Consider the following 57671-nt stretch of genomic DNA (forward strand, 5'->3'; position numbering starts at 1 on the left):
GAGGAATTGCCACAAGATACGATAAGCTAAAACGTAACTATCAAAGCGCTGTTGCTTTAGCTTGTATATTTATATGGTTGCCTCTTTAGCTCAATTTATCGGCTGTAAATGTCAACACACCCTAATATATTTTACCAAAAGGTTGAAATAAATAATTCATTAGATTTGTCATACAATCTTATACAACGCATTTAATAATATTTAATTAAAAAGTTAGATGAAATCAATCTTTTTAACAGCGTTGGCATGTATCTATAAAAGTCAGTATTACGATCTAGATTTATATTTGATGTAGCCCATTCAATCGGCAACGCATTAAGCGCTTTTAACATTTTGTCATATTGTTGATGCGAAAAAATATGCTTGAATACATTACAAATGCGCAAGATTATGCATAATGGAATGGTCTATAGTTACACAGGTTAAATTTATGGATCCGTCGCCGTGCGTTGGTCTGCTTGAAGATATTCTTACAATCCAGAATGAGGAAGAGAGCTAATGGAATTTTTGTTAGATCCCGGAATCTGGGTTGGTTTACTTACATTAATTATTTTAGAAATTGTACTAGGGATTGATAACCTAGTCTTTATTGCCATTTTGGCAGACAAACTCCCTCCAGAACAACGTGATAAAGCCCGCGTACTTGGTCTTTCACTCGCATTATTTATGCGATTAGGATTGTTATTTGCAATCTCTTGGTTGGTCACATTAACAAAGCCCCTGATTACCGTTTTTGATTGGACATTCTCTGGTCGAGATCTCATATTATTGTTCGGTGGATTGTTCTTAGTTTATAAGGCAGTCACAGAGCTACATGAGAAATTAGAAGGAAAACCAGAAGTTCAAGTGACAACAAAAGTGGCATATGCCAGCTTTACAGCAGTTGTTGCGCAAATTGTTGTCTTAGATGCGGTTTTCTCTTTAGACTCTGTCATTACAGCGATCGGTATGGTCGACAACATTTATGTCATGATGGCAGCAATGATTGTGGCAATGGCAGTGATGTTACTTGCATCTAAACCGCTAACGGCTTTTGTAAACCGACATCCTACCGTCGTGATCCTATGTTTAAGCTTCTTATTACTGATCGGTATTAGTTTGATAGCAGAAGGTTTTGGTTTCCATATTCCGAAAGGCTATATCTACTCAGGTATTGGTGTTGCGATTGTCATCGAAGCCTTTAACCAGTTTAGTCAACGCAATGCTCAAAAACACGAAGCAAAAATTCCATTACGCCATCGTACTGCAGACAGTATTTTAAAACTGATGGGTGGGCGCTTAGAATCCGATCAAGTCGGTAATCAGGCGCAAGAAACCTTTGCAGACGAAGAGCGTTACATGATTGGGGGGGTGTTGACGCTTGCAGAGCGTTCAGTTGCGTCGATCATGACTCCCCGTAATCAAATTTCTTGGGTGGATTTAAATGACACACCTGAGCAAATTCGTGAGCAAGTCCTTTCTGTGCCGCACAGTTTATTCCCTGTGTGTCGTGGTAGCTTGGATAAAGTGATTAGTATTGTCCGCGCGAAAGAACTTATTGATGTTCTAGACAGTGAAGATGATCTAAAAACATTGATTAAACGTCATCGTCCAATCTTTATTTTCCAAAAGATGAAGGTGATTGATGCGATTAATACCTTGCGTACCTCAAAAGGCTCTTTGGTATTGGTTACGGATGAGTTTGGTGCGGTACAAGGTCTGATTTCACCACTCGATGTGTTTGAAGCGATTGCTGGTGAATTCCCTGATGCAGATGAACAACTTGATTTGATTAAAATCGATGATGAACATTGGAAAGCTTCAGGCATGCTCGATCTGTATCAGTTAGAACTTGAATTGGAAATGCTGGATTTGATCGAAGAAGATGATGGTTATATCAGTGTTTCAGGTCTTATTTTAGATCAGACCCACGGCAATGTAGAAGTCGGTACTGTGGTTGATTTTAAAGGCATTCAATTTAAAGTCACGGCAATGGATGAAAACCGCATTAAAACGGTTGATATCTATTACCAGGCCTAATGCTCAAATATTAAAAATGACCCTAAGACAGCTTTTCGAAGCTGTCTTTTTTTATGACTAGAAAGTATAAGAAATCCTATATAACGAGGGCTGCAATTCACGATGTTAAAACGTATTATATTTACATGATGTAAAAGTCAAAAAACGCTGCAACTTTTGAGCTTTTAGAGGGTTAAAGCGGTTCAAAAGTAAAAAATATTGATAGGGTTGATTTTAAAAAAGCATGAGGGTAAATAGCGATTCATTTTTAACTTGGGGTTTTAATCATCATAGATGATCTATGAATAATTTTATTTCATTTTAAATATCGTTTTTGAAAAATTTATAACTAGGTACTTTGAAGAAATTCAAAGTTAATCCATTAAAAAATGGGTGTTGGTATGGCGATCACTGAGAATATCATTGATTTTAGTAAACTCACGACTGAAGAAAAACATGAGTTGTTTCAACGGCTCTGGGAGTTTGATCAACGTATTTTCCCGACATCGAAAATTGAGCAACTTTATCAATACATGCATGACCCCGATATTGTTGCCTTACCAATCATTCAGTATTTTGAACAGGAAAAACTGATTGGGCAAAACATTGTGCGTATATTAAAAATTATGCATAACAATCGGCCGATTTTTATTTTTAATTCACGGGCAGGGGTATTGGTTGATTATCGTCGGAAAAACCTGACCTTAAACTCGGCGATTAAAGTGGCAATGCAGTATCAGATTCGTTTTCCAGCGATTCCAATGTGGTTTGTGGCTACATTGGCACAACCAAAGGTATATACATTATTTGCCTCGCGCTCTGTTAAGTTTTATCCAAGACATGGTGTCCCGATGCCCACAGAGTATATGGATGTTTTAAATAGTTATAAAATCCGTCAGCATGATGTGCAGCATCGGGCTGAGGATATTTTTGTTCATCGTTGTGATTTACCGAAGGTGACGCCTGAGCAATTGGTTCGGCTACGGAAAAAATCTGATGAACATGTTCAATTTTTTATGCAGCACGTGCCAGATTATTTTGATGGCATGGGGTTAATGTGTATTTGTAAATTAAATGTTTCAACTATTTTTGAAGCAAGTATGAATCTGGCAGTTGGGCGGGCAGTTTAATGACGGACATGGATGTGTTATGCGACAAATGACGATATATCGATTATTCGGTTTCGGCGCGGCGATCTTTTTAACGGCTTGTCAGCCAGCAGAGCAAAAAGTACAAGAGCAATCGCAGAAATGTGTTGCCCCCGAAAAACTGGTCAAACAAATTTATGATCAAGAGTTGAAATTGCATGCTTTGAGTAAAGATCAACTTACTGCCTATTTTGAGCCATCGTTAGCGGAACGTATGCAAGCAGAAATTAACTGTAAGCAGTCGCAACAAGCGTGTAATGTGGATTTTGATATTTTCACGGATAGCCAAGATCCGCAGCAAGATTCGAAAAAAGGTGTTCAGCCTAAACTGAGTTTTGATGAAAATAAAAACGTCGTTCGTGCTGAGTTTAAAATTGGTGATGAAGCCAAAGTCTTAAATTATGAAATGAGTGATGGCGACTGTTCAAAAATCAAAAATATTGTTTATGCGGGGGACTATGACCTCGACATGATTTTGAGTAATCCAACAGAAACGATCGAAGATTCAGAAATGTTTGATGCCAATGCTGCAAGTGACAGTACGGCACATTAAACTTTTTGACGCGTTCTAATTATTCAAAAACAGCATGAAACCCTGAACAGCTTGAGTGCTTTACTCAAGCTGTTTTGTTTTCCTCAAGTTATCATAGCTTCATAGTGCATAAATTTGCATGTTGGCAAGTTGATTGAAATCGTCTTCATTGAGATTATAAATTTCATCTAAAAATGCAACATTAAAACTGCCGACACTTGAGCTAAGTTCATAGGCTTTTTGACCCGCAATCGCAAAGTGCAAATGCGCTGCGACTGTACCGGCAGTTAGTGTTTCACTCACGGCGCAATACGCTGCTGTTAACGCACCTAAAGCGCAGCCAGAAGCCGTTACTTTGGGTTGTAAGTAAGATCCACCATTAATTTGTATCACCGCATTCATTTCTTTCGACAAGATGAAATCTGATTCGCCTGAAATTGCCACACATTCACAGTGTTCTAATAAGGGTACGGCATTTAAATAAATCTCGGCACTATTGAGCGTGCTATCGACACCGCGTGACTCACCTTGATTACCTGCAAGACCACTGATTTCTGATGCATTGCCACGGATAATACTTGGCTTGTACTGGAGTAATTGGTCAACCATTTCAGATCGCCACGGCAAAACGGGGCCATAACCGACAGGGTCAAGCACCCAAGGTTTATTTAAATTTTGTGCTGTTTGTGCAGCAATTTGCATGGCCTGCATTTGTTCAGACGTTGGCGTGCCTAAATTGATATTCAATGCACTGGCAATCGAGGCAAAGCTTTCAGCTTCAAAGGGATTGTCAATCATTGCAGGAGAAGCACCCGCAGCTAAAAGGACATTGGCCACATAATTGCTCGCGACTGCATTGGTGAGGATATGCACCAAAGGTTGTTTGGATTGAAGTTCAATCCACGCATTAATGACGCTTTGCAAAAGCGGGCTATTTAAGTCAGTCAATTCACTGTTCATGGTCGTTTCAAAATTTTCAGATTGATTCATCGGTTTCTCCCTTAGCGGGTGAAGTAATGGTCTTGATGTTTACAATTACGGCAGAACAGGGTCACATAATCTGCGGCATCATAATCGACAGAGAGCTCTTGTGAACCACAGTACATGCAGCGCTTTGTGGAATAAAAATTTAAGCGAGGTTCGATTTTTTTCCAAGCATGGCGTATCGGTTGCACAAAGATACTTTCATCGAGTCCTAAAAAGTGAAAGAGCAAAATTTCACTCATTTTACTAAAGGGGAGTTGTGGCGGACGAGGTAGAGTAAAGGTTTCCCATTTTTCCTGTAAGCCACGTTCACGATATTGCTGTAAGGTCTTTTTTAACAGATTTGTATTAATGAAATTTTCATTACGCACTTGCAGAGCTTTTTGTTTATGTAGGTATTCGAGTGCTGACTGAATCATATAGTAAATCTGCCCAACCGCTAGATGGTCGAGTAGGCGATAACAGAACACTTGAAAGCTTTTATTCCCTGCAATTTGAATGCCCCATGTCTTACAGTAAAACTGCATGAATTGCACAATTTCTTGAAACAGTAGGAGATACAAACACTCTTTCACTTCGTCAGCACTTTTAAAGGGAACACCCAAGGCTAAATTTTCATAAAACCAATGACGGAGTTGCTGCGCTACGCTAAAAAGACTGGGCTCCGAATAGCCATCCAGACGGACATTGATATAATACTGTTCAGCTTGTAGCGCATCATCTTTCACAATCAAAATTTGCTCATGCACGAGATGCTTTTTGAGTGATTGTTGGAAGAGATAATTCGGGCTGATGTTGTGGTATTTAATAGCGTCCCAGTCGATAAATTCTTGATGTGCCGTATGTTCTTGGACGTGATTATCCAATAAAGCCAACAAAAAGAGTTTCTGTAAAAAACTCAGTTCACTTAATTCACGTTCAACGATATCTTTATTTTTGAGTTTACGCTGTTCTTGTAAGCGGGTTTCTTTCAGTAGTTTTTTTCGCGCGGCCTGACAGTTTTCACAATGACAGTTGTATTGCTGTTCTGGAAATATTTGATGATGACAGTGGCTACACTGATAAAAATTAAATTCTTGCTCATCTAATTTTTCAGCATCTACCCAATACATAGATGCACGACACAACGGGCATTGCGTACTTTCATCCATTTGTTTGCGTAGAATATTGAACATGTTGCCAGCGTTTATTGAAAGATTAAATTGATTATACACATCTCTGTTTAAAGACGGGTTTGGAATTTGAGTTGCGGCAGCTCAGGCGAGAAGTCGACAATTAAAAAAGCTGCATAGTGATGATGCAGCTTTTAGTCAGAATGGATTATTAATAGGCGGCTGGGCATGGGATCGATTCGTCCTCCTCTCCAAGTTGTTTGGCTTGTATTAAAGCTTGCACTTTTTTAGACGCGACTTTTTTAGTGCCTAATGCACTATATGAGTTAAGTAATGAACTGACCTCAAAGGCTTTGAGTGGAATCCCTTCGCAGGTCATAAACATTGCGATCACCTGATGATCGATATTTGCAGCATCAAGCGCTTGTAAAGTCTTCATATTTTCAATACGGATGATGTGTTCTTTAATAAACATAATGCACCTCTTTTTGTTTTAGCCTGATGATTTTGCTTTTGGCAATTAAGTAGATGCAAAACGCATGCTCAAATGTTTTGAGTAGACATTTTAAAGCAGATAAACGGCATATTGTTTTATTAAGATATTGAAAATAAATTATTAATTTAAAAGTAACAAAATAATATTGATGCGTATGCTATGTCTAATGAATTCTCAAAATGCTTAAACTGTTGAAAAAGAAACATCTTGGTGCATCGTTTAAACAGAAGTATGCAATCAAATCTAAATCAGAATATTGATATGATTCGAGAGTTAAGGTGCTTTTTGGAAGGAATCACCTAAGCGATTGGATTTTAAAAGTATATTTGTATATATTGAGCTTATAATTCTAATGATCTTAACTTGCAGGACTGAAACAAAGCGGAATCTACTGAAATTGATACATAGTATGATTCAGCTGGATTTCTAAAGGTTTTGATCTTTTTTTATCCTTTCTTTGTATGGAATACATATGTCAGACGCACTTAAAAACAGCAATATCACCCGTATGCAATTATATAAGCAGCCACAGGGTACGGTTGGTGCGCTGATTATTGGGCATGATCAAACACTGGAAAAGACGATCGAGTTATTGGGCCTGGCTCAGCAACATCAAGTATCTAAAATTTATGTGGCGGGTGCGACGGAAGAAATTCAGCAATTCCTCACCTCAAAAGTCACGGCATTTCAATTTTACTTTGCAGCAGACTACGACAGTGCACTCGATTTAATTTTCGCAAATCAATAATCCTCTAAGTCTTAAGCAGGAAAGTTTGAGCGCAATAATTTGAACGTACAGATGGATTAAGCACCTGTACTTTCTCTTTCTAGTATATAGGCGCTTTATTTATTTTAGGTAGATAAAAAAATTTGCACATTGTTATAGCTGTACTCAACTCAGGCATTTATTTTGCTTAAACATGGCGAAAATATGTGCCAGCCTTTAAATTATTCTATAAAGATGATTGAAAACAACATGCGCTGAGCCCATATATAAATCATTGTAAATGCGAAGACAGCTTATGCATCTTGTCGTATGATCAAGTCATTCACAATGTGTTCAAAAAGCTGATGAAGCAATAACTAAGGAATAGGACGAGATATGAATATTGCGGCAAATCCAGTGGTCGAAGCAGACCAAACTGTTTATTTAAAAGACTATCAAAAACCATCATTTGTCGTAGATAGTATCGATCTAGATATTCAAGTCTTTGATGACCATACCAATGTAAATGCAAAATTAGTGATGCAGCGTCAAACGGCTGGAGATTTGGTGTTATTGGGTCGTGATTTGGAACTCAAATCAATTCGCTTAAATGGTCAAGTTTTGCCAGCAGATGCCTATGTTGTAGATGCAGAACAACTGGTGATTTCAAATGCACCTGACCAAGCTGTCATTGAAACTGAAGTCGTGATTCATCCTGAAAGCAATACTCAGCTCGAAGGCTTATACCAAGCGGCAGGCGATTTATTCGTCACTCAAAACGAGCCTGAAGGCTTCCGTAAAATTACCTATTATCCTGACCGTCCTGATGTGCTATCGGTATTTACTACACGTGTTGAAGCGGATAAAAAATTCCCTGTATTACTTGCCAATGGTAATTTGATTGAAGCGGGTGAAACCGGGGAAGGTCGTCATTATACCGTTTGGCAAGATCCAACCAAAAAACCATCGTATCTATTTGCTTGTGTGATTGGTGATTTGGCAGTACTCAAAGACTCTTATGTGACGTCTGAAGGTCGTAATGTTGCTTTAGAAATCTATGCAGAAGAAAAAGACATTCCAAAATGTCATATTGCGATGGAAGCTTTAAAGCACTCGATGCGTTGGGACGAAGAACATTATGGTCGTCCTTATGATTTAGACAATTATATGATCGTGGCAACCAGTGCATTTAATATGGGTGCAATGGAAAACAAAGGTTTGAATATTTTCAACACCTCTTGTGTGCTTGCTGATGAAGAATATACGACTGATGCTGCGATCATGCGCGTTCAGTCTGTGATTGCACATGAATACTTCCATAACTGGACAGGTAATCGTATTACCTGTCGTGATTGGTTCCAACTTTGTTTAAAAGAAGGTTTGACGGTATTCCGTGATCAGTCGTTCTCAGAAGATTTACAATCTGCTGCGGTACAACGAATCGATGATGTTGCAGTATTAAAAGCACATCAGTTCCCAGAAGATTCAGGCCCGCTTTCACATCCACCGCGTCCAGATCATTTTGTTGAAATTAATAACTTCTATACCGCAACAGTGTACGAAAAAGGTGCGGAAATTAACCGCATGATGGCGACATTGTTGGGCAAAGAAAAATTCCGTGCAGGTACTGACGAATATTTCAAACGCCATGATGGTCAAGCTGTGACAGTTGAAGATTGGGTAGCAGCACTGACAGCGGGTTCAGGTGTGGATTTATCGAGTTTCTTGATTTGGTATAACCAACCGGGTACACCAAAACTTGAAGCAAAAGGTGAGTACGATGCTGCAAATCAAACCTATACTTTAAGCTTGAAACAAAGCTTAAAAGCGCATCCGAAATATCCAAATTTAAAAGCTGTGCCTATTCCTGTGGCTTTGGCATTGTTTGATGCCACGAGTGGTGAACAGTTACTTCTCAGCTCAGATGCATTGGTTGAAAATGGCATCAAAGATGGCGTGTATTTATTTGATACCGATACTGCAACAATTACATTTAGCGGTGTAAAAAACCAGCCTGTTGTGTCTTTACTGCGTAACTTGTCTGCACCTGTTAATCTTGAATTTAACTATTCAGATGAAGAGCTTGCATTCCTGATGCAGTATGAGCCGAATGGTTTTAACCAATGGCAAGCAAGCCAAACCTTGTTAGAACGTATTTTGTTAAATGGCCATGATGCCGACATCTATGTTCAAGCCATTCAAAATACATTACCGGCATTGGTTGAGCGTGATCCATTACTTGCTTCACGTTTATTCGATGTACCGACAGAGGGTTATTTAGGTAGCCGTATTGATACCGACTACAGTCCTGCCAAAGTGCAGGAACAGCGTGAAGCACTTTTAAGTCGTGTGGCACGTGAGTTAGGTGCTTTCTTTAAAGAGACTTATGCAACTTTAGACCCAGATGCGCAGAAAGAGTTTTCACAAGCTATGGGCGTTCGTGCATTGAAAAACATCATGTTGAGCATGATGGCACGTCAAGGCGATGCATCTGTATTTGAATTGGCTTATGAACAATTCAGCTCAACAGGCAATATGTCTGAACGTCTTGGTGCTTTAAAAGTATTGGTTTGGAATGATGCACCACAAGCACAGCAAGCTTTAGAAACCTTTTATACACGCTTTAAAAATGAAGCTTTGTCGATGGACCAATGGTTTATGTTGCAAGCGGCACATCCGAAAGCAACTGCGGAAACCATTAAGGCACTGACTGCTCATCCTGATTATGACTTGAAAGTACCGAACCGTATTCGTGCGGTTACTGGTGGCTTAAATAGCAATCCTGTCAACACTTGGAGCTTTGGTGTGCAGCATATTGTTGAATTAGCAAAATTCCTCGATGAGAAAAATCCAATTGTCGGTTCACGGTTACTGCAAATTTTGTCCCGTTGGTACACGTTGGCAGAGCCGCAGCGTAGTGAAGTCAAAGCCGAACTTGAAGCGCTTAAACCTGTCGTGAAATCGAAGAATGTATCAGAAACCTTAAATAGCATGTTAAGTGTTTAATCATTCAACCTCTCTGTACGATTGATTTGAGTTAAATCACTCCTACTAAAATGAGCCTGTTGTCATGGGTATGGCAGCAGGCTTTTTTATATCCAGTCTTTTAATCCAATCTTTAGCTAGGATTGAAAATCAATCATGTTTAGAAGACATAAACTGAATGATATTCTCTAATTATTTATTTAAATTACATAATATTTGCAATACAAATCACATAATGGCGTTACAATGATGTGGGTTTATCGTATTTCTCACTGTATGCGGTAAGTCATCCAAGTTTTTGAATGTTTAGATTTTTTATCTATTTCATTATGCAATATTTTTGAGGCGAGTCATGTTAGTTAAGGTTGATGATGGTTTTTATTTAAACTCACATCATATTATTGCAATTCGGATTAATAGAGATTTGCTTGATACCTTTGTTGTTTCTGTAGAATACACACCGAACAGTGTGCAAAATACGGGTGTATTTGAAAAAAAATTCAATGCGCGCCGCGATGCAGAACAATACTTACAGACTCTGAATCAGATCATTGGTAAATCTTAAAACGAAAGTGCATACCAATGATCTTGTCTAGATTGAAATGGACATGACATGAATCAGACGCAGATTGACGTCTAGCAAAAGGGATGAAACGCATCCTTTTTTTGTGCTTATCTGAGCGAAACTAATGCGAAGAATTGAAAATTAGTAATTCTATTGATACGACCCGATTTGCACGTCCGATATTTTCCTGACATGCTGTAGCCATCCAAAATGAGTTAAAACTATATGCGAATCAGTATTGTGGGTGCAGGTCGTGTTGCACATCATTTGCTCAAAGTACTTCATCCACAACATCACATTGTGCAAGTATATGCACGAAATCTCGAAAAGGCAGAAAAACTTGCAGCAAGTGTAGGTGCAGAAGCCATTCATACCCCAAATAAGTTGAATGCTGAGATTGATCTTTTGATCATTGCGGTGAGCGACCAGTCGATTGCAACCGTTATTCAGCAAGTTACAGCCTATCTGCCACAGGTTTTGATCGTGCATACTTCAGGTAGCACCAATATCACGGTACTGACCCAGCAACATTTGCGAGCAGGGGTGTTTTATCCTTTACAAACCTTTAGTTTAGATCGAGATGTGGACTGGACGTCTACACCGATCTTTGTAGAAGCCGCGGATTCTACAGATTTGAGGACACTAACAGATTTAGCAAACAGCATGAGTCAAAGGGTTTATCAATATGATTCGGCACAACGTTTAAGTCTGCATCTTGCTGCGGTGTTCGCATGTAATTTTAGTAATTATTGTTATGACATGGCAAAGCAGGTTGTCGATGCAAAATACGTCGATTTTAGCTTGCTTTATCCATTGATTTTAGAGACAGCGAAGAAAGCCACTCAGGCTGAACCACGGAACATGCAAACAGGCCCTGCAATGCGTGGAGATCAAAATATCATGCAGATGCATGCCAATATGCTTGAGCAAGCTGATCAAGTCGACCTGAAAGCGGTCTATGAAATGTTGAGTCAGCAGATTTTTGAACTTCATCAGAAATAAATAATCCATATAGAACAATGAATATTTATTAGCTTAGACATACATGTCAAACAGGATGTTACATGGCAAAAGATTTTAATAGTCCGCAAGTGGTCGAAAGTTATGATGCACATATACGAAAATTAATTCCCGGCTATGAACTTGTCCATCAACAGATTCAGGCGGTGTTGAATTGCCATGTCGCTGAAGATGCCCATGTACTGATCATTGGATGTGGGACGGGCTATGAATTGGGCTATCTCATGGCCTTGAATCCAACATGGTCATTTACCGTTACAGAATTGTCTGAAAATATGCTGAATCAAACACGGCAACGCGTTGAAGCCGCTGGACAGTTGCATCGCGTCAATTTTGTTTTGGGCAGTCATACTGCTTTTGAGGAAGTAAGTTGTTTTGATGCGGTGCTGAGTATCTTGGTGACGCATTTCATTGCGTTGTCAGAGAAAACGAATTTTTTAGCAAAAGCATTTGAGCTGCTTAAACCGCAGGGCATTTTTTTAAGTTTTGACTTGATGCAAACTCATTCGAATTTTGAGCAGCGTGTCCTGCCTGAATTTTGCCAAATGCAAGGTTTATCTGCTGCGCAAGCGACAAAAATGATGCAGCGTTTAGAAGATGATTTTGAACTGATTAGCCAGCAGCACTATCAAAGCTTACTGACAGAAATAGGCTTTGATCAAATTTATTGTTTCAGTCAAATCTTTAGCTATGCGGCTTACAGTGCTTTTAAAACGTCTATGGATTAAAAGAATAAAGACCAAGTTTTGAGTGTATTAAATCCATCGATCATTGAATACCAAGGTACATTTGGCGTGTCTTTACCCGGCTCAATTGATATGTTCAAGCAGATCAGTCGCTATCGTAAGGAACGACGAGGCATGATTGCTTCAAATTTTGCAGAATGTGGTGGTTTTCTAAAGTCTTCGCCCGATTTGGCAATACCAAATTTGCAATTACACTTTGTCGTGGCGTTAGTAGATGACCATGCACGGAAATTTCATACAAGACATGGTTTATCTGTCATGTGTGTCTGCTCAATCCAAGAAGTCGCGGCACGATCAAACTAAGTGGTTCCAGTGTCAATGATCCATTATTGATTGATCCAAACTTTTTAGGGGATGAACAGGATTTAGAAGATTTGGTACAAGGCTTTAAGTTGACGCAGCAGTTAATGATGTCGCCGTCTTTATCGAGTCATTATCAGTAAGATTTATTTACCTCACTGGTCAAAACGGATGATATACGTGCAATCTTACGTCAGCGTGTGGATACGGTTTATCACCCTGTCGGTAGTTGTAAGATGGGCGTAGATGAGATGTCTGTGGTTGACCTTGAATTGAAAGTCTACGGCATTCAAAACCTTCGTGTCGTCGATGCATCTATCATGCCTTCTGTGGTAAATGGCAATACCAATGCACCGACAGTGATGATTGCTGAAAAAGCCGTGGATATGATTCGACAAAGTCAGCTCCAAGCGCAAGTAGCTTAGTGGTTATTCATTTTATATGATTTGATACAATACAGATAAATCTTAGATCAAAAACAGCAATAAAAAACCACCGCTAACGGTGGTTTTTTGCTTTATTCCAAAGTTAGTTTACTTTTTTGAAGATGAAGTCATTAATTTTATGGCCTGCTTCAATTCCGCGACGTTCAAACTTAGTTTGCGGACGCCAGTCTGGACGAGGGTAGCTATTGCCTTTACCTGCAAGGTTTTCAAGACGTGGACGTTCTTCAAGAACTTCGATCATCCATTCAGCATACGGTTCCCAGTCAGTTGCTGAGTGGAATGTGCCGCCGATTTCTAATTTTTCTTCAACCAATGGCATACGGTCATGAGATACAAAACGACGTTTGAAATGACGTTTCTTCTGCCATGGATCTGGGAAGTATAATTGCACAGTATTAATACTGTTATCTGGCATTTCACGTAGCACTTGGATGGCATCAGCATCCAGTACTCGAAGGTTAGTTAAACCTGCAAGACCTGCTTCATAAACACATTGAGCGATACCCGGAACATGCACTTCAATGCCGACAAAGTTTCGCTCTGGGTTTGCTTTTGCCATTAGCACCAAAGAGCGACCCATACCAAAACCGATCTCTACAGTTAATGGGCGTTCAGGGTGTTCAAAATGCTGACGCAAATCACCAACAGGGTATTCCAAAATTAGATGACCATATTGTTCCAGCGCAGTACGTTGCGAAGTATTAAGTGGCGCAGAGCGGCGCATAAACGTCACGATTTCACGGTGTTCGTTTAGGTTATCCAGATCTACAGCGTGCTGGTCTAATTGATCGTTCGACATAACTTTGGCAAATGTAAAAAATTCGAATGCGGTATTTTAAGTCCTGAGATGCACAAGTCAAATTTTTTACCGTGAATATATCCGCTTTTTGCTCAATCTCACCGACGGAAGCCGTGCCGAGGATTTGCCATGTACAGTGAATTACTCAGCTCAAAAGCGATGAAATAACATTAAGCTAGGCGATTTTATCGCCAATATCTTCACGATCAGCACCATCAAGCTTAAACGGCAAAATGGCCTCAAGCACGGTACAACCCGGCTGTGACTGTATTTTAAATTCACCACCGATACGATGGATTCGTGTTTGCATACTATGTAGACCAACATGTAGACCTTGTTCAACATCGTTAGGGTTGAAGCCTATACCATTATCTTCAATACGTAATATCAGTTGAGTCTCTGTTTCGCACAAACTGACTTGAACTTTGCTAGCCTGACTATGCTTTAGAATATTGGTCAGGGTTTCTTCAGCGACACGAGTCAAATTGAGACATTGGGTCGCAGAGGGCGAGTGAATCCATTCGGCAGCAAATTTCCAGCTTGAGCTCATGTCTAATTCTTCAAAGAGCTGTACAAAGCGATGGCGAATCGGCGCCGCCCATTCGATCGGAGTGTCTGGAACTTTCGTCCCTATACTTGAACCCGAATCGATAACTTGTCTTAAATCATTTCGGAACAATTTAAGCATCGACATGATTTGTGGTTTTTCAATTTTATCATTTTGTTCTAACAGTAAAATTGAACGGACAATTGATCCGCCTAAACCATCATGTAAGTCATGAGATAAATGAATTCGTTCTTGAAGTCGTGCATTTTCAAGCGCGAGTTGATGTTGTTGACCAAGTGAAGTGGCGAGTTTCAGTTCAGCTCGTTGTACATTTTCAGTTAAGGTCTTATTAAAACGTTCAATTTGACGGGTGTGTCGAGCTAAACGCAAAGCCAGTACGCCGCCCAAAACGAGGGTGGTTAGTGGGCCAGTATATGGTGAGAGCGCATGGCCTTCCATGGTCATCATAAAGTGCGCATCATGTACCGCAATCGGTAAATAAATCAGATACAGCGTTGCAAGCAAATAGGTTTCTGCCATTTTGGCTTTATACGCCAAGTACGGATAGCTAATACATTTGGCCACAAAGACCAAAACAAAGAAGCTAAAACAAATTTGGATGACAGTCTTTAAATAAGCCTCTGGCGCAAAACCTATACAGAGCGCGGCGATGGTGGCAAGACTTAATAACAGTTTTTGAATTTTCGGGAATGGGTGGTTTGCAAAATACCATGCACCAATACAGCCAAAAACCGTATAAAAACAGAAAATGATATTTTGTATGCGGTCGACCTGTACGGTGGTTAGAAATGCAATTGGCCCATTAAAAATAATACACAGGCTATAAAATACCCAAGCCATGCCTGTAATGGTTAACCATAAATAGGCTCTTTCATTACGATTGGCGAGCCATGCTAAAAAAAAGAACACAGCCACGACGAAATTAATCATCGTATTGAGTTCAACTAATTGTCGTTGTTCGAGTAACCAAATTTTAAAGGTATCATAGACTTGCTGGTATTCCCCAATTTGAACTGAGCTTAGTCCTGATTTTTGGGTCACCGAACCATACACTTGTACCCAAATGGTATTTACACCTTGCTTTAAACTCGAGCTAGGCAAGTTCAATAGTCTAGGCTGATGTTGGCTTCGTGAAAAATGTTCTGTTGAAATATAATCTTGCCAAAGTAGGGCATCGTTGATGTAAATCCGTCCACTTTGGGTGATGCCTTGTATAGCGATAGCAATGGGTTGATTTAACTGATGGAGGTCACAGTTCAACTTAAATTGGATTTTGTACCAAGCGATACCATGATAGTCCGGCCAACGTTTATTCCATGTGTCTGGAAGCTTTTGCAGATTTTGCCAACCTGTACGTGGGCGCTCTTGCTCGACAGCGCTTTTAGCTGTGGCAATATGGGTAATTTCAACAGGACAATGACTGCTTGAGATCTGAGGGGTGGAATTGGCAAAAGTGGGTATAGCAATACAACATAGCAGGCAAAATAGACTCGCTAAGACCAGCAGCCTATTTGCTTGAATGCAGTGTCGTGACCAAAACCATACCATCAAAATTCCCCCAATTTTGTGTATCCACAATTTAAAAAAATAAATAGAAAGTCACATCAAATCTTTGTTTTATTTTTGATAGTTAAAATTTTATGAGATGAATTATACAGTTAAATCGAATGAATGGTGAATTTTTCTCTTTTTTATAGCCTTAGTATTTTATGTAATGTCATTACAAATGAGACTTTGATTATTGAAACCCTTTGCTATATTCATCCTGCATAGGGTTTCAATAGGTCACACTTTATTGAAAATTGATTTGATTCAAAGTGAATATTTCAAAAATCCATTAGTCACTGACACGGTCAAGCAAAGTGCTACTTGCTTCATTTAAGCCAAAAATCTCAACTTGAATCTGTTTTGACTCAAATTTTTGCACGACATTTTTTAAAATATTGACTGAGGTAATATCCCAAATATGGGCATGGCTCAGATCAATTCGTACATGACTAACCATCTCCTGAAAATCAAAAAATTGATAAAAACTCTCAGAGCTACTAAAGAAAATTTGTCCATAGACCGTGTAGCTACGGATATTGTCTTTACGTTCTGTTGTGACTGTTACTGAGCTTTCCAGTTGATTAATAATAAACAACGCAGAGAGGAGCACGCCAACCAGTACGCCAAGCGCTAAATTATGTGTTGCAAGCACTACGATAACCACAGCAATCATCACGACATTAAAAGACATTGGATGCTTTGAAAATTGCTTGACTGAATTCCATTGGAAAGTGGTAAACGACACCATGACCATAATCGCGACTAAGGCAGCCATTGGGACATAAGCCAGCCAGTCTTTTAAGAACACCACCAAACACAACAAAAATATACCTGCAACCAAAGTGGAGAGGCGAGTTCGCGCACCTGAGCTGACATTAATAATCGACTGCCCAATCATGGCGCAACCAGCCATGCCGCCCATAAAACCGCTGACAATATTAGCAATCCCTTGACCACGACATTCCTGATGACGATCTCCTTCAGTTCCCGTGACTTCATTGATCATTGTCGTGGTCATCATGGTTTCTAATAGGCCAACTGTTGCTAGGGTAATGGAATAGGGGAAAATAATCGTGAGGGTTTCAAGATTGAAAGGAATTTCAGGAATCAAGAAAATAGGTAAAGTCTCTGGAAACTTACCCAAATCACTCACAGTACGCAGGTCTGCACCTAAAAATAATGCCAAGCCACTGAGGACAATAATGCAAATCAGCGGTGATGGAATAGCTTTGCCAATTTTTGGTAGATATGGAAACAGATAAATAATCGCAAGCCCTAAAAGCATAAACACATAGCCCAAACTATCCATCTTTGACATTTCAGGTAGCTGTGCGACAAAAATTAAAATCGCGAGAGCATTTAAAAAACCATACACCACTGACTGCGAGACGAAGCGCATAAGTTTTGCGACTTTAAAATAGCCAGCAATAATTTGAATCACACCAGTTAAAACCGTGGCAGCCAAAAGGTATTGCAAACCATGATCTTTGACCAATGTGATCATAAGTAAGGCCATAGCACCCGTAGCAGCAGAAATCATTGCTGTACGACCACCAAAAAAGGCAATGGTGACGGCAATACAAAACGAAGCGTACAAACCAACCTGAGGGTCAACCCCAGCAATAGCTGAAAAGGCGATCGATTCTGGAATTAGCGCCAGTCCAACCACCAAGCCTGCGAGCACATCGGTACGAATATTGGAAAACCATTGTTCTTTTTTAAGTTGTAACACGGTAACTTTTCATCAAATCTTAAACGCGGCTATGTTAAAACAACTGAGTATAAAAATGCATAACAGATTGACTTGAAATCTTCTTGATAATGGACAATAGTCAATGAGTATATGTGTTTCAGCATTTACGCTTTTTTGCAATTTACAGGTTTGATCACTTGAAAGTTTGACAGAAGAGATTTAAAACATTGAATAGTACATAACAAGGATCAGATATGAAGCTTTATTATTCTCCAGGTGCATGTTCATTAGCATCACATATAATTTTAAATGAAATTAATGTCGATTTTGATTTGGTCCGTGTTGACCTAAAAAACCATAAAACAGAAAAAGGGGTGGATTATTACGAGATCAACCCAAAAGGTTATGTACCTGCATTAGAAATTAACCCAGGTTTGATCCTGACCGAGAACGTGGCCATTTTACCGTTCCTTGCACAGCATGATCCAAAACAAGACTTAATTCCGCCATCAGGTTTAGGTCGTGCCAAAGTTTTAGAATGGCTTGGCTATTTGAACTCAGAATTACATGATGCTTATGCCGTATTCTTTGGTGCTCCACTAGATGCAGACGCTAAAGAAAAAGCCTATGCAGAAATTGATCGTTTATTGACATATATCGATAAAGCGATTGGTGAATCGGATAACGATTATTTAGTCGATGATAACTTCGGCCCAGCGGATGCCTATCTCTTTGTACTGACAAATTGGTCAAATGGCATCGGACATGATTTAACGCCATATAAAAATATCATTGCATTACGAAACAAAGTTGCAGAGCGCCAATCAGTTCAAATTGCGATGCGTGATGAAGGATTGATTCCTTAAGTTGTGTATTCAAATTGAATTAAAAAAACCGCCGAAATTGGCGGTTTTTTATTGCTCAGGTTTAGCTTAATACTCGAACTGTGTATAGAAATCATCAAAGTTAATATTTTTAAGCGTCAGTTGCTGTGGTGCTTTGAAGGTTGACCATTTGGTCTGAGTTTTGGCATCTTCAAACATATTGCCGCCTACAATTTCCTTACGTTTTAAGGTCGAAAAATTATAGCTTTTCGATGTTTCTTCACCAGAAGCTCGGTGAAAGCTATTGTAGTCAAAACCAATCAGGTCAAAGCGTTGATTTTGCCAACGGAAGGTATAACTATGTCGGGGCCATTCCCAGCCACCACAAGCCATAAAATAACTAAAATGAACGAGTAAATTGCCTTTACTGATTTGGATGTCTTCTGCTTCAGCAAGTGGATCAAGTAAGCATGAATTGGGCTGCTGAGCGACTGGGATACTGTTGTTTTCAACGATACGTTGATATCCCTTTGCGGTTTTAAAAAATACGATGAGTTGTCGTGGATGGTTATGAACGACTTTGCCATCGTCATCATAGGTCACCACATCGACTTTTTGTTTTTCCACGATCATCGCAATATCTGGCATTTGATCTTTGTTTAGGTCGCCAGTCGTAGCCATCAAAATGTTCCAACCTTGCGGTGCAAGTGATTTGGCTGTGCTGGGCACTTGGGCTGACAGCCAACTAGATGCGACACAAAGACTCAAAGTACAAAATATATGGGATATTTTCATTGTTATCAGGTTTTCAAAATCAAAAAGAGGACTCAATAAAGTCCTCTTTTATACCGTGAATGAGTTCTTATTTAAAGAAGTATCCGGTTTCAGGTGAACTGGCATTTGCCATGCGTTTACGTGGCATACGTCCTGCTAGGAACGCTTCACGACCGGCTTCAACAGCTTTTTTCATCGCTGAAGCCATTAGAATAGGGTTTTGTGCAGCTGCAATTGCTGTATTCATTAATACGCCATCACAGCCCAATTCCATCGCTATCGCTGCATCACTTGCTGTACCGACACCAGCATCGACCAAAACAGGCACTTTGGCATTGTCTTTAATGATCGAAATGGTGTGCGGGTTGAGAATGCCTAAACCTGAGCCAATGAGACTACCTAAAGGCATAATCGCTACACAGCCCATGCTTTCCAGTTCTTGTGCCACAATTGGATCATCTGAGGTATAAACCATGATTTCAAAGCCATCGTCAATCAACGTACGTGCAGCTTTTAAAGTCTCGGTAATATTTGGATATAGGGTTTTCTCATCCCCTAAAACCTCAAGTTTAACCAGATTGTGACCATCTAATAGTTCACGTGCCAACATGCAAGTACGGACTGCACTGTTCGCATCGAAACAACCTGCTGTATTTGGCAAAATCGTATATTTTTCAGGTGGAACTACAGAAAGCAAGTTTGGCTGGTCTGGATGTTGACCAATATTCACACGGCGAATGGCAACGGTCACAATTTCAGCACCACTGGCTTGAATGGCCTGGTCAGTTTCCGTTAAGTCCTTGTACTTACCTGTACCAACTAAAAGTCGTGAATTAAATGTACGTGAACCAATGATTAGGGGTGTATCTTCCATGGGAGCTCCATTTTAGCCGCCACCTACGGCATGAATAATTTCAATATGATCTTGCTCAGTAATTGGGGTTTGTTCCAATTTACTTTTCGAGATGATCATTTCATTTTTTTCAACAGCGAAGCGTTTGCCTTCCAATTGTAATTGTTGAACCAATTGCAAGAGGTTGACACATTCGGTTTGTGTAGCTTCGCCGTTTAAATAGATTTGCATTTGTGGATTCCGTTCTTGCTGCCTTATTTATTGAATAAGGCCAAAATCTGTTGTTAATTATTTTGCGTATTTAAATGCATTCCAGGCCAATATGAGCCATCCAGCAATCATCAACGCTCCACCAATCGGGGTAATTGCACCGAGACCGCGTGGTAAGCCTAGAGCCATCACATATAAAGAACCACAGAAGAAGAAAATACCAATTTGTATAAGCAGGAAACTGGCTTTTATTGGAAGTTGGGGAATGACTTTGGATAAGATCGCGAGGGCAAGTAAGCCCAGTGCATGATAAAAGAAATAGTCCGTTGCAGTTTGCCACCAAGCCAATTGGGCTTCAGTCGCGCGAGCTTTTAATCCGTGTGCACCAAAGGCACCAAGCATCACAGCAAAAGCTAAGTTAAGTGCGGAAATGGCAATCCACATGTGCATTCACCTTAACAAAATTTGCGCATAACCATAGCATATTTAGTACCTTGGGTTAAAGCATAAATGCCCAAAGTTTTTGTGTTGCAGTTTGTCATTCAATAATTTTGAGAAATAAAAAAGAGCATCGAAATGCTCTTTTTTAGAATGACAGGGAAAAGCCTTCAACCTAGTTTGAAGACATTGCGACTTTAATTTTTTCCATCGCATTTTTTTCCAACTGACGAATACGTTCAGCAGATACATTATATTCCGCCGCCAATTCATGCAGCGTCGACTTTTCGTCATCTAACCAGCGACGTTGTAAGATGTTACGTGAACGGTCATCCAGCTGATCCATGGCTTCATGTAAAGCTGAAGTACTTTGTTCTTCGTAGTCTTCATCTTCCGCTAAACGCGCAGGGTCGTAACGGTTATCTTCGAGATAAAGGGCAGGAGCGACATGGGTCGAACCTTCATCGTCATCATCACCTTGAGCTTCAAAGGCAGCATCATAAGCGGTTAAACGGCCTTCCATTTCCAAGACTTGTTCGGGTGTCACATTTAAGTCATTGGCAATTGACTGTGCTTCAGCCAAAGTTAATTTTTTAGACGACTTTTTTAAGCTACGTAAATTAAAGAATAATTTACGCTGTGCTTTAGTGGTCGCAATTTTGACAATACGCCAGTTACGAATCACATATTCATGAATTTCTGCTTTAATCCAATGCACAGCAAAAGATACGAGACGTACGCCCATATTTGGGTCAAAACGTTTTACCGCTTTCATTAAGCCCAAGTTACCTTCTTGAATCAGGTCACCTTGTGGCAAGCCGTAGCCTGCATAGCTACGTGCGATATGCACAACAAAACGAAGATGCGACATCACCAGCATTTTAGCTGCGTCTAAATCTTGGTCGTAATAATAACGCTCGGCCAGCTCTTTTTCTTGTTCGGCCGATAAAATTGGAATCTGATTAACAGTACTAATATAAGCACCAAGATTCACCCCAGGTGCCGATAATGACAGGGGCATCAATTGATTGCTGCTGTCACTCATGTTTTCTCCTTGAGAACTAAAAATGGGTAAGCCCAATAACTAAGATTCATCTTAATCCAATATTTCCGTAAATTATGGAAAATTGGGTATAGAAATGTAAACTTTTATTCAATTATGAAGCAATTTAGTTTAACTGAATCTTTTTAAGATTCAATTAAGTAATGAAACTCAGAATCTGAAATTTTGCGCATTTCACAGTTTAACTGATGTATTTGACAGTATCGTGATACATCTTGTTGGCTGTGCGGATCCGATGACATTAACAATAAAGATTGGTCTGGACTTTTCTTTAAAGCTTTTTTGAGCATCAATAGTGGCATCGGGCAGGGTTTACCCATTGCATCTACAGTTAAAAGCGAATTTTGGCTGTCACTCACGAAGCAGATCCAACATGTTTACATTTCAATGGAAATATTAGCAAATACAGTGCCAAATCCCAACCTAAAATAGGTAAAAATCCTCTGTAATTTATAACTCAAACGATGTGAAAAAATAAGAATATTCAAAAGGAAAATAGATCAAAAAAATCTATTAATTGCGGTAAACCCGTGTTAAGCTCGTTGCGTTGTTAAGATTTTTGTTGGCTGTGAAGCCTCTTAACTCTTGATATATTTGGATGTAACCGGGATTTTGTTGATAGTTTTACAGAATGATTACAAGCTTAGAAATAAAAATATTTTTTTTAACCTTGTTTGGTCTGCTGTTTGCAACACCGGGTGGTCCTTCTTTTTTAAATACGATAAGGATTAACTTATGACAGCTCGTGAACAAGGCGTTGTTAAATGGTTCAACGACACTAAAGGCTTTGGCTTTATTCAACGTAACGGCGGCGACGACGTATTCGTTCATTTCCGCGCAATTATGGGCGAAGGCCACCGTTCACTTCGTGACGGCCAACGCGTAGAATTCAGCGTTGTTAAAGGTCAAAAAGGCTTCCAAGCTGAAGAAGTACAACCTTTAGACTAATCGTCTGAATGTACTCAAAAACGCTCCAATGTAAATTGGGGCGTTTTTTGTTTATAATGCTTCAGCAATTTTGTGATTATTCAATTAGGGCACATCTATATGTCATCAGGTTTTGAAACCTTAAATTTACATCCGAACCTTAAAAAAGCCATTGATGCTTTGGGTTTTAAGGATATGACGCCTATTCAGCAAAAGGTTTTAAAATTTACATTGGCTGGACATGACGCTATTGGCCGTGCTCAAACTGGTACAGGGAAGACAGCTGCTTTCTTGGTCAGCGTGATAAATGATCTGTTGAATAATCCAATTAAAGAACAACGCTTCCGCGGTGAGCCGCGTGCATTGATTCTTGCACCAACCCGTGAGCTTGCATTGCAAATTGAAAGTGATGCCAATGAATTAGTGAAATACACTGATCTTAATGTCATGACTTTATTGGGTGGAGTAGATTTTGATAAACAAAAAAATCTATTAAACCGTAATTTTGTCGACATTATGGTTGCAACTCCAGGTCGCTTAATTGACTTTGTGGAACAAAAAGAAGTTTGGCTCGATCAAATTGAATTCTTAGTGATTGATGAAGCTGACCGTCTTTTAGATATGGGCTTTATTCCTTCAGTGAAACGTATTGTGCGTTTTTCACCACGGAAAGAACAACGCCAAACGCTAATGTTCTCTGCAACATTTAGTTATGACGTTTTAAATTTGGCACAGCAATGGTTGTTTGAACCAGTAACTGTTGAAATTGAACCTGAGAAAAAAACCAATGCAGACGTTGAGCAACGTGTCTACATGGTGGCGAAGTCTGATAAATATAAATTATTGGAAGACATCTTACGTGATGAACCAATTGAAAAGGTCATGATCTTTGCCAATCGTCGTGATCAAGTGCGTAAACTTTATGATCATCTCAAAAAAGACGGTTATAAAGTGGTGATGTTGTCAGGTGAAATCGCTCAAGATAAACGTTTGAAAATGCTTGATCAGTTCAAAAATGGTCAACATAACATCATGATTGCAACAGACGTTGCGGGTCGTGGTATCCATGTCGATGGCGTTTCTCATGTAGTGAACTTCACACTTCCTGAACAGTCTGATGATTATGTACACCGTATCGGTCGTACAGGTCGTGCGGGTACTCGTGGTGTCAGTATTAGTTTCTTGTCTGAAGATGATGCTTTTTCATTACCTGAAATTGAAAAAGCCATTGGTCAAAAATTACCTTTAACCCGTTTAGACGGTTATTGCTAATTTTTGTTTCTAAAAAAGCCTGCATTTTTGCAGGCTTTTTTATTACATGTCGACTATTTCATAACAATTATTTCATAACGACAATTTCATTTTGAGTTAATGGTAAAACGAAATCCCAGACTAACGTTTTAGTTTGCACGGCAACTAAAGGTTAGTACGGTTTGGTAATCATCATCTTTGCTGATGCTGCCGCTATTTCCTGTAATGGTGCCAAGTACGCCAGCCGCCGCCTGAATCATTTGACCTGTCTTTTCATCGACCACGCCTTTTAAAACTCCGTTGTATTCTTGCTTTTCATCCACCACGACAGGGGTCGCATTTTTACCACAGGTACTATTTGCAGCTGCAATTGCATTATTTTTTGCCGCTAAACTGGTTTTACCTACGGCAGTCACTTCATATTGATTATTTGGTTTTTGAATCGCTAAAGATTTTGTTGGCGTAGATGTACATGCAGCTAAAAGCACAGTTGCGCTTAGCGTGCTAACAATGGCAACAGTTTTGTTGAATTTTTTCATGCGGTGCCCCGAGTTAGAAACAATTTGATTTATTTGAACATAAAATTTCTTATAGAACAGGGAACTGCTGTACAAGTTATGCGGTTTTTTTATAGTAAATCTGTGAATAAAGCTGACTTAACAAATAAGCACCGAGTCTGATGTAAACATTCTAGAGTAAGTTATTGAGAATATGCTAATCTTGAGCAAACGTTTTAAAGTACAGTGTATAGATGTCAATTCTAAAATCAGCAGTTGATACAGTTCATCAAAATATTCATCAGCGTCAGTCGATTGGTCATTTAATTGAACCTGCGCCGAATGCTGAGCAATTGGAAAATGCGTTTCAAGCCGCTTTAACGGCGCCAGATCATCATCGTCTTAAGCCTACGCGTTTCGTGATTATTCCTGAAACTGAACGTGAAGCATTTGGTGAGTTGCTTTCACATGCTTTAGCCGATACTGGACAAACAGAAGAAGCGCAGTTGGAACGTGTGAAACACCATCCATTTCGTGCGCCACTATTGGTTTTGGCTTTAACTCAATTACAAGATCATCCCAAAGTTCCGCATTTCGAACAAATTTTAAGTTCAGGCGCAGCAGTACAAAACTTTTTGCTCTCTTTACAAGCACAGGGCTTTTCAACCATGTGGCGTAGTGGGGCGGTGGTTGAATCTAAATTGTTTAAACAAGCCTTAGGCTTAACGGAAAACGATTTGATTTCAGGCATTATTTATATCGGTACAGCTGTGAAAGCAATTCCACCTCGTGCTGAAATACAGTCTGCTGATTTTGTAAGCCATTGGCATAAAGCAAACCAATAAAAGTGAAAAATAGATCGATTGATGAAGTTCGATCAGTAAAGAAATTAGGATAAAAGAACAATGTCAGAACTTGATTTTGCAAGTCTTGTTAGCCCTGTGTCAGTTGACCAAAAAACTGCACTACGTGTTACGGTGTTGGGTGGTGGGAGTTTTGGTACTGCGATGGCTAATACTGCAGTACGTAATGGCTGTGACACCATGATATGGATTCGTGATGAGGCGGTAGCTGCGGACATCAATGCAACACATATCAATAAACGTTACTTGCCAGATTTTCAATTAGAAGCCGGTTTGCTCGCTGTTTCAGATTTAGAAAAAGCAGTATGTAATCGTGACATTATTTTAGTGGCTATTCCGAGCCATTCTTTCCGTAGTGTTTTACAGCAGATCAAACCTTTTATCACTTCACAAGCAGTGGTGTCTTTAACCAAAGGTATTGAAGCCAATACCTTTAGCTTTATGAGCGATATTATTCGTGAAGAACTTCCTGAAGTCCCTTATGGTGTGCTTTCAGGGCCAAACTTGGCGAAGGAAATTGTTGCAGGACAACCAGCAGGAACAGTGATCGCAAGCCAATCTGAACTGGTTCGTTATGCGGTTCAACAAGCGCTGCACAGTGCATTATTCCGTGTATTTGCAAGTGATGATGTGCATGGCGTGGAATTGGGCGGTGCACTGAAAAATATCTATGCAGTCGCGATGGGTCTAGCTGCAGCTTATGGTGTCGGTGAAAATACCAAGAGTATGATTTTGACACGTGCTTTGGCAGAAATGAGCCGCTTTGCAGTGAAATTGGGTGCAAACCCATTAACCTTCTTAGGGCTGTCTGGGGTAGGTGACTTATTTGCAACCTGTAGTAGTCCACTCAGCCGCAATTACCAAGTTGGCTTTGCACTCGGTAGTGGTAAAAGCTTAGAACAAGCCACCAAAGAACTAGGACAAACTGCGGAAGGGATTAATACCATTGTGCAAGTACGCGCACGCTCTGAAGAGCTCGGTGTATATATGCCAATTACCAGTGCATTGTATGAAGTGATTTTTGAAGGTGCGCCGACCCTGAACATTGCATTGTCACTGATGAAAAATGGACATCGCAGTGACGTTGAATTTGTCTTGCCACATCAGCAAGTTTAAGTTTGCTGATTAATATGCAATACACATAGCTTTGTCATACTGGCTGTATATAATGTGCGGAATAGAATAAGGAAATTTTATGCAACTGACATTGGTTAGGCATGGCGAAGCTGCTCCGCCAGTAATGGGGAATGATGAAAAGCGTCCTTTAACAGCGCGCGGACAAACTCAAGCGGCAGAAACTGCAGCATATTTGAAAGATATAATTCAACCAGACGTTTTTGTGGTGAGTCCGCTACTGCGTGCGCAGCAAACACTTTCATCTTTGCAAAAACATTTTCCACATGTGCCTGTGGTTATTTGTAATGCCATCAAACCGGAAGATGATGCCAAAGTTGCAGTGGAATGGTTGTCACATTTACCGTATGAGTCTATTGTGGTGGTGTGCCATATGAACGTTGTGGCACATATGGCCAGTGTTTTGGTCTCAGAATATTTTAATCCCTATGCTTTGGCAGAAGCGCGCATTTATGAACAAGCGGTCATTGCTCCAGGGTTATCAACACAAATTAAAACGTTTATACCATCAACATAAAAACCAATTAAAACGGCAGAAAAATTAATGTTGTATTTATGGATGCCCGAAGCCAATGGGGTTTGGCAATGGTCAGAAGGGGATTTCTGGAAGCAGTCATCGACACTTGAACAATTGATTCAGGAAATTCAGCCGCATGCGGGAAAGGAAGCGGTTGTTTTCTTTCCAAGTCGTGATGTACAAATCATTCAGCAAATTTTTCCAAAAAACCAATATAAAAAACTTGGCCCAGACGGCGTAAAATATTTACTTGAGGAATATGTCATTTTGCCTTTGGATGCAATGAAAGTATTGCATCATTTTCAAAGTCCGGATGAATTAACGGTCATGGGGATTGCGCATAGTACAGTCGAAACGATGCAGCATGCTTTGACGCTAATTCCTGTAAAAGTCATTTCGTTATTACCTGACTTTTTGGTCTTGCCAAGCCCAGAAGCTGGGCAACATGTTTTGGCAAATGTCAGCGGTCATTTATTGGTCCGAAATGGTGAATATGTCGGGCAATCCGTTGATGATTTGGCTTTGTACTTAGATTATCAAATTGGTCAGCCGAACTATAAGATTTCAAATCTAAGTTCAGATCAGACGCATAGTCTTGAAGCCGCTGTAACGCATGATCACATTGAATCTTTTCATTATGAATTACCCAATATAAAAAAACCGAAACAACATCCACTGAATGTTTTGCCGAAAGCCAAAACCAATACGGGTGTAAGCGGTTATTGGAAAGCTTGTGCAGCTGTTTTGGTTGCGGCTCTAATTACTCAGTTTAGTTATGATGCAGTTCGCTGGTATCAATACAAAAAAGTGGCCAATATCACTGCGGCACAAGCGATTGATCAGTTTAAATATTGGTTTGGTCAAAGCTATCCTGTGACCGAACAAACGCTGAAAAGCCAGTTCGAATCACAATTGCGTCAGAGTCAAACGGGCAATGCACAGGCTTTGTCTTTACTGAGCCGTGTCGGGCTAGTTTTAATGCAAAACCAAATTTCTGCAAATCGTGTGAGCTATGAAGCCTCGATGCTGAATATGGAGTTAAAAGCTAATTCGGCAGAAGTACTACAAACCCTAACTGATCAATTAAAACAACAAGGTTTTAAAGTCGAATTAGGGAATATTCAACCAAGTGCCAACGGCGCGATTGGATTGGTGAAAATACAATAATGATAAAAATGGAAAACCTACAGCAACGTATAGATGGGCAAATTGAGCGCATCACTGATTATTTAGACCAACTTTCTACTCGTGAACGAGTCATGGTGATCTTTACCACAATTTTTGTTGTAGTGGCAGCGATTGGTTCGGCACTGTTTTATATGAACAAAGCTGCAAATTTTCAACAAAAGCGCGTGAATGAACTCAAAGATACTGTTGTTTGGATGCAAAGTAATGCCGTCACGATGAAACCAGCAGGTGATACACAACTGAGCGCGTTGGAAAAAGTTCAGCGTGTATCGCAACAACAGGGCTTGTCAGTAGCATCTCAACAAGTCGGCGAGCAAATACAGATTGCTGTGATGCATGAAAATTATGCAATTCTGGCCAATTTTTTGACGCAATTGGTTCAAATGGGTTTAAGTATTGAAAAGATGGAATTAAGTTCTGAAGCGGGACAGGTCAAATTAACAGCGAGTGTACAATAATCGGTAAAAATAAAGATCTGCTAAGCATGGTGTTTTATTTGTGCTGTGCCTATAATATGCCGACTTAAAAAGCAGTAGACTTTTATAGATATGTTGTATTCTCTAGCCCGCCCTTTGTTGTTTACTTTAGCACCAGAGCGTGCACATGAGCTGACATTATCGCTGTTGAAATCTTCCCACAAGATGGGAATGATGCGTCAAAACGTGGCGTCTAAACCAGTGACATGTATGGGAATCGAATTTCCGAATCCAGTTGGTTTAGCAGCCGGTCTTGATAAAAACGGTGCTTATATCGATGCGCTGGCGAGCCAGGGCTTCGGCTTTATTGAAATTGGTACAATTACACCACTTCCACAATCAGGAAACCCTGAACCTCGTTTATTTCGTTTACCGAAAGCAAAAGCCATTATTAACCGTATGGGTTTTAACAACGATGGCGTGGATCAATTGATCGAAAATGTCAAAGCTGCAAAATTTAAGGGTGTACTTGGGATCAATATCGGTAAAAATGCAGTCACACCTGTTGAAAAAGCAGTTGACGATTATCTGATTTGTCTAGAAAAAGTTTATAACTACGCTTCTTATATTACCGTTAATATTTCATCTCCTAACACAAAAAATCTTCGCAGCTTACAAAGCGGTGATGCTTTGACTGAACTGTTAGAGACGCTCAAGAAACGTCAACTCGAGTTGGCGGATGAAAATCAACATTATGTACCCTTAGTACTTAAAGTTGCACCAGATCTAGAACCAGAAGACATTAATTTTATTGCACAACAATTGTTAAAATTTAAAATTGATGGTCTGATTGTCACCAATACGACTTTGTCACGTGAAGGTGTTGAAGGCCTTCCATTTGGTGATGAAGCTGGTGGTCTATCCGGCGCGCCAGTCTTTGAGAAAAGTACGGCATGTTTGGCGGCTTTTGCTAAAGTATTAAACGGTCAAATTCCATTGATCGGTGTGGGTGGTATTTTGTCGGGCGCGGATGCTGTTGCGAAACAAAAAGCAGGAGCAAGCCTTGTACAAGTGTATAGTGGCCTCATATATACAGGTCCGACACTTGTAAAAGACTGCATAGACGCATTGTAAATATCATGAATACCATTGATATCTTTATACTGATTATTTTGCTCATTGGAGGGCTTAACGGTTTGCGTCAAGGATTTGTAAAAGCCTTTGCGAACTTCATTGGATGGATTCTTGCACTTGTCATTGCGGCAAAGTATGCAACCGTCCTTGCACCTTCGATGACATCTTTAAGTACAGATCCAGTGGTACAGAAGATTGCCGCGTTCGCATTTATTGTATTGTTGATTGTAGTCATGACTTGGGTCGCGACATGGTTATTGAACAGTATTTTGAAAACATTAAAGCTCGGTCCGTTAAATCGACTGGCAGGTGGTGTTTTTGGAAGCTTAAAAGGATTGTTGGTGGTGCTGATCACTATGCAGGGGCTAGGTCCTTGGGTAGAAAGTTCACCACATTGGAAACAATCTAAAATGGTTCAGTCATTATTGCCATATGCGCCTTGGGCAACCGAATTGTCCAAAGATGCTGCAAATCAAGCACTTCATCATATTCAGTCTGAAGATGCTCAGAAATCTTCAGACCTCCCATCTGAGTCGCAGAACAAGCACGGACGTTCTGGATCGGGTGAGTCAACAAATAATCCTTTTTATTAACCCTAGCTTGTCTGCGAGGTTGCTATGTGTGGAGTAGTTGGTATAGCTGGTAAATCACCTGTTAACCAAATGTTGTTTGATGCGTTAACGATGTTACAACATCGTGGACAGGATGCAGCCGGGATCGTAACTTGTCAGGATGGTCGTTTATTCCTGCGTAAAGATACGGGTATGGTACGTGATGTGTTCCACACACGTCATATGCGTGCATTACAGGGTAATTATGGTATTGGCCATGTTCGTTACCCAACTGCGGGTTCTTCTAGCAGTGCTGAAGCTCAGCCATTCTATGTAAACTCACCTTATGGCATTACGCTTGCACATAACGGTAACTTAACCAATGCTGCTGAAATTCATGATGACTTGTTCAAGACTGACTTACGTCATATGAACACCGATTCAGACTCAGAAGTATTATTAAACGTATTTGCTCACGAATTGCAAAAACGCGCAAAACTTACACCAAGCGCTGAAGATGTATTCCACGTGGTTTCACGTGTGCATGAACGTTGCAAAGGTGGTTATGCGGTTGTTGCTATGATCACCGGTCAGGGCCTTGTTGGTTTCCGTGATCCAAATGGTATTCGCCCATTGATCTACGGTTCGCGTGAGACTGAAAATGGTATGGAATATATCATTGCGTCTGAATCTGTCGCAATTACAGCGCTCGGCTTTAAGGTTGAGCGTGATATTGCACCGGGTGAAGCAATTTATATTACTGCTGATGGCGTGATGTCGACCAAGCAGTGTGCAGCAGCCCCTGAATATCGTCCTTGTATCTTTGAATACGTATATTTTGCGCGTCCAGATGCAACCATTGACGGTATTTCAGTTTACAAAGCACGTTTGAAAATGGGCGAAAAACTTGCTCAGAAAATTCTACGTGAATGGGGTGATGAGCACGATATCGATGTCGTGATCCCAATTCCTGATACTTCACGTACTTCTGCGCTCGAGCTTGCAAATACCTTAGGTGTGAAATTCCGTGAAGGCTTCATGAAGAACCGTTATATCGGTCGTACCTTCATTATGCCGGGTCAGCAACTTCGTAAGAAATCTGTGCGTCAAAAGCTCAACCCAGTAGAGCTAGAGTTCCAAGGCAAAAACGTACTATTGGTCGATGACTCGATTGTTCGTGGTACGACTTGTAATGAAATCATTCAAATGGCGCGTGATGCAGGTGCGAAAAAAGTATTCTTTGCGTCTGCTGCACCGATGGTGAAATATCCAAACGTGTACGGTATCGATATGCCAGCCAAATCTGAACTGATTGCGTCAGAACGTAGCGTTGAAGAAATCCGTGAAATCATTGGTGCTGATCGCCTGATTTTCCAAGACTTGGAAGATTTGAAATCTGCAGTACGCACCAAGAAAGTCCCTGAGTTGCAAGACTTTGATTGCTCGGTATTTGATGGTAAATATGTGGCAGGCGGTATTGATGCTGAATATTTGGCAGCATTAGAGCGTAAGCGTAATGACTCAGCAAAAAATGAAAAGCCAGCTTATATCGATGTTAACATTGATGCAGCTTCTGTGGATTTAACAGGTGTTCGCGAAGAATAATCTGCTGAAAACACACTGAAAAAGCGGGAATTTCCCGCTTTTTTCATTTATGATGAGCAAACAAAAGACAATGTAGCTTAAGGGTATTACATTGAGACGTGTGGGTTATGATTTTATAAAAAACAAAAATATGTTTTGGCCTGTCACCATGTGTATGGCGGCAGTGTTTTTGACCGTCGCAATTATTAATGTAATTGTCGGTTTAATTGTGGGTTATTATGATTCCACTCAGTCTATCTATTGGCATGTGCTTAGCCCATTTTTAGTGGCTGCTGTGCTGCTGATTATGTTGGTTTCAGTTCTCTATGATTTTTACACCTTTCGCTTAGGCGGCTATTCACTTGCAAAACAGTTAGGTGCGCGACGTCTGAGTCTCATTGAAAGTATTCCTGAAGAAAGTGTTGCACTGCGTATGACGGAGCAACTGGCAGATACCTTTCTAATCGATACTCCTGCACTTTATGTCTTACCTGATGAAGTGGGTGTGAATGCGCTCACCGCTGGTTTTAGCCCTCGAGATACATCGATCATTTTAACCTGGGGTGCCTTACAAACCCTAGATGAGATGGAAATGTATGGTTTGCTGAGCCATGAATTTAATAAGATCTTGTCGGGGGAAGCTGCTGAAAATACCCGTTTGAAAATCTTATATAGCGGTTTGACGACCTTTAGTCAGTGGGGCAGTAAAATTGCAAAACGTGGTTTCTATAAAAATGGACAAGCACGGGACAATAAGTTTGAAACGCTCTTTGTAGCGATTGGCGCGGTCATTTGGTTGATCGGAAGCTTGGGTGTTTTGATTTCCCGCTTTATTAAATATATCTCTTTGGGTTCTCGAACCTATCGTAATGACCAGAAAACCAAACGTCTGATTCAAAATGATGCCAATATTCAAACCTTATTAAGGATTTATGTGCATCATTCAGGTTCGCAAATTCATAGTGAATATGCGGAATCGATTTCTCATATGTGTTTTGCAAACTCACTCAGTCCGCAAAACTGGATGAATATTCATCCGAGTATTGAACAGCGCATTTTTGAATTAAATCCAGCGCTCATTCATGATTTACAACTAGAAAATTTAAAAAAACTGCGAAACCAACCGCTATTTTATTTATTCCGTTCACTGGAAGAAGCTAATCCAGATGTTGCAACACCATGGAATTCGCCACAACCATTGCCTTTACTGCGCTTATCACCGATTAGTTTTGCGATAAGAGATGCAATTAAACCGTTGAACCCCGAGATTCGTGAAAATTGGCAGAGACCTGAATTAATCCAACGTGCCTTACAAACAGCAACGGGTTCGCGTGAGGTCATGGTTGCGATTTTAATGATTCGTCAGTACCGAGAGTTTATTCCGACTGAAGCTGAGGTGAGTCGTGCGATTGTAGATGCCTTATTGAATCTTGATGGTCGTGTGCATATCTCAATTTTTCATGAAGCATGTAAAAATATTGGCACCATGCCTGCGACGATTTCTCGGCAGTTCTTAACCAAGCTGGCCAAGATTATTCAAGAAGATGGTGAAATTGGTCTACTCGATGCCTTGCTACTTGAAACAGTGAAATATGAGTTAAATCTTTTGCCTGCACATACACCTACATCATTAGAAGATGTAAAACCGAGTATTGTGCGTTTGATTGATGCCTTGTTGCATGTGCAACAAATTAACAGTGATAACCAGCTCGAAGTACGTGAAAAAATCCTCAATCGAATCTTAACGAAAGAAGAACTAGAGTTTTATCGTGATATTTCTGATGAGCCAATAGACTTGGCTGAAATCCTAAATGATATTTCAGGATTGTTGCTGCGTGAGCGTTTAAGCATCCTTGGGGTTGCAGAAGTATGTCTATGGAATGATCGAATTATCACGCAAGATGAGTTGGATGTTTTGCAGTTGCTATATTGGCGTATTGGATTTGAATCGGCTGAAATGGTTGAATTAATGCAAAAGAAAAATAGTTTAATGATCGTATAATTGTTTATAGCTGCTTGATTTATGAATAGATTGTGGGGGGAATCAAAAGTAGCTTGAGCGATTCTACTAAATCATTAAAGAAATAGAGTGGTCTAATTGCTTTATAAAAGTTCAGCAAAAAAGTGTGAATCCCGTTAGAATATCAAGCCTTGAATAGGTGAAAATGAAAGCATGATTGGGCATCAGCGAAGCATAATGGCGGCAATGGGAATTGATGTATGGATTCCTCAGGCGGCACCGCGTCAGCAATTTAGCTCAAATATTTGGCGAGATCAGGCGGCTCCTGAAATAGTCTCTGAAATCCTACTCAAAAATGCGCCTCAGCCAACGCCTGTTCCATCACAGACTGAGCTTAAAAAGAACGTTGATGTTGTTATAAATCAACCTGTAGAAGCACCTAAAGATGAACCTAAGGGTGTTGAGCCTGTTGAAGTTCGTCCGATTGTTCAAATCCCTTCGTTTAACTTAGAAGCCATCTGTTTAATGCACTGTGTCATTGTCATTAATGCCACAGAATTAACTGCAGAGCAGCAAGTTTTGTGGAGCAATATTCAGCGCGCAGCCAGTGCAGATTTCTTTGCTTTACAGTGGCCGTTTGGTTGGGTGAATTTGCAAGATGGTCGTGGTGCAGCATCTTATGTGCAGGGCTTTATCGATGCGATGAGCTTGGATAAAAATGTTATTTGCTTAGGCGATATTCCGCATTTAGAGCATGCGAAGGTGTATCCACTGGCATCTTTACAGCAAATGATTGAACAGCCTTTATTGAAAAAACGCCTATGGCAATTTATGCAAAACAAGGCAGGACAAAATACTTAAATTACGTAAATGGAAAATTTATGCAAAAAAAAGTAGTGGTTTTTAGTCAAATAGAGCAAGAAATAATTCAACGTTTAGAACAGCAATTTAAAGTTTTCCAAATTAGCCCTAAATTGGGCGATGTGAATCAGCAAATTCTTGAGCATTCAAAAGATGCTGACGCCATGATCGGTGCGGGACGTTTGTTGAATGCTTCGAATTTAGCGCATACGTCACAATTAAAAGTCATCTCAAGTGTAAGTGTCGGTTATGACAACTATGATTTAGCATTTTTAAATCAAAAAAATATTTGGTTGAGCCATACTCCGCATGTATTGACGGAAACTACAGCAGATTTAGCATTTACTTTGTTGATGAGTGCAGCACGTAAAGTGCCTGTATTGGATCAATGGACCAAACAAGGGCAGTGGAAGCGTACAGTGGGTCCTGAGCAATTTGGTATGGATGTCTTTGCTAAAACTATTGGTATTATTGGCTTAGGACATATTGGCGCAGCGATTGGGCGTCGTGCTCGCTACGGCTTTAATATGAATGTACTCTATCATAATCGCCGAGAAAAAATTGAATTGGCTGAATCGTTATCAGCGCAATATTGTGATTTGGATGATTTGTTGCAACGTGCTGACTTTGTGGTCGTTGCAGTGGATTTAAATGCAGAATCGAAAGCTTTAATTGGTGAACGTGAGTTGGCCTTGATGCAATCGCATGCGGTATTGGTCAATATTTCACGCGGTTCAGTGATTGATGAAGCCGCTTTAATCGATGCATTAAGTCGTGGTCAAATTTTTGCAGCAGGCTTAGATGTTTATGAGCAAGAGCCACTTCAAGAATCGCCATTATTTACATTAGCCAATGTCGTGACATTACCCCATGTGGGTTCAGCAACAGCGGCAACTCGTAAACGTATGGCGGAATTGGCTTATCAAAATCTAGTGGATGTTTTGGTACATGAGCGCGCGCCACGCTATGTGGTCAATCCAAAATTTGAATAAACAATCACAACAGTTTTCTCCATAATTCACCAAAATTCAATGCTATATTCGATGAAGTACGAATATGAAATTTAGAGAATAGACTTTGAAAAAGATTTTACTGGCATGTGGTCTCGGGCTTTGTTCGACATTGGCGCAGACGCAGTCCGTAGATTTTAGTTCATCCCCACAATTTTCTGTGCCTGAAATAGGTAGTGGCGTCGGCTTGTTGGATCAACAAAAAGAGCGTGCCATTGGCGAGAAGGTGTATCGTGAGGTGCATCGTCAACTTCCTGTGACTGAAAATCCGTGGATGGAAGATCGTCTTTTATCTGTCTTTACGCATATTTTGAGCCAAACCCAACTCAACCAACCGGTCGGTTTGTTATTAATTAATGATCCACAAATTAACGCTTTTGCTGTGCCGGGAGGTTTATTTGCATTAAATGCTGGATTAATTAATTCAGCTCGCAACATGGATGAAGTGGCAGGGGTGATGGCGCATGAAATTGCACATGTCTCACAACGTCATTACAGTCGTTCACAAGAAGCTTTTAAAGGGCAAGGTTTATTGTCACTAGCCGGTATTTTGGTCGGAGCCTTGGTGGCCTCACAGGCAGATGGTGATGTCGGTGCGGCTGTAATGATGGGTTCACAAGCCGCTTTGATGGATAAACAGCTAACCTATAGCCGCAATCAAGAACGTGAAGCAGACCGCATCGGGATGCAGTATATGTACCGTGCAGGATACAATCCGCAAAGCATGGCTGACTTTTTTGAAGTGATGCATCGCTCTACGAGTCGAGTGAGCTTTCTGCCTGATTTTTGGTTGACACATCCTTTAACCACGGAACGTATGAGCGAGGCGCGCTTACGTGCCAATCAGTTGCCTCAAGTTAAAACTAGTTTGGTTGATCAAGATTTTGAAATTCTGCGCTGGTATAGTCGAGTACTCTCAGGTCAGGCAACTGAATTGCAATTAAATACAATGGTGGCACAAAAGAATTATGCAGCTGAGTTGGCTTTGGTGAGCTTGCATATTAAACAAGGTGACTTTAGTGCTGCTCAAAAGTTATTAAATGAAGCAGCAAAACAAAATGCATCGCATGCACTTTTTACTATTTTGCAGACCGATGTGCTGTTGGGCCAAAATAAAGCAGCCGATGCCGTGAACGCTGTGAAAAGTTCGGCAATCATCATGCCTGAAAATCGTGCATTAAATTATAAATATGCAGAGGCTTTGATTCGAAACAAAGAATATGCGCAAGCACAACTGATTCTACAGCGATTTTTACAAGCGAACCCACGTGACTTGAGTGGTTGGCGACTGATGTTGCAAATGGCTGATGCAGACAAAGACGCAAGCTTCCGTTCTATTAATGTGCTGCGCTATCGAGCTGAAGTAGAGTATTGGGGCGGGGATGAAGAACGTGCGATTAAATCTTTGCTACAGGCGCAGCGCATCACCAAAGACTCGAAAAGTCTTTCTGCAAAAATCAAGCAGCGTGTAGACGAAATGCAAAATGAACGGAAATTAAAAATATAAAGATTTCAACTGTGATGCACTTATCTATGTCGATTATAAAGTGCAAATTGTAGTTTTAGTGGCTTAGATTAATCAGTGTAAACTAGCTGGATGTAAAAAGTTTATGATTAAGAACTTACAAATGAAAAATATGATTTTGGCGGCCTGTCTGTTGGGCTTAGCAACGAATATTGCAGCAGCTAGCGCAGAACAATATGTGATTGCTGTGAATGATATTAACGAAAAATATAAAACTGATGTACGCCAATTTTTTAGTCAGTTAGACCCGCAGCAACAGGGATTTAAAGCAGACCAGCAAGTGAAATACTGCGGTATTGTTCAGACTTATGTGAATGATCTTTATCGTGCTGCAGACGAAAATCGTGCATTTTTAGATCGTGAGTACCGTAATATGAATAAGCAGGATGTGATTCAGCAGGTGATCGCATCAAAAGAGATGCAATTATTAAAAAAATATAATGTGCAGTGTGCCCTAAATTAAAATTGGTTTTACAAACATTTTAAATCATTGCGAGAAACTGAAAAAAATGAAACTCGATGATTTTGATATAAGTCATGGCAGAATCACGCTTCAGTTGATTCAGCGTCACGATGCAAAAGCACTTTATGAAGCGATCTGTCAAAGTATAGAGACCTTACGAATGTTTCCTGCAAGTTTGGCTTGGTCCTTACAAGAACCTAATTTAGATGCTTCATTGGCATTTTGTGATTCGAGAGTGTTGGCTGCGTTAAATCAGGAAAATTTTGTTTATGTGATTCGTGAGCAACAGTCGCATAACTTTCTAGGTGTCATGGATATTCATCAAATCAATTGGATGGAAAACCAAGCTAACGTTGGGTTTTGGGGAAATGTTGAATTTAAAGGGCAGGGTTTGATGACAGAAGCTTTGCAGTTATTTGTGGATCAATTATTGAATGATCTAGGATTTCAGCAATTAAACGCTTTTGTAGATGTAGAAAACAAGCAAGCACGACGTCTATGTGAACGAGCAAATTTTAAATTGATTGAAATCGAACAAGCTGCAATTCAAAATCCAGTAGATGGAAGTTGGCGAGATATTTGTAAGTATGAAATCGTTAGATAAGAAAGAAAATTATAAATGATGAATAAATTTGAATTTGGATAATTTGGCTATTTAAGTCATCAGCGTACTTAAATAGACCAAATCAAACAATATAGATGAAAGATTAAGAGAGTTTCGCTTTAATTTTAGCTGAAACTTGTGCAGGATCGGCACGTCCGGCTATGAGCGGACGTAGAGAGTTCATCACCTTACCCATATCTTTCATGCTAGTAGCTTCTTGCGCAGTAATTGTTTGCGCAATGATGGAATCAAGTTCTTCCTCAGTCATAGCTTCTGGTAGAAATTGAGATAACACCTCAATCTCGGCTTGTTCCTTACTAGCTAAATCATCTCGATTTGCACCTAAAAAGGCTTTAACCGATTCTTTGCGTTGTTTGATTTGCTTTTCAATGACCGCAAGAACTTGCTTATCGTCAAGCTCTATGCGCTCATCGACTTCGATTTGCTTGATTGCTGCCTGTAGACTACGTATTACCGTTAACTTGTCCATTTCTTTAGCACGCATAGCGGCTTTTAAAACTTCAGTTATTTGGTTTTTTAAAGTAGTCATTTATCTTGTCCAGGTTAGTCAATCAATCACAAATTAATCTTAGTAAAGGCGAGTAGTACGTACTGATTCGCGAGCCAATTTCTTTTGGTAGCGTTTAACAGCAGCAGCTTTTTTACGTTTACGTTCTTGAGTTGGTTTTTCGTAGAATTCACGTTTACGAACGTCAGCAAGAACACCCGCTTTTTCGCATGAACGTTTGAAACGACGGATAGCTACGTCTACTGGTTCGCCTTCTTTCAATTTAACTTGTGGCATGAAGAATCCTCATTAAGTTATGGATAAGATCTCGGGTCGAATTACCCTTGATCACAAGTGAAGGTCAGTATTTTACTCATTTACATCTCATATCACAAGTCTATAATAGGTTTCGCAATATTTTGAAATGGGCAAAAGGCAGTTTAATGATCGTTTTAGGCTTGGAAACTTCGTGTGATGAAACAGGACTCGCACTCTACGATAGTGAGCAAGGATTACGCGGACAAGTATTGTATAGCCAAATCAAACTGCATGCAGAATATGGTGGTGTGGTACCTGAATTAGCTTCACGTGACCATGTGCGTAAGTTAATTCCGTTATTAAAACAACTGCTTGAAGAAAGTAAAGTTGATAAATCAGAAATTGATGCCATTGCATATACTCGCGGGCCGGGCTTGATGGGTGCATTAATGACAGGCGCATTGTTTGGTCGTACGTTGGCATTTGCACTGAATAAACCTGCAATTGGTGTACATCATATGGAAGGTCATATGTTGGCGCCGCTGTTGTCTAAAACTCCACCAGAATTTCCATTTGTGGCACTTTTAGTCTCTGGGGGACATACTCAATTGATGGCTGCTTATGGAATTGGTCAATATGAATTATTGGGTGAGTCGATTGATGATGCAGCAGGTGAGGCATTCGATAAAGTCGCTAAAATGATGGGTCTACCATACCCAGGTGGTCCAAATATTTCGAAATTGGCGATCAATGGCGACATCAATGCCTTTGAATTTCCACGTCCAATGCTACACCAAGGTTTAGATTTTTCATTTAGTGGTTTAAAAACTGCCGTTTCAGTTCAATTGAAAAAAGTTGAAGGCGAAGGTCGTGAGGCGGATATCGCTGCATCTTTCCAAGAAGCGTTGGTTGATACATTGGTGAAAAAATCAGTCAAAGCCTTAAAACAAACTGGTTTAAAACGTTTAGTTATTGCCGGTGGTGTAAGTGCAAACAAGTGTTTACGTGAGCGCTTAGAAGCTGATTTGGCAAAAATCCGTGCAAATGTGTTTTATGCAGAACCTGCACTGTGTACAGATAATGGCGCAATGATTGCATTTGCTGGTTATCAGCGTCTTAAAGCGGGCCAGCATGATGGTTTGTCTGTTACGACTACACCGCGTTGGCCGATGACGGAATTAGGTAATCCAAACGAAGCGTAAAAATCGTTTAAAAAGGAGGCTAAATTAGCCTCTTTTTTTTATTGTGTGTTTCAAAAAAGAGACTGTGGTTTTAGAACAATATTGTGGATATGATGGCTCAATAAATAATTAAAGCCATGTGAAATAATGACAAAAAATAATGAAGCTTTGGATCAATCAAAACCAAATCAAAGTCATATTGACCTAAAGAAATTTTATAAAGGTGTTTCTTTACCCTATGAAACTTTGGATATCCACAATATTCCAGATGGGGCAAAACAAGACCATTTTATTGAAATTCATTGTGGAGGTTTTGGGTCGGAAATTTTCTCACATCCCACTCAAAAATATCAATTTTATGCTCTTACGGATCGAGGTCCAAATACAACCTATGATGTGAATGGAGATAAAGGCAAGATATTCTTAGATCCAAGCTATACGCCAAAAATCAGACTTTTTGAATTGCAGCTCGATGGATCGATTAAAAAATTGAAAGAAATATTACTCAAAGATCCAACTGGGAGACCTATAACAGGTTTGCCAAATCAGCATTTCGGTGCAACAAAAGAAGTGGCTTATGATCAAAATGGTGTGGTTTTAGCAATTGGCACAGATGAATATGGCTTAGATTCTGAGGGTTTGGTTGCATTAAAAGATGGCACATTTTGGGTGAGTGATGAATATGGGCCTCATCTCGTTCATTTTAATAGCGAAGGCGTGGAAATAGACCGTATTAATGCATACAAACAAGATGAGCGTTGCAAGTCGGGTTATTTTCTTCCAAATGCATTTGCCAACCGTAAGCAAAATCGAGGGATGGAAGGTCTGACGATTACACCAGATCAAAAAAAATTGGTCGGCATCATGCAGTCGACGATGAGTAATCCAGATTCATCAGTCACAACGTCGGACTTGGTTCGTATTGTGGTGGTCAATTTAGACGATGGCTCAACTGAACAATATCTATATCGGCAAGAACTTAAGTCAAACTCAAATACAGCCATTGTCGCGCTGAGTGAAACATGTTTTTTAGTGGCTGAACGTGATGATGATTTTTATAAAGATAATCCAAACGCTTTTAAACGAATCTATAAAATATATCTCGATGCGGCGACAAACCTAGAAAAAGTTCAACTAAGTGATCATTTTCAGCAAAATGAATCTTTAGGATTGCTCATTGATGGGCAAACACCTGAACAATATGTGCTTAATGAGGGGTGGGAGGCGCTAAAAAAATTAAATATTTTGCCTGTGGCAAAGAGCTTAGTTGTCGATTTAGTCGAAACTTTACATTATCCACACGATAAAGTTGAAGGCTTGTGGGTGATTGATGAACAGCATTTGGCAATTATAAATGATGATGATTATGGTTTTACAGAAACGGATGGGATCTTGGAGCAAAAATACCTTGATGCGGAGAAAAGTGTGATTGATTGCAATACCTTATATGTGATTGGTCAACTCAATTTAGCGCCATAAGTGGTGTGTTCTTAATGATTTTCAAGAAATTGGTTCAATTAAGAGTTTATTAGCATTTAAAAGCAGCCAACGAGGATGTGGCTGCTTTTAGCTGAAATTGTCTGACTGGCTTTGCAGAACTTATATTTTCAGATCATAAAAATATTGTAGACGTTATTTTTCCAAAGCCTTTAGATTTTCAGACCCAATCCAATGCTTTGAAAACTGATAAGCAGCACGCCCTGAACGTTGCCCACGACCTTGACACCAACGCAGTGCTTCAGCACGAGCTTCATCTGTCCATGGCATTGCAGCTTTAGCCAAATAATGTTCAACAATTTCTAAATATAAATTTTGATCCATTGGGTAAAACGACAGCCACATCCCAAAGCGGTCAGAAAGAGATATTTTTTCTTCAATCGCTTCTTGTGGATGGAGTTCAGTATATTGAGGAACATCTACCTTGGTTACAGGTGTATTTTCATGCATGAATTCAGGTAATAAATGGCGACGGTTGCTGGTAGCATAAATAATAAAATTACTTGAACCTGATTGTAATGAACCGTCCAAAACACTTTTTAAACTGCGATAGTTTTCATCTTCAGCATTAAATGCCAAATCATCACAATACACGATAAATTTTTCAGGCCGATTTTCAATTAACTTTTGAATTTCTGGCAAATCAGATAAATCATCACGCTCAATTTCAATTAAACGTAAACCTTGGTCTGCATAATGGGTGAGCAGAGCACGGACGATGGATGATTTACCTGTACCACGAGAGCCAGTGAGTAAAACATCATTGGCAGGTAAGCCTTTTAAAAACTGTAAAGTGTTTTGAATCACTTTTTCTTTTTGACGTTCAATCCCTTTTAAGTCTTCTAAATACATGACTTTGGGCTGTTGAATGGCTTTAAGCTGTTTATCTTGCCATTTAAACGCGATACTCGAAAAATCGGGTGCTTGTTTAAGCTCAGGCAAACTGTGCTGTAGTTGTAAGAGTACAGTAGATAGCGATTGAAGGATGTTGTCAGGTAAATCAATTGTAGCCATGATAAGTCAGCTTGTCGTGTCTTGTTGTTGGTTAGTATATGACAGCAGTGTACATCAATAATGCAGTTATAATCGCTGAAATATGTCAAAGTTAAATGATTGTTCTGGCAGATCTACGCTATTCGAACAACCCAAAAGTTGTTATAAATCTAGCCGAGTGAACAGTTTAAAATGTGCTGAGGGATAGTCATGTTGTTTACAGAGTTTTCAAAAAGTATTAATCCACATCAGGCATATCGGATCAAAAAATTAAAGCGTCAGCTCGACCGTGCTGAATGTTATGAAGAATGGAAGGATATCGCACTAAAAATAGATGAAGAATCGGGTGCGCAAGAATGGAAATTCGATAATAGTTCACCGTATTTTGATGCAGAAATTATTACTCATCGTTTAGGGTTACTGAGACGATATCGTGCTCAGAAACGTACCCGAGATTTGATGTACATTTTAAGTGAAGGTTTAACTTATGATGTGGGCAATATTGCTCATCCTTTACTGTTTACAGAAGCCTACGTCGGCACCAAAAAAATTATTGAAGACTATGTTGATGAGGTGAGTCAAAGTTTGGCTTTTATCGCATCCGACGAATGCGTTTGTCTCAATGCTGTACAAAAAATTGAATTTTTTGAACAAAGCAAAAAAGCGTATGGTCAACCTGTTTTGATGTTTTCAGGCGGTTCAACTTTAGGTTTGTTTCATACCGGTGTGTGTAAAGCACTGATGGAACAAGATTTGATGCCAAAAGTTCTGTCAGGTTCCAGTGCTGGCGCAATTATGACCGGGATGTTGGGTGTATCTAAACCGTCAGAATTTACCAATTTATTAAATGGACAAAACTTCTTTAGTGAGGCATTTCACTTTCGTAAATTGACTGAGTTAGTGCAGGGTAATGGCGGTTTGGCAGATGTAAAATATCTGAAAAAGTTTTTGGTTGAAAACTTAGGTGACTTAACTTTTGCCGAAGCATATAAGCAATCAGGTCTGCATATCAATGTGGCAGTTGCGCCTTATGATGCATCACAAGATGCACGAATTATGAATGCGTATACATCACCAGATTTGTTGGTGTGGAGTGCAGTGTTGGCATCTTGTGCAGTGCCCATTCTATTTCCACCGGTACGACTGACCAGTAAGCGTTATGACGGGCAATTTACGCCATATATGTCGGCAACGCGTTGGGTGGATGGCAGTGTGCGCAGTGATTTCCCACGGGAGAAAATGGCGCGTTTGTATAATATTAATTACAGTATCGCTAGTCAGGTCAATCCGCATATTGTGCCGTTTATGCAGGATGATGCTTCACGCTTTCGTAAAAGCATGTTGAGTTGGCCTGAGCGGATCGTTCGTCGTCAAGGTAAGGTGATTAGTAAAGGGGTGATGGATTTTGCCCGTGAGCGAGCAGGAAGTATTCCACCGGTAAGACGGTTGCTTGATCATGGTTATGGCGTGGTGGATCAGCGTTACTATGGTGATGTCAATATTGTGGGGAAATATGGCTTAAGACACTATAGTTATATGTTGCAAAATCCTCGACCCTACCTGTTTAAAGTATTGCAGCGTGAAGGTGAAAGAGCCACTTGGCCGAAGATTTCATTAATCGAAACGCAAGCTCGCATCGGTAAGACCATTCAGCATTGTTTGGAATTATTAAATTATCAAAATGCACCCAATCAACGCCATGCAGAATTTATTGCGGTTTAAATCCACAGATTTAACGCAAATCATTTATGAGCCAAAAACCAAATCCAAAAGTTTGGTTTTTGGCCGTCGTCTATATCAATTTCAATTCAATCAACAACTTTATTGGCTCAAGGCGCAAGTCAGTAACGGCAGCCTTGAACATGCAGCTAGTTTTGGTCATGAAATTGAGCTGTATAAACTATTCAGTCAAGCGTCTAGACAAAACAGCATCACGTTACCTTTTCAAGTGATAAAAGAGAAGCATCTCAGTATTCAGCAAGAGCCTATTGATCACTTATTAATACTGCCCAATGCTGAGCCTTGGTTCTTACAGCCTGTATCGAATTTGAGCATTGAGCAGGTGAGGCAAGTGCTATGGCAAGCAATCGATGTGGTTGAACGATTAAGCTTGCACGGTTGGATACATGCAGATTTAAAACAAGAGCATTTTGTGAATTGGCAAGGGCAGTGCAGACTCATCGACTTTGAGCAAGCGCTCCCGTTGGCTGTTGACCAGCAAAATGCCTTAACTGCGACACCACGTTATATGGCTCCAGAACTTTTCCATGGACAAGCAAAATCTTTGCACAGTGATATCTATGCGCTGGGGATTATTTTCTTGGAATGGCTGACATCACAGCGTTTAGAGGCGAAAAACTATCAAGATTGGGCCTATTTACATTGCCAACGCTTAAAGCTTGATCTGCCAATGCAATATCAAGGGTTTAGTCAGCTATTGCAACACATGTTGATGAAGCAAAAAAATGACAGATTGGTGGATTTTTATCGCTTAAAAAGCGACTTAGTTGCTGAATTTGCTTAAGAAAAATACAAAAAAAGCACTATTGTTTTTTATTTAAACAAACAAGATGCTTTTTTATAAAAAAGGCTTGTCATGTAGGGGTGATCTCTATAATATACACAGCCATCGGGGACGTGGCGAAATTGGTAGACGCACTGGATTTAGGTTCCAGCGCCGCGAGGTGTGAGAGTTCGAGTCTCTCCGTCCCCACCACTGAATTACTAAACATGAGTTTGGTAATGAAGGTCACAGAGGATTGGTGTAATGGTAGCATGACGGTCTCCAAAACCGTTCGTCAAGGTTCGAATCCTTGATCCTCTGCCAAGTTTTAAAAAGTCTGACATTGTCAGCAACCCTGTTGGGGACGTGGCGAAATTGGTAGACGCACTGGATTTAGGTTCCAGCGCCGCGAGGTGTGAGAGTTCGAGTCTCTCCGTCCCCACCACTTAATTTATTAAGTTGCCAAATAAACAGGTTTTTAAAACAAATTAAAGTCTGACATTGTCAGCACCCGAGTTGGGGACGTGGCGAAATTGGTAGACGCACTGGATTTAGGTTCCAGCGCCGCGAGGTGTGAGAGTTCGAGTCTCTCCGTCCCCACCATTAGATTAAGCAAGGTTTTATACCTTGCTTTTTTGTTTTTGAAATTCGAAAAAATCAGTGTCTCAAACGTGGTTTTTTTGAAAACATAATCTAATGAAATAAATCTAATGAAAGATGATGAACCAAGAGATACAGCAAGATGTCTAATCTTGCTTTTTTATTGTCTGAAATTTATCTCGTTAAAAATGAGTCAGTAAAACAAAGGTGAAAAAAAGCCCGCATATACGGGCAAATTTAGAAATACGGATTCGAATTAAATCATTTATTTCAAATCGTTCGAATAAATTATAGAGAAGATTACGCCTTTAGATGATCTTCAAACTCTTCACCGAGCTGCATGGCCAAAGCATTACCAGACAAATCTACAGTCACTAGACCATATTCTTTTTTAAAACTGAATGTAAATCCACGATTATCTGCCAGTGTACGAACAGAATATCCTAACTTTTCTAACCAAAGACGGAAGGCAACTAAATTTTTTGCTTTAACCACTTTTTTCACGAGCGAACTCCTTATCAATCATTAAAATATTAAATAGGGGTGTCAAAATATTTTTTAAAGGGGAAATGGAAAACTTTTATTTAAAATATGAAATTTTGATGGATAAATAAACAGATTATCGGCTTATAAATTGTATAAATTCATTTAACTCGCTGTTTTATAACAATCTAAACTTAATGTAAGTAAATATAACGTATTTTGAAAATTTGGGTTTTAATTGCTGGCTTAAAATCTATCCTATGCCTATAGAGAAGCTGTGTGCAAAATAAGCGATGACTTAACTTAGAAAGTATAGTGGATTAGGTGTGCAGTATTGATTGCAAATAAAGACTTGTTCACAGCCAAATTAACTGGATAGGTGAGCATGCAAAGCTATTTCACATCAAGATTTGTCGAAATGCTTTTATACTATATCCCATCGATATAAATAGATTGAACGCATGCAAAACATTGAGCACGATGTCAAAGCAAAAATTGAACAGATGCAACAAGCAGGGCAGACGCCTGTTGCGGTGATGCTTGGACATGAAGATTGGTTGGTCTTTTCGGAGCAATCCAAAGTGGCATATACGCCTTTTGGCAGTGCGCGACGTTATCAGCCTGCATTAGGTGGTTTATTGATGGTACGTATCGATGAAATGCAAGCCGTACGAGTTGTGACTCAAGCCGAATTGGATGATTTTGCTGCAACCAATCAAATTTTATAAATAAAATGATGAATCGGCCCGAAATATTCATCACAAATAAAACAGTTTATTTGTGATGAAATCTTAAATGCTTATAACTCGCAATCCAATTAAAAATTGTCTTTGAGTTCTCTTAAGCGCTGAAACGCTTCAACACTTTCTGCACGTAAAAATGGATTGGTTTCTAGTTCTAATTCAATGCTGCTTGGCAAAGTACATTTCCCGAGCATGCGTAGGGATTCAACCTCATCAAACCGCTGTTGTATGGCAAGGTTGTCAGGTTCAACATGCCGCGCAAACTGCGCATTCGATAGGGTGTATTCGTGAGTACAATACACTTGAGTTTCAGCAGGGAATGCGGCTATACGGTTCAATGAATCGTACATTTGTTGAAAGGTCCCTTCAAAAACACGTCCACAGCCCATAGCAAATAATACATCGCCACAGAAAAGCGTATGAATGTCATCGATAAAATATACGATATGACCGAGGGTGTGGCCGGGCGTTGCTGTTATTTCAACTTCAAGCCCATGAAATTCAAAACGGTCATTATGATCGAGAGGATAATTCACCCATGGAATACGGCTTAATTCTGCACGGGGACCGTAAACGGCAATGTTTTTATCCTGAATAAGTTCCGGTACGCCACCGACGTGATCTTTATGCCAATGCGTTAACCAAATTTGTGTAAGATTGAGTTGATGTTCCTGACAATAGCGCTCGACTAAGGCAGCTTCAGTAGGATCTACCGCAATGACATCATGGCTTTCGGTGTGTTCAAGCAGCCAAATATAATTTTGCAGTGAATTTTTGACATCCAATGTATGTATTTTAAACGCCATATCCATTCATTCAATATTTAAAATTAAGTTAAAGTTAGCATGAAAATGCTCAAAACGGATGATTATCCATTTTTAGCCCTAGATAAACGACATATCTCACAGCGCTATTTTAGTCTGATGCCTCGTCTACAGATACAGGATTACCAATGGTATAAAAGTGCCCGCCAGCAACATGGTGTAGGCTTTTCCATTCATCTTCTACTTCATGATAATACCAATGTCCGTTACGGAAGACGCGGTCATCAGCATAGGCAGCAATGACTTCGCCAATAAACAGATCGTGCGCTTGTTGATTGTGCGGCTCAGGAATAAGTTTGCACAGTAGCCAAGCAGCACAACCTTCAACTACAGGAATATCTGAGGCATTAAATTGAAATAATTCCACGCCACATTGGCGTAATTTTTCTGGCGCATCACGTTGGCTCATCATGCCAAGTACATAGACCAGTTTGAGTTGTTTCAGTGTCGGTACTTGTAAGGCGAAATAGCCTGAATTCTCAATAATCTCACGTGTTTTAGTTGATTTATCCAGTACTACCGTCACTTTTGCAGGATTGAACTCTAAGGCGCATGCCCATGCAGCAGTCATCACACCAGTATGGGTTTGATCCTGAGCAGAGACGAGCACAGTCGGCCCATGATTCAAAAGTCGGTATGATTTTTCTAAAGGAACAGGGTGAATATGTGTTTTCAAAATTGTACCTATATTTAAGTGCATCTAAAACTTAGATGTTTTATTCAAAAGTGTTGCTACATAGCATATAACGCATGAAATATTTTCAAAAGCCTTTAATATAAATCACTAAATCAGGAGTTCTATCAATGAAAATGTATCAAGTGGACGCATTTACCCAAGTGTTATTTAAAGGCAACCCAGCGGCGGTTTTGGTGTTGGATGAATGGTTAGATGAACACTTGATGCAACAGATTGCTTTGGAAAATAATCTGTCTGAAACTGCATTTGTGAAAAAAATCGACAGCAGCAATTATGAAATTCGTTGGTTTACACCGACCACTGAAGTGGATTTTTGTGGACATGCGACATTGGCCAGTAGTTATGTGCTTTTTGAGTTTTATACGGCTGAAAAAAATATCCAATTTCATGTCAAAAATCTCGGTATTTTTAGCGTAAATAAAGCTGAAGATGGAAAAATTCTGATGAATTTCCCTGTGCGTCGGGCACAGGTCGTGAGCGATTATCCTGAAGAGCTACGTTTAGGGTTGAGTCAACCTTTTAAGCAGGTTTATTTGAATGCGCAGGCGTATATCGTGGAATACGAAACGGCTCAGCAAGTCTTAGATGAACAACCGAATTTTGAAATTTTAAAACGACTGGGCAAAATCCGAACCGCAATTACAGCACCGGGTACGATTACCGATGTTGCAATCACTGCGGCTGCTCAACAATATGACTGCATTTCACGCTATTTTGCACCGGGTAATGGCATCAATGAAGATCCTGTTACGGGTTCTATTCATACCGGAATCGTGCCAATTTGGGCAGAACGTCTAGAAAAACGTCAAATCTTGGCGTATCAAGCATCGAGTCGTGGTGGTGAGTTACATTGTCAAATGCTCGAAAATGACCGTATAGAAATCTCAGGCTATGCGTGTTTATATATGCAGTCGGACATTTATATCTGAACATAAATCAAATACATGCTGTCGAAATCTGCGGCATGTATTTAATAAAAAGTAACTATTAATCCTGAAAAGCTCAGCATAAAATCAAAACCAATCTGATCGACAGCACAGCGCTGATCGATACTAAATATAAAGGACACTTGAATTACATGCGTATTAAACATTTAACGCTTTCATTTTTTTTTGCAGGTTTAAGTACAAGCCTCTTTGCTCAACCTGTATTGGTTAAAACTGAACAAGCCATTGAAGAATATAAATTAGACAACGGTTTTCGTGTGGTTTTGGCGCAAAACGATAAAGAAAGCAAAGTGTTTATGAATACGGTGTATTTCACGGGTTCATTAAATGACCCTGCGGGCAAAGGTGGTTTGGCACATTTGCTTGAACATTTAGCTTTTAAAGGCACTGAAAATGTCAAAGGTGATGAATTTCAGCGTCGCTTAGATCAATTCACGCTGATGACCAATGCAAGTACAGATTATTATTCAACGAAATATACCAATGTGATTCGTCCTGAACAAAGTTCAATCGATCAAGTTTTGCATTTAGAAGCAGAACGGATGGATAAATTGGTACTTCAGGAAAAGTTTGTACCAACAGAAATTGATATCGTTAAGCGTGAACGTGAAATTCGTTTAGATCAGCCATTTTCCGTCTTAATCGACCAAGTTTTAAAAGAAGCCTATGGCAATCAATCTTTAGGCCGCTTACCGATAGGTGATTTGAAAGAACTTCAATCGATCAATATGAACGAATTAAACCAGTTCTATCGCCGTTGGTATGCGCCAAATAATGCAGTGATGGTGATTTCTGGTAAGTTTGATAAAGCGGCTGTATTAAAACAAATTGATCAACAATTTAGCCCAATTGCCGCACGCCAAATTCCTGAACAGGCCAAAGTCCCTAAATTAGATGGAACGAAATTAAAGCAACGCGAATTTACTGTTCATAAGGGTAGTGACTTTGGCAAATTTAATATTTATATAAATGGTGCAGTTGAACCGATTAAAACTGCTTTGGCGGTATCTCCAACCTTGTATACCTTACAGCCGAGTGGGCATTTGTATCAAAGCATGGTGGAAACAGGGACAGCAACCGCAGTTCAATCGACCACATGGTTAGATAAAGATTTTAATTTGGTGTTTATGGGGGCGATATATGGCCCAAGTCATGATGCAAACAAAGTGGCAACCAGTCTTGCACAAGGTGTGGAGCAAACCAAAGCCTTTAATGACGTCGAGCTAAACCGTGTTAAAAGCCTGACTCGAAATATGGCTGACAATGTCAAAAATAGCGCAACAGCACTTGGCGAGCGTCTTAGTTCTTATACTGTGGCTTATAACGGGGACTGGTCTCAATATTTCCGAGACTTAGATAAAGTACAAAAGCTGAGTGTAAGCGACGTGAATCAAGTGTATAAGGATTTTCTAAAGCCTGAATACCGTGTCACAGGAAATATTCTGCCTACACCTGAAGATCAAAAGAAAGCACAGCAACAAGCAGCGTCGAAACCTGCTGAAACTTTAGATCAGCAAGCGCCTGCAGAAGAGCCATTGAAAGATGCGAGTGTTTATCGAGCTGAAGTGAAGCAATATGTAGCTGAGTCTAAGCAATATCTAAATCAGAAAGAAAAACAGATTCAGCGAGCTAAATTTAAAAACGGCATTCAGTATGCATTGTTTCCAACCAAAACTCGTGATGACAAGACTTATGCAACAATTGCATTGGATTTTGGTACAGCACAAAGCTTAATGAATAAAGGGGAGTTGCTAGATTTAACAGCTTATCTCATGTTCCGTGCATCGAAAGATCAAAGTTTACAGCAAATTGCCGATAAAATTATTGATGTTGGTGGCGGTGCAACGGTCAGTGCAAATGATAATGGCCTGATGATTCAAGTGGTTGCTCGTAAAGAAAAATTTGCTGAATTTTTGCAATATGTCATTGATGTTATTAAAGCTCCAGCATTTGAAGAGTCACAATTTGATTTAATCAAAGCGCAAAGTTTATCGAGTTTGGATCGACCTTATACAGAGCCTGATACCGTTGCAGCAATGACTTTGTCGCGTATTGTCGAGATCTATCAGCCGGGGGATATTCGTTATCACTTCGAACCTGAACTTGCGAAAAAACAAATTGAGTCAGCTACACGTGATCAAGTGCAGCAGTTACATCAAAAATTCTTTAAAACACAGCATGCACAAATTGCGGTAACAGGTGATTTTGATACCAAGCAAATAGAAAAAATTCTGAAAAAAGAATTTGCAGATTGGAAAACCAGCGAACCTTATCAACGCTTAGAGTCTACATTTACAGCGTATCCTGCACAGAAAGTGCATGCATTGTCTGAACAGCGTGAGTTTGGTAGTTACCAAGCCATTATGACTCTACCTGTAGGTGTAGAGCATACCGATTCTCCTGCACTACAAGTATTACGCCACATACTCGGTGATTCACAATTGTCTTCACGTCTAGCCCAAGAGTTACGTGAAAAGAATGCACTGGTTTATGGTTTTAGTGCTGACATTAATTTTGATGAATGGGTGAATTCAGGTGTACTGAGTATTGATGCAAACTACACTGCGGGTAAATCAGCACAAGTTTCTCAGTCTGTTCATAAAGTTTTGCAAAACTTATTGAAAAATGGCGTGACGGAACAGGAAGTAGAAGCAGCCAAAGCTAGTATTTTGAAAAAGCGTTTAACTGCACTTGAAGATGACCGTCGCATTCATAGCATGTTAATTCCACAGTTAGAAAAAGGTCGTGATTTAAACTATCGTGAAAAGCGTGATCAACGCATTGCTAGTTTGACCAAGGCGGATGTTGATGCTGTCATTAAAAAATATATTCAACCTGAGCGTTTGGTTGAGGTGATGGCTGACCAATATGGTCAAGCTGTAAAATCTACTCAAAAATAAACTTAATAAAAAAATCCTCCATCTGGAGGATTTTTTTGAGCTGCATTGTATGACTTGATTGTAAGATTATCTTAACGAACTTATAGGCGGTAGAACTGACGGGCATTTTGTTGGAAGACTAAAGTCAGTGCATCATGATCATAACTCGCGACCGCATCTGAAAAGGCGTAAATAATATTCACCAAAGATGCACTCACACTATCCATCGGGAAGTTAGAGCCAAACATCACACGGTATTTCCCAAAGCATTGTAGAGCATGAGAAATAAGCGGAAAGGCGCAATCGAAAATCTCTTGTTTGGATGCAAGGCGTTGTTCTTTATGAAACTGATGACCCAGCACCGGCATGAATAATCCAGACATTTTGGTATAAACATTTGGGCAACTTGCCAGTTCAGCTAAATCATCTTTCCAACGAAACAAGATATTGTCACGTGAAGTTTGGGTTAAGCCTGTATGTGAGCCGACAGGTCCAAAGGCACCGACAGGTGTCCCAAAATGATCCAGAACGATAGATGTTTCAGGGAAAGCACGTGCTAAAGCGGTTAAATCACGAATTTGGTCTGAATAAACCCACGCATCAAAACTTAAGTTCATTTGAGCAAGAGCTTCAAAACCTTTCATAAATTTTTTATTGGTATAGAGATGCGGTTCATTGGTCCATGCATGAACTTTCGGGTCTTCATGTACAGCTGCCATTTTTCGTATGCCACGAAAATGTGGGGAGGCTTGTTTATGCATTTTAAGAATTTTCTTAAAACTACTGTCACTTGGGTCTGCAGTGCCGACTATGGCGCCAAGTTTAATTTTTTGAGCGTTAAAGTCTAAGGACTCAATGAACTTGGTTTCACCAACTACCCCTTTGCCTTTATGGTCATGCCAGCTCGCTTCTACATGTACGATTTGATCGACCTGATAATGTCCTGCATCTTGCTTATAATTTTCAGGCAAATACGGTGTCGTCACATGTTTGGTCAATCCAACAGTGTCAATTAACTCTTGCGGCTTAACTAAGCGCATCATTTTGTCGAGCAAGTAGGGATGTTTACCCAATAATTTCACGGCAAGTGAAGCGGCATGTGGGGTATTGTATGGATCCCATTGATGTATATGTGAATCTACGATGGCAAAATCGAGCGTCTGCATTGCTATCCTTGTCCTTAAAACCATGTCCATTTCTTGCGTATTTCATTGTATTTTCGAATACGCGAGGCACTGAAAATAGCATGAATGATGAAAATACAACGTTATGACTAAATATTAAATCAAAGCTTTGTGAAAGAGAAGTTGTATAAAAAAAGCCCCGAAGGGCTTTTGATTAATGCTGATGATCGTGGTCGTGATCATGCTTATTTGCATGGAATTCTTCGTTATGACGGAAGCGAAGATAGTTTTCAAACTGTTCGCAATATTCATCATAATTATCTTCAAGCATCATTTGAAATTGTTGAAGAATATAAGACATCACTTGATCTTTGGCATCACGCATTTCTTTGCCATCTTTGAAGCCATTTGCAGCAACCCAAGTATTAAAGCGAGCAGTACCAAATAACATGGCAGCACTCACTTGACCGCGCATTTCTGCCGGTTTGACTTGAGAACCTTTTTCAACACGACAAAATTCATTGGCTTGTTTAATAAATTCATCCGCACGTTCAAAGAAAGCTGCATTCAACGCTTCTTCTTCGGTTACATCAGTAGCTTCAATCTTTTGAACCATGAATGTGTCCTAGCATAAAAATCTAATGCAGTATTATAGGCAAAGCCTTGCAGAAACTAAACCTTTGACTTAATCTAAAAATAGCCTAAGTAAAGTGGAATACCCCATGCAAGATGCAATCGCAGTGCAAAGTCTGAAAAGTGATATTGCATTACTTCGACAAAATGTTTGGCCGCCCTCAACCTTAGCCAATGTAGAAGGGCTGCCCATTTATTATGGTACACAATCTGAAGTAGCCGAATATTATGCACAGTGGACTGGCTTAATTGAACGTGCTCAGGACTTATTTCAGCCCTTTATGGAAGATGAAGTCCTCGATGCAGTCCATTTGCCGAGTCATTTGAATCTGCCGCTTTTTTATTTTCACGTGGATCGTATTCGAATCAACAAAACACGTGCGAAAGAATCTAAAACCTTTCGGGGTATTGCCAGCTTAGTTGAAAAATGTGGGCAATTTGAAGCAGATCAAATTCAAGCGATGCGACATTGGCTAGACAGCGATGACACTGCAGCCTTGGTCGGACACCGTGAATTTATTGACCTCAGAACCTATGTATTTCAACATGGGCAAAGTGATTATACCCGTACTCGTTTTTATGTGAATGGCATTGTACTTAGTGTCGAAAACGAGTTTAAATTGGTGGATGCCCGTGACAAACCACGTAAAGCCCGTAGCGATAGCTATAGTGACCCTTTAGCAGATAACAATACGTGGAAAATCTTTGGGAAATATCGTTAATTAATAAATATCGTTAATTACTGATGTTACGCAGTAACATCAGAAGCGCCATTTGATTCAAATAAAAGAGCGATACGCGGCAACGTCATCCGCAAGTGTTTGAGACAGAACTACATCTATTTAAAGATGTTTTTGCGATACTTTGAATAAGTAGACGCTAGTGAACGAGTTTTGCGGATGACAATGGTTTTGGGTACTTTTGCCGAATGAGAAACAACGTTTCGTAAGAGTACCTCCAGCCGAAGGCTAATCCCTTTATTTAAACCCTAGATGTAAGACTCCGTCGAATAGACTTAAAAATCATTTTAAAAATGCGTAATTACTTTTACGCGCGTAACATCAGTTAATTAAATATGTTGACGATATTACTTAGAATGTGAATTTAGTTCGCTGCACAAGGATGCTTTGGATTATGTAATCCACGCCCTAATGTGAAAATAGCCACTATGGCAAATGCCGAAATTGAAAGTTTGGCTCATGCAGAGCAATTGACTGATTTTTATATGACCTTATTGCAAGGGATGACGATACAAGCACGTGATGGTATGGCCTTGACACAATTACAACGCATGGTGAGTAATGCCATGAAATCATGGGGGTTATTAGCACAAGGTTAAATCAGTATGGATTATGAATTAAACCCCCAATAGCAGTGTAGCCTTAAGGCAATTTTCTTAGTTTTTTTGAATGACTGATATGCAAATACTATATTGAAGTTTATTTGCAGGGATGAATTTTAATGTCGCCCAATTCCATCACACTGATATAACCGTCAACCGCAATTAAATTGTCGCTTTGACTCGATAGGGTGAGACATTCTCCAGACTTGACGCTAGATAGTAGCTGACCTTGTTGCGGATTCAAGTTCATGCTGTAAATACTCAGTGTGCCAGCATCGGTTTTGATTTGGTAAGACTCATCACCATAGTCCTCATTATTATTGCGCAGGACTTTAAAGGTTCGTCGTGTCTGATCAAAGTTTTGAGTTGGAGAAAGCGGCTTTTCGACTTGTAAGGATGCCGTGCGCCTTAATTCGGTACTTTGCACAGGCTTATGTTGTTCACTACAAGCACTCAGTATTGGGAAAAATATAAAAATAAGTGAAAATGAAAATAGGGGATGAATTACAGGTATGTGACTTTTCAACATAAAACCACCCTGAATCTAATTTTTCAGATAGCTTATTTTAAAAGTTTTTATCCAGAAAACAAAAATAATAGCTTCTCAAAATATTTCAATGTAACTGAGTCAAACTAAAGAAATGATGAATTGAAATTAGCCGACTTTGAATCTGAATGTTCAACAAATGAATATCTATATGACAAAGTGGGATGCAAATAAAAAGGGAGACTCATTGAATCTCCCTTTTTGATTTTACTTAATGAGTTTTCGACTGACAAGGAATTGCTCGGTCGCTTCTAATAGCTTATCTGCATAAACCTCTTGTTTTGCAGTCAACCAGCCGAGTACAAACCAATCACTAGCTTCCAGTTCTGTTTGCTGAATATATTGTGCAGAAGAGGAAAGGACTTGGTATTCCTGAGCCGCGACTTGTGCATCATTAAGCGCTTTACTGTATTTCTGCAAGTTTTTTACATCATAAATCGATGTCAAAATAGGGAAGCTAAATTTAAGCTCTTGTATGCGCTGAGAAAGCACATCTAAGCTTTCAAAATTGTTAATGTCGGCATCATTTAAAGCCTCTTGCAGGGCTTTATATTGGTTTTGTAGGGTGTTTTGAGCATGCCATTTAAAATCATGCTGCTGCGGCGCATCATCGACTTTCAAACTAAACATTAAAAGCTCAAGATAATGATGCACATTTTGAGTCGATTTAACCAAATTGCCTAACTTCTCTTTGGCATACAAAATATCTTTGGTTAAATTTTCTGAGGTCGTTGGGTTTTGTAAAAAGCCACCCAAGGTATTTTGCATGTGCTCAAAATGGTGTAATTGTTCAAACTGCTGCTTAAATGCGCCTAATTGCACAGCCCATTTTTCAACGATATCGCTGTTCCAATCTTTAAACAGCGAAATGGTTAATTGTAGATGATGGAGTGCTTTCTGAGCTTGTGTAATGTGCTCAGCTTGAGCAACACCTGCAGAAATTGCGGCAATATTAGGCAGAAGGTGCTGCATTTCCTGTGCAATTAAAAGTCGTAAGTTTTTTGCGGCAGTGTCTTTTTTACTGAGTTGAAATTCTTTAGCCTCAACTGCTGGACTCACAGTTTGACTCAATGCCAACAAGTTTCCAATTTCGGCTTTACTGCGAACGTCTAACCACAAATGGTACTTTTTAACCCATTCAAAACTAAAGGCAAGGAGCGATTGAATAGAGCCACTTTTAAGCTCAAATTCGACTTCGTGAACCTCTGTTTCTGTATTGTTGCTACGGATACAGCCGATATCTAAGCTAACTTCGATCTTGGCATCTTCAAACTCTATGACACGATAAGTTCTCAGAATGTCAGTTTCAAACTGAAGTTGTAGAGAATTTTGCTGATCGCCTAAAGTGGTTTTTAAAACCGATTGAACTTCAGCTTCATTGGCATAGACCGATAAATCTAAAGCAGGAGCTTGTTCAACTTCACCCAAATCTAAGTTATGTTCAAAGCGTTCAATGTGACTTTTACCTGCAGCTTTCAGGGTTTGAATCCAGCGCGTTCCTTCTAAACGTTGACGCAAGGCTGCATGCTGCTGTGCCATTTTTCGATCTGGGGTATCAAAATATTTAGCTTTAAGTTGAATTTGTTCCGATTTTTTTGGATCGAGTGCTTTTAATAATG

57 protein-coding genes, 4 tRNA genes and 2 pseudogenes (1 of these 63 running past the window's edge) are annotated in these 57671 nt (G+C 39.8%); 40 read left to right on the forward strand and 23 right to left on the reverse strand.

Annotation, left to right across the window (positions count from 1 at the left end; translation table 11 throughout):
* The 4 genes and pseudogenes from FTV11_RS11300 to FTV11_RS11315 all read left to right on the forward strand — a co-directional run.
* Positions 1-89, forward strand: a pseudogene (locus FTV11_RS11300) (IS5/IS1182 family transposase); the annotation flags it as partial.
* A gap of 409 nt (positions 90-498) precedes the next feature.
* Positions 499-2019 (forward strand): transporter associated domain-containing protein, encoded by a 1521-nt coding sequence (locus FTV11_RS11305; protein WP_180074011.1) that lies wholly within the window; start codon positions 499-501, stop codon positions 2017-2019.
* 380 nt (positions 2020-2399) lie between these two features.
* Complete coding sequence (locus FTV11_RS11310) at positions 2400-3128, forward strand: hypothetical protein (RefSeq protein ID WP_180074012.1); 729 nt, start codon at positions 2400-2402, stop codon at positions 3126-3128.
* Between the two features lie 19 nt (positions 3129-3147).
* Complete coding sequence (locus tag FTV11_RS11315) at positions 3148-3699, forward strand: hypothetical protein (protein ID WP_180007324.1); 552 nt, start codon at positions 3148-3150, stop codon at positions 3697-3699.
* A gap of 99 nt (positions 3700-3798) precedes the next feature.
* Here the strand turns inward: FTV11_RS11315 and thiM are convergent, their stop codons facing one another.
* The 3 genes from thiM to FTV11_RS11330 form a co-directional block, all read right to left on the reverse strand.
* On the reverse strand, positions 3799-4668 hold the full coding sequence (thiM, locus tag FTV11_RS11320; protein ID WP_180074013.1) for a hydroxyethylthiazole kinase: 870 nt from the start codon (positions 4666-4668) through the stop codon (positions 3799-3801).
* A gap of 11 nt (positions 4669-4679) precedes the next feature.
* Positions 4680-5837, reverse strand: coding sequence for a hypothetical protein (locus tag FTV11_RS11325; protein WP_180074014.1), 1158 nt, complete (start codon positions 5835-5837; stop codon positions 4680-4682).
* Positions 5838-5985: 148 nt separating this feature from the next.
* Positions 5986-6249 (reverse strand): hypothetical protein, encoded by a 264-nt coding sequence (locus FTV11_RS11330; protein WP_078193641.1) that lies wholly within the window; start codon positions 6247-6249, stop codon positions 5986-5988.
* A gap of 493 nt (positions 6250-6742) precedes the next feature.
* On the opposite strand from FTV11_RS11330, the gene FTV11_RS11335 reads away from it, so the two are divergent.
* The 6 genes and pseudogenes from FTV11_RS11335 to FTV11_RS11360 all read left to right on the forward strand — a co-directional run.
* Positions 6743-7018: a hypothetical protein gene (locus FTV11_RS11335; RefSeq protein ID WP_078193640.1), complete on the forward strand. Its 276-nt coding sequence runs from the start codon at positions 6743-6745 to the stop codon at positions 7016-7018.
* Positions 7019-7372: 354 nt separating this feature from the next.
* Positions 7373-9982: an aminopeptidase N gene (pepN, locus tag FTV11_RS11340; RefSeq protein WP_180074015.1), complete on the forward strand. Its 2610-nt coding sequence runs from the start codon at positions 7373-7375 to the stop codon at positions 9980-9982.
* 331 nt (positions 9983-10313) lie between these two features.
* The gene (locus FTV11_RS11345) at positions 10314-10526 is read left to right on the forward strand and encodes a hypothetical protein (RefSeq protein WP_180003031.1); all 213 of its coding nucleotides are present in this window, start codon (positions 10314-10316) and stop codon (positions 10524-10526) included.
* A gap of 225 nt (positions 10527-10751) precedes the next feature.
* Positions 10752-11528, forward strand: coding sequence for a Rossmann-like and DUF2520 domain-containing protein (locus tag FTV11_RS11350; protein WP_180049378.1), 777 nt, complete (start codon positions 10752-10754; stop codon positions 11526-11528).
* Positions 11529-11590: 62 nt separating this feature from the next.
* Entirely contained in the window at positions 11591-12274 is a 684-nt protein-coding gene (locus FTV11_RS11355; protein ID WP_180007317.1) for a class I SAM-dependent methyltransferase, read from the forward strand.
* A 45-nt stretch (positions 12275-12319) separates the two neighbouring features.
* A pseudogene (locus FTV11_RS11360) lies at positions 12320-13017 on the forward strand (GMC family oxidoreductase); the annotation flags it as partial.
* A 103-nt stretch (positions 13018-13120) separates the two neighbouring features.
* Here the strand turns inward: FTV11_RS11360 and trmB are convergent.
* The 3 genes from trmB to FTV11_RS11375 form a co-directional block, all read right to left on the reverse strand.
* Positions 13121-13837: a tRNA (guanosine(46)-N7)-methyltransferase TrmB gene (trmB, locus tag FTV11_RS11365; protein WP_078188891.1), complete on the reverse strand. Its 717-nt coding sequence runs from the start codon at positions 13835-13837 to the stop codon at positions 13121-13123.
* A 175-nt stretch (positions 13838-14012) separates the two neighbouring features.
* A complete protein-coding gene (locus FTV11_RS11370; RefSeq protein ID WP_180074016.1) occupies positions 14013-15953 on the reverse strand; it encodes a sensor histidine kinase in 1941 nt (646 codons plus the stop codon).
* Between the two features lie 289 nt (positions 15954-16242).
* The gene (locus FTV11_RS11375; RefSeq protein ID WP_180074017.1) at positions 16243-17685 is read right to left on the reverse strand and encodes a SulP family inorganic anion transporter; all 1443 of its coding nucleotides are present in this window, start codon (positions 17683-17685) and stop codon (positions 16243-16245) included.
* A 215-nt stretch (positions 17686-17900) separates the two neighbouring features.
* Here FTV11_RS11375 and FTV11_RS11380 point away from each other — a divergent pair, with 215 nt between their 5' ends.
* Positions 17901-18512, forward strand: coding sequence for a glutathione binding-like protein (locus FTV11_RS11380; RefSeq protein WP_078188886.1), 612 nt, complete (start codon positions 17901-17903; stop codon positions 18510-18512).
* Positions 18513-18578: 66 nt separating this feature from the next.
* On the opposite strand, the gene FTV11_RS11385 is transcribed toward FTV11_RS11380, so the two are convergent.
* The 6 genes from FTV11_RS11385 to FTV11_RS11410 all read right to left on the reverse strand — a co-directional run bounded on the left by FTV11_RS11385 (position 18579) and on the right by FTV11_RS11410 (position 22128).
* Complete coding sequence (locus FTV11_RS11385; protein ID WP_180041314.1) at positions 18579-19151, reverse strand: hypothetical protein; 573 nt, start codon at positions 19149-19151, stop codon at positions 18579-18581.
* Between the two features lie 181 nt (positions 19152-19332).
* Positions 19333-20118 carry a thiazole synthase gene (locus tag FTV11_RS11390; protein WP_078188883.1) on the reverse strand — a complete coding sequence of 262 codons (786 nt, stop codon included), beginning with the start codon at positions 20116-20118 and terminating at the stop codon, positions 19333-19335.
* A 12-nt stretch (positions 20119-20130) separates the two neighbouring features.
* A complete protein-coding gene (gene thiS, locus FTV11_RS11395) occupies positions 20131-20328 on the reverse strand; it encodes a sulfur carrier protein ThiS (protein ID WP_180007313.1) in 198 nt (65 codons plus the stop codon).
* A gap of 57 nt (positions 20329-20385) precedes the next feature.
* Complete coding sequence (locus FTV11_RS11400) at positions 20386-20751, reverse strand: DUF423 domain-containing protein (RefSeq protein ID WP_078188880.1); 366 nt, start codon at positions 20749-20751, stop codon at positions 20386-20388.
* A gap of 169 nt (positions 20752-20920) precedes the next feature.
* Positions 20921-21790, reverse strand: coding sequence for an RNA polymerase sigma factor RpoH (gene rpoH / locus FTV11_RS11405; protein WP_078188879.1), 870 nt, complete (start codon positions 21788-21790; stop codon positions 20921-20923).
* A gap of 143 nt (positions 21791-21933) precedes the next feature.
* Entirely contained in the window at positions 21934-22128 is a 195-nt protein-coding gene (locus FTV11_RS11410; RefSeq protein WP_168378952.1) for a sulfurtransferase TusA family protein, read from the reverse strand.
* Positions 22129-22543: 415 nt separating this feature from the next.
* On the opposite strand from FTV11_RS11410, the gene FTV11_RS11415 reads away from it, so the two are divergent.
* Together FTV11_RS11415 and rhlB are read left to right on the forward strand one after the other, a co-directional pair.
* A complete protein-coding gene (locus FTV11_RS11415; protein ID WP_005014923.1) occupies positions 22544-22756 on the forward strand; it encodes a cold-shock protein in 213 nt (70 codons plus the stop codon).
* A 99-nt stretch (positions 22757-22855) separates the two neighbouring features.
* Positions 22856-24007: an ATP-dependent RNA helicase RhlB gene (gene rhlB, locus FTV11_RS11420; protein WP_180074018.1), complete on the forward strand. Its 1152-nt coding sequence runs from the start codon at positions 22856-22858 to the stop codon at positions 24005-24007.
* A gap of 128 nt (positions 24008-24135) precedes the next feature.
* On the opposite strand, the gene FTV11_RS11425 is transcribed toward rhlB, so the two are convergent.
* Positions 24136-24525, reverse strand: coding sequence for a hypothetical protein (locus FTV11_RS11425; protein WP_078188876.1), 390 nt, complete (start codon positions 24523-24525; stop codon positions 24136-24138).
* Positions 24526-24737: 212 nt separating this feature from the next.
* On the opposite strand from FTV11_RS11425, the gene FTV11_RS11430 reads away from it, so the two are divergent.
* The 14 genes from FTV11_RS11430 (at position 24738) to FTV11_RS11495 (ending at position 38293) form a co-directional block, all read left to right on the forward strand.
* A complete protein-coding gene (locus FTV11_RS11430) occupies positions 24738-25328 on the forward strand; it encodes a nitroreductase family protein (RefSeq protein WP_171525909.1) in 591 nt (196 codons plus the stop codon).
* Positions 25329-25388: 60 nt separating this feature from the next.
* Entirely contained in the window at positions 25389-26462 is a 1074-nt protein-coding gene (locus FTV11_RS11435; protein WP_180074019.1) for an NAD(P)H-dependent glycerol-3-phosphate dehydrogenase, read from the forward strand.
* A 79-nt stretch (positions 26463-26541) separates the two neighbouring features.
* On the forward strand, positions 26542-26997 hold the full coding sequence (locus tag FTV11_RS11440; RefSeq protein ID WP_078193626.1) for a histidine phosphatase family protein: 456 nt from the start codon (positions 26542-26544) through the stop codon (positions 26995-26997).
* Positions 26998-27024: 27 nt separating this feature from the next.
* Complete coding sequence (gene gspL, locus FTV11_RS11445) at positions 27025-28164, forward strand: type II secretion system protein GspL (protein ID WP_180074020.1); 1140 nt, start codon at positions 27025-27027, stop codon at positions 28162-28164.
* Positions 28164-28643, forward strand: a complete 480-nt coding sequence (gene gspM, locus FTV11_RS11450; RefSeq protein WP_168378926.1) for a type II secretion system protein GspM — start codon at positions 28164-28166, stop codon at positions 28641-28643. The genes gspL and gspM overlap by 1 nt, the downstream gene beginning before the upstream one ends.
* Before the next feature lie 90 nt (positions 28644-28733).
* Complete coding sequence (locus FTV11_RS11455) at positions 28734-29735, forward strand: quinone-dependent dihydroorotate dehydrogenase (protein WP_180074021.1); 1002 nt, start codon at positions 28734-28736, stop codon at positions 29733-29735.
* A 5-nt stretch (positions 29736-29740) separates the two neighbouring features.
* A complete protein-coding gene (locus tag FTV11_RS11460) occupies positions 29741-30328 on the forward strand; it encodes a CvpA family protein (protein WP_078188866.1) in 588 nt (195 codons plus the stop codon).
* A 24-nt stretch (positions 30329-30352) separates the two neighbouring features.
* Positions 30353-31891, forward strand: a complete 1539-nt coding sequence (gene purF / locus FTV11_RS11465; RefSeq protein ID WP_180063110.1) for an amidophosphoribosyltransferase — start codon at positions 30353-30355, stop codon at positions 31889-31891.
* 91 nt (positions 31892-31982) lie between these two features.
* Entirely contained in the window at positions 31983-33872 is a 1890-nt protein-coding gene (locus FTV11_RS11470; RefSeq protein ID WP_180074022.1) for a M48 family metalloprotease, read from the forward strand.
* Positions 33873-34043: 171 nt separating this feature from the next.
* Entirely contained in the window at positions 34044-34691 is a 648-nt protein-coding gene (locus tag FTV11_RS11475) for a hypothetical protein (RefSeq protein WP_180074023.1), read from the forward strand.
* Between the two features lie 20 nt (positions 34692-34711).
* A complete protein-coding gene (locus FTV11_RS11480) occupies positions 34712-35683 on the forward strand; it encodes a D-glycerate dehydrogenase (protein ID WP_180074024.1) in 972 nt (323 codons plus the stop codon).
* 85 nt (positions 35684-35768) lie between these two features.
* Positions 35769-37208: a M48 family metalloprotease gene (locus tag FTV11_RS11485; protein WP_180074025.1), complete on the forward strand. Its 1440-nt coding sequence runs from the start codon at positions 35769-35771 to the stop codon at positions 37206-37208.
* 121 nt (positions 37209-37329) lie between these two features.
* The gene (locus FTV11_RS11490) at positions 37330-37689 is read left to right on the forward strand and encodes a hypothetical protein (RefSeq protein WP_111885700.1); all 360 of its coding nucleotides are present in this window, start codon (positions 37330-37332) and stop codon (positions 37687-37689) included.
* A 46-nt stretch (positions 37690-37735) separates the two neighbouring features.
* A complete protein-coding gene (locus FTV11_RS11495; RefSeq protein WP_180007304.1) occupies positions 37736-38293 on the forward strand; it encodes a GNAT family N-acetyltransferase in 558 nt (185 codons plus the stop codon).
* 103 nt (positions 38294-38396) lie between these two features.
* Here the strand turns inward: FTV11_RS11495 and FTV11_RS11500 are convergent, their stop codons facing one another.
* The gene (locus tag FTV11_RS11500; RefSeq protein WP_078193617.1) at positions 38397-38843 is read right to left on the reverse strand and encodes a GatB/YqeY domain-containing protein; all 447 of its coding nucleotides are present in this window, start codon (positions 38841-38843) and stop codon (positions 38397-38399) included.
* Positions 38844-38882: 39 nt separating this feature from the next.
* The gene (gene rpsU / locus FTV11_RS11505) at positions 38883-39098 is read right to left on the reverse strand and encodes a 30S ribosomal protein S21 (protein ID WP_001136722.1); all 216 of its coding nucleotides are present in this window, start codon (positions 39096-39098) and stop codon (positions 38883-38885) included.
* Between the two features lie 146 nt (positions 39099-39244).
* Here rpsU and tsaD point away from each other — a divergent pair, with 146 nt between their 5' ends.
* On the forward strand, positions 39245-40261 hold the full coding sequence (tsaD, locus tag FTV11_RS11510; RefSeq protein WP_180007303.1) for a tRNA (adenosine(37)-N6)-threonylcarbamoyltransferase complex transferase subunit TsaD: 1017 nt from the start codon (positions 39245-39247) through the stop codon (positions 40259-40261).
* A 126-nt stretch (positions 40262-40387) separates the two neighbouring features.
* Positions 40388-41719 (forward strand): esterase-like activity of phytase family protein, encoded by a 1332-nt coding sequence (locus tag FTV11_RS11515; RefSeq protein ID WP_180074026.1) that lies wholly within the window; start codon positions 40388-40390, stop codon positions 41717-41719.
* A 153-nt stretch (positions 41720-41872) separates the two neighbouring features.
* Here FTV11_RS11515 and FTV11_RS11520 read toward each other — a convergent pair whose 3' ends face one another.
* Entirely contained in the window at positions 41873-42751 is an 879-nt protein-coding gene (locus FTV11_RS11520; protein ID WP_180074027.1) for an ATP-binding protein, read from the reverse strand.
* 189 nt (positions 42752-42940) lie between these two features.
* Here FTV11_RS11520 and FTV11_RS11525 point away from each other — a divergent pair, with 189 nt between their 5' ends.
* From FTV11_RS11525 to FTV11_RS11550, 6 genes are all read left to right on the forward strand, one after another.
* Positions 42941-44452, forward strand: coding sequence for a DUF3336 domain-containing protein (locus FTV11_RS11525; protein ID WP_180074028.1), 1512 nt, complete (start codon positions 42941-42943; stop codon positions 44450-44452).
* Positions 44430-45254, forward strand: coding sequence for a protein kinase (locus FTV11_RS11530; RefSeq protein WP_180074029.1), 825 nt, complete (start codon positions 44430-44432; stop codon positions 45252-45254). Before FTV11_RS11525 ends, FTV11_RS11530 begins: the two co-directional genes overlap by 23 nt.
* 107 nt (positions 45255-45361) lie before the next feature.
* A tRNA-Leu gene (locus tag FTV11_RS11535) sits at positions 45362-45446 on the forward strand.
* Between the two features lie 37 nt (positions 45447-45483).
* Positions 45484-45557, forward strand: a tRNA-Trp gene (locus tag FTV11_RS11540).
* A gap of 36 nt (positions 45558-45593) precedes the next feature.
* Positions 45594-45678: transfer RNA gene (locus tag FTV11_RS11545), tRNA-Leu, on the forward strand.
* 73 nt (positions 45679-45751) lie between these two features.
* Positions 45752-45836, forward strand: a tRNA-Leu gene (locus tag FTV11_RS11550).
* A gap of 297 nt (positions 45837-46133) precedes the next feature.
* On the opposite strand, the gene FTV11_RS11555 is transcribed toward FTV11_RS11550, so the two are convergent.
* A complete protein-coding gene (locus tag FTV11_RS11555; protein ID WP_078188846.1) occupies positions 46134-46337 on the reverse strand; it encodes a hypothetical protein in 204 nt (67 codons plus the stop codon).
* A 440-nt stretch (positions 46338-46777) separates the two neighbouring features.
* Here FTV11_RS11555 and FTV11_RS11560 point away from each other — a divergent pair, with 440 nt between their 5' ends.
* A complete protein-coding gene (locus FTV11_RS11560) occupies positions 46778-47044 on the forward strand; it encodes a hypothetical protein (protein ID WP_257223241.1) in 267 nt (88 codons plus the stop codon).
* A gap of 89 nt (positions 47045-47133) precedes the next feature.
* Here the strand turns inward: FTV11_RS11560 and gloB are convergent, their stop codons facing one another.
* Positions 47134-47865, reverse strand: a complete 732-nt coding sequence (gene gloB, locus FTV11_RS11565) for a hydroxyacylglutathione hydrolase (RefSeq protein ID WP_180007299.1) — start codon at positions 47863-47865, stop codon at positions 47134-47136.
* A 109-nt stretch (positions 47866-47974) separates the two neighbouring features.
* The gene (locus FTV11_RS11570; RefSeq protein ID WP_180074030.1) at positions 47975-48583 is read right to left on the reverse strand and encodes a flavin reductase family protein; all 609 of its coding nucleotides are present in this window, start codon (positions 48581-48583) and stop codon (positions 47975-47977) included.
* 104 nt (positions 48584-48687) lie between these two features.
* Here FTV11_RS11570 and FTV11_RS11575 point away from each other — a divergent pair, with 104 nt between their 5' ends.
* Both FTV11_RS11575 and FTV11_RS11580 read left to right on the forward strand, forming a co-directional pair.
* Positions 48688-49509, forward strand: a complete 822-nt coding sequence (locus FTV11_RS11575) for a PhzF family phenazine biosynthesis protein (protein WP_180074031.1) — start codon at positions 48688-48690, stop codon at positions 49507-49509.
* Between the two features lie 149 nt (positions 49510-49658).
* Positions 49659-52427: a pitrilysin family protein gene (locus FTV11_RS11580; RefSeq protein ID WP_180074032.1), complete on the forward strand. Its 2769-nt coding sequence runs from the start codon at positions 49659-49661 to the stop codon at positions 52425-52427.
* Between the two features lie 80 nt (positions 52428-52507).
* Here FTV11_RS11580 and FTV11_RS11585 read toward each other — a convergent pair whose 3' ends face one another.
* Positions 52508-53572, reverse strand: coding sequence for an amidohydrolase (locus tag FTV11_RS11585; RefSeq protein WP_180074033.1), 1065 nt, complete (start codon positions 53570-53572; stop codon positions 52508-52510).
* Positions 53573-53744: 172 nt separating this feature from the next.
* Positions 53745-54146 (reverse strand): DUF3144 domain-containing protein, encoded by a 402-nt coding sequence (locus FTV11_RS11590; RefSeq protein WP_078188837.1) that lies wholly within the window; start codon positions 54144-54146, stop codon positions 53745-53747.
* A gap of 106 nt (positions 54147-54252) precedes the next feature.
* Between FTV11_RS11590 and FTV11_RS11595 the strand changes: the two genes are divergently transcribed.
* Positions 54253-54885, forward strand: coding sequence for a hypothetical protein (locus FTV11_RS11595; protein ID WP_180074034.1), 633 nt, complete (start codon positions 54253-54255; stop codon positions 54883-54885).
* 446 nt (positions 54886-55331) lie between these two features.
* Positions 55332-55502: a hypothetical protein gene (locus FTV11_RS11600; RefSeq protein WP_180002979.1), complete on the forward strand. Its 171-nt coding sequence runs from the start codon at positions 55332-55334 to the stop codon at positions 55500-55502.
* 100 nt (positions 55503-55602) lie between these two features.
* On the opposite strand, the gene FTV11_RS11605 is transcribed toward FTV11_RS11600, so the two are convergent.
* Positions 55603-56034, reverse strand: coding sequence for a hypothetical protein (locus FTV11_RS11605; RefSeq protein ID WP_180074035.1), 432 nt, complete (start codon positions 56032-56034; stop codon positions 55603-55605).
* Positions 56035-56259: 225 nt separating this feature from the next.
* Positions 56260-57671, reverse strand: the 3' portion of a protein-coding gene (locus FTV11_RS11610; protein WP_180074046.1) for an inorganic triphosphatase. The gene runs 49 nt beyond the window's last position; 1412 of the gene's 1461 nt are visible here — the last part of the coding sequence; its start codon lies beyond the right edge, outside the window; the stop codon is at positions 56260-56262.

The organism is Acinetobacter sp. YH12231 (genome assembly GCF_013417755.1).
Classification (GTDB): Bacteria; Pseudomonadota; Gammaproteobacteria; order Pseudomonadales; family Moraxellaceae; genus Acinetobacter; species Acinetobacter amyesii.

Coding starts and splice junctions, on each gene's coding strand:
- FTV11_RS11305 (WP_180074011.1), top strand. CDS start 499: ATGGAATTTTTGTTAGATCCCGGAATCTGGGTTGGTTTACTTACATTA.
- FTV11_RS11310 (WP_180074012.1), top strand. CDS start 2,400: ATGGCGATCACTGAGAATATCATTGATTTTAGTAAACTCACGACTGAA.
- FTV11_RS11315 (WP_180007324.1), top strand. CDS start 3,148: ATGCGACAAATGACGATATATCGATTATTCGGTTTCGGCGCGGCGATC.
- thiM (WP_180074013.1), bottom strand. CDS start 4,668: ATGAATCAATCTGAAAATTTTGAAACGACCATGAACAGTGAATTGACT.
- FTV11_RS11325 (WP_180074014.1), bottom strand. CDS start 5,837: ATGTTCAATATTCTACGCAAACAAATGGATGAAAGTACGCAATGCCCG.
- FTV11_RS11330 (WP_078193641.1), bottom strand. CDS start 6,249: ATGTTTATTAAAGAACACATCATCCGTATTGAAAATATGAAGACTTTA.
- FTV11_RS11335 (WP_078193640.1), top strand. CDS start 6,743: ATGTCAGACGCACTTAAAAACAGCAATATCACCCGTATGCAATTATAT.
- pepN (WP_180074015.1), top strand. CDS start 7,373: ATGAATATTGCGGCAAATCCAGTGGTCGAAGCAGACCAAACTGTTTAT.
- FTV11_RS11345 (WP_180003031.1), top strand. CDS start 10,314: ATGTTAGTTAAGGTTGATGATGGTTTTTATTTAAACTCACATCATATT.
- FTV11_RS11350 (WP_180049378.1), top strand. CDS start 10,752: ATGCGAATCAGTATTGTGGGTGCAGGTCGTGTTGCACATCATTTGCTC.
- FTV11_RS11355 (WP_180007317.1), top strand. CDS start 11,591: ATGGCAAAAGATTTTAATAGTCCGCAAGTGGTCGAAAGTTATGATGCA.
- trmB (WP_078188891.1), bottom strand. CDS start 13,837: ATGTCGAACGATCAATTAGACCAGCACGCTGTAGATCTGGATAACCTA.
- FTV11_RS11370 (WP_180074016.1), bottom strand. CDS start 15,953: ATGGTATGGTTTTGGTCACGACACTGCATTCAAGCAAATAGGCTGCTG.
- FTV11_RS11380 (WP_078188886.1), top strand. CDS start 17,901: ATGAAGCTTTATTATTCTCCAGGTGCATGTTCATTAGCATCACATATA.
- FTV11_RS11385 (WP_180041314.1), bottom strand. CDS start 19,151: ATGGCTACGACTGGCGACCTAAACAAAGATCAAATGCCAGATATTGCG.
- FTV11_RS11390 (WP_078188883.1), bottom strand. CDS start 20,118: ATGGAAGATACACCCCTAATCATTGGTTCACGTACATTTAATTCACGA.
- thiS (WP_180007313.1), bottom strand. CDS start 20,328: ATGCAAATCTATTTAAACGGCGAAGCTACACAAACCGAATGTGTCAAC.
- FTV11_RS11400 (WP_078188880.1), bottom strand. CDS start 20,751: ATGTGGATTGCCATTTCCGCACTTAACTTAGCTTTTGCTGTGATGCTT.
- rpoH (WP_078188879.1), bottom strand. CDS start 21,790: ATGAGTGACAGCAGCAATCAATTGATGCCCCTGTCATTATCGGCACCT.
- FTV11_RS11410 (WP_168378952.1), bottom strand. CDS start 22,128: ATGGGTAAACCCTGCCCGATGCCACTATTGATGCTCAAAAAAGCTTTA.
- FTV11_RS11415 (WP_005014923.1), top strand. CDS start 22,544: ATGACAGCTCGTGAACAAGGCGTTGTTAAATGGTTCAACGACACTAAA.
- rhlB (WP_180074018.1), top strand. CDS start 22,856: ATGTCATCAGGTTTTGAAACCTTAAATTTACATCCGAACCTTAAAAAA.
- FTV11_RS11425 (WP_078188876.1), bottom strand. CDS start 24,525: ATGAAAAAATTCAACAAAACTGTTGCCATTGTTAGCACGCTAAGCGCA.
- FTV11_RS11430 (WP_171525909.1), top strand. CDS start 24,738: ATGTCAATTCTAAAATCAGCAGTTGATACAGTTCATCAAAATATTCAT.
- FTV11_RS11435 (WP_180074019.1), top strand. CDS start 25,389: ATGTCAGAACTTGATTTTGCAAGTCTTGTTAGCCCTGTGTCAGTTGAC.
- FTV11_RS11440 (WP_078193626.1), top strand. CDS start 26,542: ATGCAACTGACATTGGTTAGGCATGGCGAAGCTGCTCCGCCAGTAATG.
- gspL (WP_180074020.1), top strand. CDS start 27,025: ATGTTGTATTTATGGATGCCCGAAGCCAATGGGGTTTGGCAATGGTCA.
- gspM (WP_168378926.1), top strand. CDS start 28,164: ATGATAAAAATGGAAAACCTACAGCAACGTATAGATGGGCAAATTGAG.
- FTV11_RS11455 (WP_180074021.1), top strand. CDS start 28,734: ATGTTGTATTCTCTAGCCCGCCCTTTGTTGTTTACTTTAGCACCAGAG.
- FTV11_RS11460 (WP_078188866.1), top strand. CDS start 29,741: ATGAATACCATTGATATCTTTATACTGATTATTTTGCTCATTGGAGGG.
- purF (WP_180063110.1), top strand. CDS start 30,353: ATGTGTGGAGTAGTTGGTATAGCTGGTAAATCACCTGTTAACCAAATG.
- FTV11_RS11475 (WP_180074023.1), top strand. CDS start 34,044: ATGATTGGGCATCAGCGAAGCATAATGGCGGCAATGGGAATTGATGTA.
- FTV11_RS11480 (WP_180074024.1), top strand. CDS start 34,712: ATGCAAAAAAAAGTAGTGGTTTTTAGTCAAATAGAGCAAGAAATAATT.
- FTV11_RS11490 (WP_111885700.1), top strand. CDS start 37,330: ATGAAAAATATGATTTTGGCGGCCTGTCTGTTGGGCTTAGCAACGAAT.
- FTV11_RS11495 (WP_180007304.1), top strand. CDS start 37,736: ATGAAACTCGATGATTTTGATATAAGTCATGGCAGAATCACGCTTCAG.
- FTV11_RS11500 (WP_078193617.1), bottom strand. CDS start 38,843: ATGACTACTTTAAAAAACCAAATAACTGAAGTTTTAAAAGCCGCTATG.
- rpsU (WP_001136722.1), bottom strand. CDS start 39,098: ATGCCACAAGTTAAATTGAAAGAAGGCGAACCAGTAGACGTAGCTATC.
- tsaD (WP_180007303.1), top strand. CDS start 39,245: ATGATCGTTTTAGGCTTGGAAACTTCGTGTGATGAAACAGGACTCGCA.
- FTV11_RS11515 (WP_180074026.1), top strand. CDS start 40,388: ATGACAAAAAATAATGAAGCTTTGGATCAATCAAAACCAAATCAAAGT.
- FTV11_RS11520 (WP_180074027.1), bottom strand. CDS start 42,751: ATGGCTACAATTGATTTACCTGACAACATCCTTCAATCGCTATCTACT.
- FTV11_RS11525 (WP_180074028.1), top strand. CDS start 42,941: ATGTTGTTTACAGAGTTTTCAAAAAGTATTAATCCACATCAGGCATAT.
- FTV11_RS11530 (WP_180074029.1), top strand. CDS start 44,430: ATGCAGAATTTATTGCGGTTTAAATCCACAGATTTAACGCAAATCATT.
- FTV11_RS11560 (WP_257223241.1), top strand. CDS start 46,778: ATGCAAAACATTGAGCACGATGTCAAAGCAAAAATTGAACAGATGCAA.
- gloB (WP_180007299.1), bottom strand. CDS start 47,865: ATGGCGTTTAAAATACATACATTGGATGTCAAAAATTCACTGCAAAAT.
- FTV11_RS11570 (WP_180074030.1), bottom strand. CDS start 48,583: ATGCACTTAAATATAGGTACAATTTTGAAAACACATATTCACCCTGTT.
- FTV11_RS11575 (WP_180074031.1), top strand. CDS start 48,688: ATGAAAATGTATCAAGTGGACGCATTTACCCAAGTGTTATTTAAAGGC.
- FTV11_RS11580 (WP_180074032.1), top strand. CDS start 49,659: ATGCGTATTAAACATTTAACGCTTTCATTTTTTTTTGCAGGTTTAAGT.
- FTV11_RS11585 (WP_180074033.1), bottom strand. CDS start 53,572: ATGCAGACGCTCGATTTTGCCATCGTAGATTCACATATACATCAATGG.
- FTV11_RS11590 (WP_078188837.1), bottom strand. CDS start 54,146: ATGGTTCAAAAGATTGAAGCTACTGATGTAACCGAAGAAGAAGCGTTG.
- FTV11_RS11595 (WP_180074034.1), top strand. CDS start 54,253: ATGCAAGATGCAATCGCAGTGCAAAGTCTGAAAAGTGATATTGCATTA.
- FTV11_RS11600 (WP_180002979.1), top strand. CDS start 55,332: ATGGCAAATGCCGAAATTGAAAGTTTGGCTCATGCAGAGCAATTGACT.
- FTV11_RS11605 (WP_180074035.1), bottom strand. CDS start 56,034: ATGTTGAAAAGTCACATACCTGTAATTCATCCCCTATTTTCATTTTCA.